Consider the following 57671-nt stretch of genomic DNA (forward strand, 5'->3'; position numbering starts at 1 on the left):
CGTTCCTACAGCGGTGAAGTCAGACCGGAAGGACTGGTGGAGCGGTAGGAAGTGAGAATGCCGGTGTAAGTAGCGAAAAGAAAGGTGAGAATCCTTTCCGCCGAAAGCCTAAGGGTTCCTGAGGAAGGCTCGTCCTCTCAGGGTTAGTCGGGACCTAAGCCGAGGCTGAAAAGCGTAGGCGATGGACAACAGGTTGAAATTCCTGTACTACCTCCACTCCGTTTGAGCAACGGGGGGACGCAGGAGGGTAGGGTGAGCAGACTGCTGGTTATGTCTGTCCAAGCAGTGAGGCGTGTGTATAGGCAAATCCGTACACTGTAACGCCAGGCTGTGATGGCGAGCGAATTAAAGTAGCGAAGTCCCTGATCTCACACTGCCAAGAAAAGCCTCTAGCGAGGAGTGAGGTACCCGTACCGCAAACCGACACAGGTAGGCGAGGAGAGAATCCTAAGGCGCGCGAGAAAACTCTTGCTAAGGAACTCGGCAAAATGACCCCGTAACTTCGGGAGAAGGGGTGCCCCGGTAGCGTGTCAAAGCGCGAGGGGGCCGCAGTGAAAAGGCCCAAGCGACTGTTTAGCAAAAACACAGGTCTCTGCGAAGCCGCAAGGCGAAGTATAGGGGCTGACGCCTGCCCGGTGCTGGAAGGTTAAGGGGAAAGGTTAGCCGCAAGGCGAAGCTTTGAACCGAAGCCCCAGTAAACGGCGGCCGTAACTATAACGGTCCTAAGGTAGCGAAATTCCTTGTCGGGTAAGTTCCGACCCGCACGAAAGGCGTAACGACTTGGGCACTGTCTCGGCAAGAGACTCGGTGAAATCATACTACCTGTGAAGATGCAGGTTACCCGCGACAAGACGGAAAGACCCCATGGAGCTTTACTGCAGCCTGATATTGAATGCTGGTATTGTTTGTACAGGATAGGTGGGAGCCGTTGAATCCGGACCGTCAGGTTCGGGGGAGGCGTCCTTGGGATACCACCCTGACAATGCTGGCCTTCTCACTTGCATCCCTTACCGGGATGAAGGACCGTGTCAGGCGGGCAGTTTGACTGGGGCGGTCGCCTCCTAAAAGGTAACGGAGGCGCCCAAAGGTTCCCTCAGAATGGTTGGAAATCATTCGCAGAGTGTAAAGGCACAAGGGAGCTTGACTGCGAGACCTACAAGTCGAGCAGGGACGAAAGTCGGGCTTAGTGATCCGGTGGTTCCGCATGGAAGGGCCATCGCTCAACGGATAAAAGCTACCCTGGGGATAACAGGCTTATCTCCCCCAAGAGTCCACATCGACGGGGAGGTTTGGCACCTCGATGTCGGCTCATCGCATCCTGGAGCTGAAGTAGGTTCCAAGGGTTGGGCTGTTCGCCCATTAAAGCGGTACGCGAGCTGGGTTCAGAACGTCGTGAGACAGTTCGGTCCCTATCTGTCGTGGGCGCAGGAAATTTGAGAGGAGCTGTCCTTAGTACGAGAGGACCGGGATGGACGCACCGCTGGTGCACCAGTTGTTCCGCCAGGAGCACAGCTGGGTAGCTATGTGCGGACGGGATAAGCGCTGAAAGCATCTAAGCGTGAAGCCCCCCTCAAGATGAGATTTCCCACAGCATAAGCTGGTAAGACCCCTTATAGATGATGAGGTAGATAGGTTCGAGGTGGAAGTGCAGCAATGTACGGAGCTGACGAATACTAATCGGTCGAGGGCTTAACCAATACAACTTACGTTACGTTTCGATTCAGTTTTGAAGGTGTTACACACTTTCATTGATGATGGAGGTTCTGCTAAAGGCAGCGCACGTCCTGTGCACAACGCAGAACGACCAACATCCTATTGGTCCGCAGTAGCTCAGTCGGTAGAGCAATCGGCTGTTAACCGATCGGTCGCTGGTTCGAGTCCGGCCTGCGGAGCCATGGCCCGTTGGAGAAGCGGCTTAACTCACATGCCTTTCACGCATGCATTCAGGGGTTCGAATCCCCTACGGGTCACCATATGGAGGATTAGCTCAGCTGGGAGAGCATCTGCCTTACAAGCAGAGGGTCGGCGGTTCGATCCCGTCATCCTCCATCCTTATTTTAAATGCGGAGCCGTGGTGAAGTTGGAGTTCACGCTGGACTGTCACTCCGGAGGTCGCGGGTTCGAGTCCCGTCGGCTCCGCCATTTATTCAAACATCGTTTTATGGCTCGGTAGCTCAGTTGGTAGAGCAGAGGACTGAAAATCCTCGTGTCGGCGGTTCGATTCCGTCCCGAGCCACCATATGCCGGTGTAGCTCAACTGGTAGAGCACCTGACTTGTAATCAGGGGGTTGAGGGTTCAAGTCCTTTCGCCGGCACCATTTTTACTAAAGGTTTTACTTTCTATATTTTCGGAGGGGTAGCGAAGTGGCTAAACGCGGCGGACTGTAAATCCGCTCCCTGTGGGTTCGGCGGTTCGAATCCGTCCCCCTCCACCAGTTTTATTGGGGTATAGCCAAGCGGTAAGGCAACGGACTTTGACTCCGTCACTCCCTGGTTCGAATCCAGGTACCCCAGCCATTTTATAGCGAGCCATTAGCTCAGTTGGTAGAGCACCTGACTTTTAATCAGGGTGTCACTGGTTCGAGTCCAGTATGGCTCATCACTTTATAGCTACTCCACATGGGAGTAGCTTTTTTATGTTCAAGGACTGGCTCTTATCTAGAGAATGGAAGAGGCAGTATGCTATACTTAACAAATAAGCAAAAGAAAATGGAGGGGCATATGGCCAAGCAGCAATACGCGCCAAAAAAAGAAGGCAAGATTGTTCCCATTCGTATGGATGCAACATTTTATAATAATCGTGCGCTCAAATATCTCGATAAGCTTAACTTCCAGAAAGCGCTCCGTTATTTTCGGAAAGCCATTGAACTGGAACCGAACAATCCAGACTATTACTGCAGTATGGCTGGCGTACTCGCTGAACTGGAAAAGTACGATGAATCAAATCGTATACTCTGGCATGTACTTGAAGAAATTGATTGTAAAATAAATGAATGCTATTTTTATCTCGCCAGCAATTATGCTAACTTGCTGGAGTTTGAGTTGGCCGAACAATATGTAGCAAAATATCTCGAACTAGCTCCTGATTCTTTATATACAGAAGAAGCCGAGGATCTGCTTGACTATATTGATTTTCAGCTTCAATCGATACCGCGAGAGCGTGAAACGGGAGAAAATCAGGAAGTTACCCTTTTGCATGATCGTGCTCGCCGCCTGCTAGAAGAAGGACGTTTCTCCGAGGCATCTAAAATACTTATCAAAATTCATACAGAACACCCCGATTTCATTGCTGCGCGTAATAATCTGGCGTTATGTTTCTATTATATGGGCCGCTTTGAAAAAGCAATGGATACGATTCTTTCTGTCCTGGAAGAAGAACCGCACAACATACATGCTCTCTGTAACCTCGCCGTATTTTACTCCCATCTGCGGGACAAAGAGAAACTTCTTGATCTACTTACCCTACTGAAAAAAATTGTGCCGTATCATTTTGATCAATCCTATAAACTTGCTACAACGCTTGGAATCTTAGGGGAGGATGAAGCAGCATACTTTCTTTTTAGTAAAATGATTGCGCAAACAGGACTGGGAGACGTACATCTGCTTCATTATGGTGCAGTAGCTGCTTATAATACCGGCCGCTTTGACGAGGCAGAAAGCCTCTGGAAAAAAATCGAGCGTCTTGATCCTGATGAGTCCATTGCCGCCTATTACTTGACTCAGGTGGAACAGAAGCGGAATGGTCAGTCGGCATTGCCAGGGGCTTCCTACCATTACCAAACACCGATTTCCGATGATATCCTTCGAATAGAAGCCGCGCGTGAGTTGAGTGAGAAATGTAAGAAAGATCCGCTTATTCGCGCCTCGTTTCTTTGGGCGCTTCGCTTCGGGGATCAAGACACGAAGCTGCAGGTCATACATGCGGCGGAATATTTGCAAGATGACGAGATTGAGGAAGCGCTTCGTCAATTTCTGTTGAATCCAGTAGAGGACGACCATTTGAAAGAAGCTGTGATCTTGGTGCTTCAGAAGATGGGAGCAGCTGAGCCGTATCGTGCTGTTATGGAAGATCGGGAACATCTTGTACAGGTTAATCCCCATGTTCACTCTCTTCCCGTATGGCATGATAAATGGCAGCAGGTTATTGACTGTCTCGAACATCATATGCAAGATCAGTATGATCTGCTCGAACAGCAGGAAGCACGTGCCCTATGGTTTGACTATCTCGCGCAGGCTTACCCGAATATTCCTGTGATCCGCAAACAGGAGACATGGGCAGCTTCACTGGAGTATGCCGTTGCACAATTGCATAATCGTAGTGTGACGAAGGAAGAAGTGGCCAGCCGCTATGGTGTTTCGGCGGTCTCACTGACCAAAAATTATCGACTTTTATGCGAAGTATGCAGATCATTTACGGAATAAGGATAAAATCAACAAAAAATAAGCATATACGTGAACCCCGGTACATACCGGGGTATATGTTTGTAGAGAAGTGTAGTATAGTAGTAGACAAGTTTGGCAAACCGATATATGATAAACACATTAAATCGAAATATATCGATGAATAAGAGTATTGAACCTATGATTGGGTATGATATTGATAAATGGGAGGTTGTAACGATGAGTGAACAAAAAGTATATGATGTAATCATTGCTGGTGCCGGTCCGGCAGGGATGACAGCAGCTGTATACACATCCCGTGCGAATATGAGCACCCTGATGCTTGAGCGAGGAATTCCGGGTGGTCAAATGGCCAATACAGAAGAAATTGAGAACTATCCAGGCTACGAGTCCATTCTCGGCCCGGATTTATCTACTAAAATGTTCGAACATGCGAAAAAATTTGGTGCGGAATACCAGTATGGAGACATTACAGAGGTAATTGACGATGAACCGTACAAAACCGTTAAAGTAGGCGAGAAAGAATTCAAAGCAAAATCGTTAATTATTGCAACTGGTGCGGAGCATCGCGAACTTGGCGTACCCGGTGAAAAAGAATTAGCTGGACGAGGTGTATCATACTGCGCGGTATGTGATGGCGCATTTTTCCGCAACAAGGAACTGGTTGTCGTGGGCGGAGGCGATTCTGCGGTAGAAGAAGGTGTTTTTCTTACGCGCTTTGCCTCTAAAGTAACCATCATTCATCGTCGGGGTGAACTGCGTGCTCAGAAAATTTTACAGAAGCGTGCATTTGAAAATGAAAAAATCGAGTTCATCTGGAATACAGAAGTAAAAGAAATTCGCGGCGAAAATGTCGTACAATCTTTGGTGCTGCACAATCGAGAAACCGGTGAAGAAACAGAGTTCAAAGCAGATGGTGTATTCATTTATGTCGGCATGGACCCGATCTCAAATGCTGTGAGAAATCTTGGCATTACGAATGAAGCTGGGTATATCGAGACGGACGAGCGTATGGGGACACGTGTACCGGGCATCTTCGCGGCGGGAGATGTACGGGAGAAAACTCTGCGTCAGGTTGTAACGGCAACGGGCGATGGAGCAGATGCAGCGCTATCCGCGCAGCATTATGTCGAGTCGTTGGATGAGCGACTAAAGGAAGAAGCAGCGGCTCAATAAAATGATTACACTTTTTTCATAAAGCTGTAATCATTTCGAAACATAGAAGTAGTATAGTAAGAAGTAAGTAATTGACCCCTTTATACTCATTCTCTTGGACGTAGACATGTATTGTCTGCGTTCTTTTTTTGTATTGTTTGCTCGGATGTGTTTTAATGAAGGAAAGGACAGTGCGACTGGACGGGGTTTGACAAACTTTTTGTACGGGAAGTGAATACAATGAAAGAAAAGCAAATAAATGAGATCAATTTATTAATTATTACAGGGATGTCTGGAGCGGGAAAAACGGTTGCCGTACAGAAACTTGAGGACTTAGGATTTTTCTGCGTCGATAACCTTCCACCGGTATTGATTCCGAAGTTTGCGGAGTTGATTGACCAGTCAGGAGGGCGTATTGAGAAAGTCGCGCTTGTGATTGACCTTAGGGGACGTGAGTTTTTTGATTCACTTTCCGAATCATTAGAACGCATTCATGATATGGAGAATATTTCATATCAAATCATCTTTTTAGATGCGAGCGATGAGACATTGGTACAGCGTTATAAAGAAACACGCCGGAATCATCCACTCGCGCAACATGGGTTACCGCTTGAGGGAATTCGGGCGGAACGGAAGCTGCTTGAAGAGTTCAAAGGTCTGGCAAATTTAATTATTGATACAACGCATTTAAAACCTGTATCATTAAAGGAAAAAATTAGTGGGATATTTGGCCAGATGACGCAAAGTCTCACCGTTAACATTCAGTCATTCGGCTTTAAATATGGTGTTCCGATTGATGCTGACCTTGTATTTGATGTTCGATTTTTGCCGAACCCACATTATGTAGATACACTGCGCCCTAAAACGGGTAAAGATGCAGAAGTATCGGAGTATGTGTTTAAATGGGATGTAACACAAGAGTTTTTACAAAAATTGACGGACCTTCTTGACTTTACACTTCCACATTACCAGCAAGAAGGCAAAAGCCAGCTGGTAATTGGAATTGGATGCACCGGTGGTAAGCACCGATCAGTGGCGATTACAGAATATTTGGCAGCACGATATGAGGATGAGTATAATGTTCGTGTAACGCATCGGGAAATGGAGAGGGGTCTCACATAGAGGTGTAGAATGAATACGACGTCGTATAAACCCCGTGTGGTAGTAATTGGGGGAGGAACGGGGCTTTCGGTCCTGCTTCGGGGTTTGAAAAAGCAGCCGATTGATATTACAGCTATTGTGACCGTAGCGGATGATGGGGGAAGCTCAGGTAGGCTTCGGTGTGAGTTGCAAATGCCGCCTCCAGGTGACATCCGCAACGTGCTTGTGGCGCTTGCAGATACAGAACCGTTGCTTGAAAAGTTGTTACAGCATCGCTTTGTGAATGGGACCGGCATTGCCGGACATTCCCTTGGCAATCTGCTTCTTGCTGGCCTGACCGAAATTAGTGATGGAGACTTTGTGCAGGCCATTGAACAATTAAGTCACGTTCTCGCTGTGCGCGGTCGTGTGCTACCTGCTGCTAGGCACTCGATTGTGTTACATGCAGAGATGGAAGATGGCACGATTGTGTCAGGGGAGTCCATCATTCCAAAGTCAGGCAAACGAATTAAGCGTGTATTTATTGACCAGAAAAATGTGAAAGCGCTTGACGATGCGGTTACCGCACTTCGGGAAGCAGATGCCATTTTACTTGGTCCGGGCAGCTTATATACAAGTGTGCTGCCAAATTTACTCGTTCCAGGCATTGTAGAGGCGATTCGCGAGAGCCGGGCTGTAAAGGCGTATATTTGTAATGTAATGACGCAACCTGGAGAAACAGACGGTTACACGATGGAAGATCATGTGCGAGCCATCTCGGATCATGTGGGTGACTCGCTTTTTCAATATGTCATTGTGAATAATGGATATATCCCTGATGAAATTAAAGCCCTGTACGCTGAAAAAGGAGCTCAGCCTGTCGTATATAAAGCTGAGCAGGCGGTAGGGTATCATATTATTGCCGATAACCTGCTTGTGTATGATAATGCTGCTTTGCGTCATGATGCCGCTAGGCTCAGTCAGATTATCCTCGGGTTACTTGGCGCCAAAGTATGAGGTGATTGTATGTCGTTTGCTGCGCAGACAAAAAAAGAACTGACCCAGCTTAAGACATCAGGCTGCTGCGATAAGGCAGAGCTGACCGCACTGATTCGAATGAATGGTTCGCTTCAATTTGGCGGAAAGCGGTTTGTACTTGATGTAATGACGGAGAATGCGGCGATTGCGCGGCGCATTTATTCGCTTGTCAAAACAATTTTCCAGATTAACGCGGAGCTCCTTGTACGCAGAAAAATGCGTTTGAAAAAGAACAATGTGTACATTGTGCGCATTCCGCAGCAGGCGCGGGAGATTTTAGAAGATCTTGGTATCATGATCGAAGGAACCTTTTATTATGGAATATCAGCGAGCATTATTGTTAACGAATGCTGCAAACGTGCGTATTTGCGGGGCGCATTCTTAGCAGGTGGGTCCGTGAATCACCCGGAGGCATCGAGCTATCACCTGGAGGTTTTCTCGTCTCACCAGGAGCACTGCGAGAAGCTGGTGGAGCTGGCAAACTATTTTGATTTGAATGCCCGTTGTATCGAGCGCAAAAAAGGGCACATTATGTATATTAAAGAAGGCGAAAAAATTGCAGAATTCCTGCGGATCATTGAAGCTCACCAGGCGCTGTTTTTTTTCGAAGATGTCCGTATCGTCAAAGAAATGAAAAACTCGGCCAATCGTCTGAACAATTGTGACATGGCGAATCTGAACAAAACAGTGGCGGCTGCTATGCAGCAGATCGAGAATATTATGCTGATTGACCGCCATATGGGGCTTGCTAATTTGCCGGATCGACTGCGGGAAGTAGCAGAGCTTCGCCTTCAGCACCGCGACATGAATCTGGCTGAACTGGGAGAGATGGTGCCGAGCGGCAAGGTTAGCAAGTCGGGAATTAACCATCGTTTGCGAAAAATTAACGAAATCGCCTCGAAATTACGCGCTAATGAGGTAAAATCGCAAGAATAATACGTATAATCATGGTATAATTGAAAAAAACTTTAGCCTAGTTAGGGTAGGAGGCGTATCATGCACGCGCAGGAAAGCGTTACAGTAAAATTAAAAACAGGACTGCAAGCTCGTCCGGCGGCCTTTTTCGTTCAGGAAGCAAACCGCTATGCGGCAGAAGTCTTTATTGAAAAAGACAACAAGAAAGTAAATGCGAAGAGTATTATGGGTGTAATGAGCCTAGCTGTCAGCACGGGAACGGACATTATTATCAGTGCGGATGGTTCAGATGCGGAAGAGGCTGTGAAGAATCTTACGCAGATGGTACAGAAGGAAGAATAGGGTGTACACATCATATAGAAATCAAAAAAACCGGTATGCACATATGTGCTACCGGTTTTTTTGATGAGTATTACTTTTTGTCGAGACTTTCAATGACTTTATCAACAAGACCGTATTCTTTCGCTTCTTGTGCACTCATGAAGTAGTCGCGATCTGTATCTTTCTCTACTCGTTCAAGCGGCTGGCCGGAACGATCCGCAATGATGCGATTTAGGCTGTCGCGCATTTTAAGAATGCGAGTAGCAGCAATCTGAATGTCAGATGCTTGACCTTGTGCCCCACCGAGCGGCTGGTGAATCATGACTTCACTGTTTGGGAGCGCATAGCGTTTGCCTGGCGCACCTGCTGTCAGTAAGAAAGCACCCATGGAAGCTGCCATCCCTACGCAAATCGTAGATACGTCCGGTTTGATGAATTGCATTGTATCATAAATCGCCATCCCTGCCGTAATGGAGCCACCTGGACTATTGATGTATAGGCTAATATCTTTATCCGGATCCTCTGCGGTAAGGAACAGAAGCTGCGCCACCACGCTATTGGCAACCTGGTCATTAATACCTGTACCCAGGAAGATAATCCGGTCTTTTAAAAGGCGGGAGTAGATGTCGTAGGCGCGTTCGCCACGATTGGTTTGTTCGATAACTGTAGGAATCAAATTCACTGATACTTCCTCCTCTCGTATATATGTATATAGTACAACGATGGTCAAAAAAGGTCAAATGAAAACACGTACTATACCATACTAGTTATATGCTTTTTTTTCATTTTTTAATCCTGATAAACGTCTGTCGACTTATTGAAGATTAGGAGAACCTTTGTCGAAAGTACAGAATAATCTAAAAAAATATGTATAATTAACAGCAAGACGAATATAGATATCGTTATGGAACAGCGAAAGGGGCGTATAAACATGAGGCAGTATGATGAATATATCGGAAAAATGATAGAATTAACGTATAACGATTTGGATGGAGAAACAGTGTGCGCCATCGGTCGCATTCTTTATACACTAAAAGAGCGGGCGTTTGTGTTTGAAATGGTAGACATGGGGAGACAAATGATCGTATATAATCGCCACGTGCAGGCGTGTAAAGAGATACCGCTGACACCTCCGAATTTTTCTTCCAATATCGTGCCAGATTACTTCGCATAACTGTGCAAATGAGCGAGGAGGAAGCAAATATTGAAGCAATCATTTCAATTGTGGCGGACAGAAGAGCTGAGCATTCGCGGTGATGTATTTGTTGCGAGTGAAGCTGATCGGGCAGGAATATACCCTGTTGTTGTGATCTGCCATGGATTTAAAGGATTCAAGGATTGGGGGATGTTTCCGCGCATTGGGGAGCATCTCGCAGCGCATGGATTTGTCGCGATAACCTTTAACTTCTCGGGCAATGGTGTTGGAGATGACCCAGAAACATTCGGTGAATTAGAAAAGTTTGGACGCAACACATATCGGCAGGAACTTGATGATCTTGCTTTTTTGATCGCCGCGATCAAGGCGAAGGAATTGCCGCTTGCTTCGTATATGGATACGGAGCGTATTGGGCTTATGGGGCATAGCAAAGGTGGAGGGGATACCATTCTGTATGCGGCCTCGCATCCAGGTCAGATGGCTGCGCTTGTCACCTGGAATGGGATTTCACATGTAGATGTGTTCGGAGCAGATGTACGCCGCCAGATCGAGGAGGGGGGGACGGGTTATATTATGAATGGCCGCACGAAGCAGAACATGCCGATTGAAAAGGTTGTGCTCGATGATATTGACCAGAATGCGGCTGCTTATGATATTCCGGCGCGTGCTGCCGAGCTTGCTACCCCTCTTCTGATTGTGCAGGGACGAGACGATTTTGCCCGCCTTGTAAAGGGAGCGCCAGTCATTGCGGAGCGAGCACAAGATGCTGCGCTGCATTGGGTAGAAGGCGCAGGCCATACTTTTAATACCGTTCATCCATATCAAGGGGATACGAAGGAATTGCAGGAAGCCCTTGAAGTGACTACGGAGTTCTTTACGAAACATTTAGTATAAAAAACGAGTGCGGCTTCTCTCTGTGAGAAGACCTGCACTCGTTTTTTTATTTTTGAATCAGTGGTTTCTGGTTATCTGCCCAAACCCACTCGTCCAAAATTTTATCGGCTCGAACGCCAATTCCTTCAGCTGCTTCTACAGGCATGTAGGTGGTGACGATGAAATATTTGCCATTGTGTTCACCAATCAATGCACTACCGCCATACGGTGCTCCGTTTTTGATGCTGTCGATGTTAAATTCTTTTTTGGTCCAAGTATAGTTTTTTTCAGCTGCTTCGTTAGTTACCTCTTTATTTTTCTTTACCCAGGTCACGGCTGCTTGCTCAGAAGAAAGATTAGGTGGAAATTCAACTTTGATAAACATGTCATCATTACGCTTATTATCAAAATTCGCCGTGAATTGGACTCCGTCTCCCTTTTTCTCCGCAATCATATCTTGCGGATAGTACGTGCGGAACGGAAGAGAAGTATGTGCGTCATATCGTTTTAGTGTTATGGGCTGTGCTGAACCTTCAAGTGTAAGTGTTGATTGTTTAGTCTGTGGAGCATCGGGTGTTGAAGCGGCAGCAGGTGATTTAGATGTTGTGTCTGCCTGCGCTGGCGCTGGTTTTGCTGGTGGTTTGTTCGGTTCTGTTGTAGTAGATGAACAGCCTGCAAGCATATAGCTTGCGAGAAGCAAAGCACTCATACTCCCGATCCATTTTTTGTGCATCATTGTCACAAGATCCCTCCATATAAATTGTTGCGTTATTCATTGTACCATGTTTCTGCAAAATTCTTGTTGAAAATAATAAACGAAATTGATAATCTTTATCAATTATAGTAAGATACAAATAATAGCATATAAGGTCAGGGAGGAAAAACAGATGTCATACGTAGTCATTGGTGCGGATCGATTGGGCAATATCATACATATGTTAGAAGAGAAACTGGACGGTAAACTGATCCATGTGTCGGGCCGTAAGAAGAAGGATCAGGCTTATGAACTGCCACAGATGGTCAAGGGGGTTATTGTATTTACCGATTTCATTAATCACAATCTGGCAAAGCGGGTCAAAGCAGATGCGAAAAAGCGAAACGTTCCCATCGTATTCGCCAAGCGCTCCGTACATCATCTCGAATGTACACTCGAACAAATGATGAACTGTACAAATATGGAGTGTGACCGTGCCTGTGCTCGAAAAAGCTTGTTTTAATGGGCTGCGGGGTTACCCGATCCAATTCAAAAAGCATTTCCCTTCTCTTGGCAAGATTTTTGCTATAGAAACTAATGAGAATTGTTGTATAATATAAAAAATAGAACAAAAGAGCAGGGGACTACAAGATTTTAGTCAAACCTGCTACGTGTGGGATAAAAAAAGAGAGAGATAGAGACAAAAACAGGATAGCTTTGTGGAAAGAAGGTGATGCCCGATGCAAATGGGATTCGGTTTGTATCAGCAGCAGACATTAAAGCTTGTAATGACACCTGAGTTGCGGCAGGCAATAACCATTCTCCAATACTCGGCAGTGGACTTGGTTGACTTTTTACAACAACAGGCAAATGAGAATCCGGTACTTGATATTGATCGTCCGCAGGAGATGCCAACCCCTGCGGCTAAAGACACCACAACAGACATTGATTGGCGCGAATATATGCGGGCAAATGCAACCGGAGATGACACGTACTATACACGAGGCGGAGCTGGTAACTCGGATTATGATCCGTTTAATTTCATCTCGGGAGAAGCCATTACACTTGAACGCCATCTGATGGAGCAGGTGTCTATGCTGCGCAATCTGACCGCACTTGAGCGTCGTATCCTTCATTTCCTTATTGGTAACGTAAATGAAAACGGTTACTTGATTATTTCTGAAATGGAGGCTGCAGAACTTCTTGGAACAGAGCCGGAAAAGGTAGAGGAAATGATCTGGGTTCTTCAAAGCCTGGAGCCGACTGGAGTCGGTGCTCGTTCGCTTGCAGAATGTTTGTTGCTTCAACTCAAAGATGAGCCGGAAGAAAATGTGCTGGCTTCTGCTATTGTGGAACACCACTTAGAAGATCTGGCAGAAAAGCGCTATCAGAAGATTGCACAGGCCCTGCAGGTAACACCGCAGGAAGTGCAGCAGGCTGCTGACTATTTACGCACATTGAATCCGCGTCCGGCTTCAGAGTTCGCACACGGAACGCCGCGTTATATTGTCCCAGATGTTACGATCGAAAAAGTAGCAGGGGAATATGTGGTTATGGTGAATGAAGGTGGATTGCCGAATTTGACCATTAACCGTTTTTATCAGCAGATGCTGCAAAAAAATGAGCCAGATCCGGCACAGCGCTACATTCAGGATAAATTGAACTCGGCACTTTGGCTGATTCGCAGCATTGAACAGCGGCGCATGACGCTATTTAGAGTAACGCAGGCGATTGCAGAAGAACAGCAAGCGTTCTTTGAAAAAGGAATTTCTGGTTTGAAGCCGATGACATTGCGAGATATAGCCGAAAAAGTGGGATTGCATGAATCAACGATTAGCCGGGCAACTAGTAATAAGTATGTGCAGACACCACGAGGATTGTTTGAGTTGAAATACTTTTTTACAACCGGGCTAAAGAGTACAGATGGAGGAGAAGCTTCTTCCGTTATCACGATTAAAGAGAAAATCAAGGCAATGGTGGAAGCGGAAGATAAGAAGAAGCCGCTTTCTGATCAGAAGATTACCGATATGCTGGTAGCAGAAGGAATCGATATCTCCCGACGCACGGTCGCGAAATATCGAGAAGAGTTAAATATCGATTCCTCATCGAAACGGAAGCGCTTCTAGTGCCTTGAAGAATTTTCTTGTTTCTGTTAGAATGAAGGTAAGAAAAACGCCTGTATATATACAGGTATTTTTCTTCATACTAATGGGACATATTTTATCTGTGCGGGACATATTTTGTCCTTTAAAGGGATGAAAAACATGGAAGATATAAATGGGATGCTTCTGTTACAGCGCATGGTGCCGGAAGCATTGACCATAATGGAAGAACGTTACCATATTTTACGCCAGATTCGCTTGCTTCAACCGGTCGGCCGACGCATGCTTGCAGATATGATGAACAGCACAGAGCGTGTCATTCGACGAGAAGTCGAATTTCTCAGGGAACAGCGCCTGCTTGATTCGAACCGGGCTGGAATGTTTGTCACCCCGGACGGAGAGAAGATGATTGAGCAGCTTCATTCCTTCTGGAAGGAAGTTGGAGGCATACGTGAACGCGAGAGAGAAGCAGAACGCTTGCTGCAGATTAGGCGTGTCGTTGTTGTACCGGGAGACGCCGATGTGAATGAATGGGTAAAGGGAGATTTAGCACGGCAGGCGGCAGAGGAATTGAACAAGCTTCTTCCCGGACATGGAGTAGTTGCTGTGGCAGGTGGTACAACCGTTGCGCAAATGGCACGGGTGGTTCGATTATTTTCACAGGCAGATCAGATAACGGTTGTTCCGGCTCGAGGTGCGCTTGGCGAAAACGTGGAGCTTGAAGCGAATACGGTGGCGGCTGAACTTGCCAGTCATGCAGGAGCTAACTATCGGCTGCTATATCTGCCCGACATGATAGAAGAAGATGTGCGCCGCAACATCGAACGGGACCCAGGAATTGCAGAAGTTCTCGAACTTATTGCCAAGACAGACGTACTCGTTCACGGCATTGGAGTCGCTTCTGAAATGTCCCGCAGACGCGGTTTAAATGAGAATGTTACTCATATACTACAAGAATGTCAGGCTGTTTCGGAAGTGTTTGGGTATTATTTCAACCGGGCTGGCGAGCTTGTGTACCGCATGAGTACGGTGGGGATGCAGATGGAAAATGTACATATGATTCCTTCTGTATTAGCTATCGCCGGAGGCAAAAGTAAAGCAGAGGCAATTGTTTCGTATATTCGGCATCGGGAGAATTATGTGCTAGTAACCGACGAGGCAGCGATACGTGAAGTGCTGGCGCTGCTTACTGAATCAACCACTAATTAAGGAGGAGATTTAGATATGACAAAGATTGCGATTAATGGATTTGGACGAATTGGCCGGAATGTATTGCGGGTAGCCTTGCAGCAAGCAGATATTGAAGTTGTCGGCATCAATGATTTGACGGATGCTCATACGTTAGCGCATTTGTTTAAATACGATTCTGTACATGGAATCTATGGGGAAGATGTATCGGTCCGCGAGAATGCGATTGTTGTGGGTGACCGTGAGATCAAAGTATCTGCAGAGCGTGATCCGGCTAACTTGCCGTGGAAAGAGTGGGGTGTTGATGTTGTCATCGAATCGACCGGACGTTTTACAAAGCGTGAGGATGCGGCGAAGCATCTGGAAGCAGGTGCGAAAAAAGTCATCATCTCGGCTCCAGCTAAAAATGAAGACATTACGATTGTGCTCGGCGTAAATGAAGAGAAATATGATCCGGCTACTCACCATATCATCTCCAATGCGTCTTGTACGACGAACTGTCTCGCACCGTTCGCGAAAGTACTACATGAGAACTTTGGTATTCGACGCGGCCTGATGACAACTGTGCATTCGTATACAAATGACCAGCAAATTCTTGACCTGCCGCATAAAGACCTGCGCCGGGCACGCGCAGCGGGCATGTCGATTATTCCGACCTCGACCGGTGCAGCCAAGGCTGTATCGCTCGTATTACCAGAACTTAAGGGTAAGTTAAATGGATTTGCAATGCGTGTACCAACACCGAACGTATCGGTTGTGGATTTGGTAGCTGAACTTGATAAAAATACAACAGCCGAAGAGATCAATGCAGCGCTGAAAAAAGCAGCAGATAATGAGTTGGCAGGAATTCTTGGCTTCTCGGACGAGCCGCTTGTATCTAAAGACTATAATGGTGATCCACGCTCTTCGATTATCGATGGCCTGTCTACGATGGTACTGGAAGATAATATGGTCAAAGTCGTTTCCTGGTACGATAATGAATGGGGATATTCAAATCGTGTGATTGATTTGGTGAATTATATTGCCAAGCACGGTTTATAAAAGATAAAATAGAAAAAGCTACGTAAAAGGAGAGAAAAAAGATGTTCTCTCCTTTTTTCTTGTATGGTAAGGAGGAAATATTCGTATGAATAAGAAATCTGTACGCGATGTAGACGTACAAGGAAAGCGAGTATTCTGTCGCTTTGATTTTAACGTGCCGATGGAAAACGGCCATATTACAGATGACACGCGCATTCGTGCGGCGCTGCCGACAATCGAATATTTAGTGCAGAATGGCGCACGCGTTATTATGGCAAGTCACTCCGGTCGTCCGAAAGGTAAAGTTGTCGAAGAAATGCGTTTGAACGCTGTAGCAGAGCGTCTGTCTCAGCTACTTGGTCAAAACGTGATAAAAGTAGATGAAGTATACAGTGAAGCGGTACGCCAGCAGGCAGAACAGCTGAAGAATGGCGACGTGATGCTGCTTGAGAACGTGCGCTTTCATCCGGGCGAAGAGAAAAACGATGAGGGACTGTCGAAACAATTCGCTTCACTGGCAGACCTGTTCGTAAATGATGCATTTGGAACTGCGCACCGGGCCCATGCTTCTACAGCAGGTGTGGCACGCTATGTGGAAGGTGTGGCGGGCTTCCTGATGGAAAAAGAGATTGAGTTCCTGGGTAAGGCATTGTCTCAACCAGAGCGTCCATTCACAGCGATCATCGGTGGAGCAAAGGTAAAAGATAAAATCGGCGTGATTGAAAATCTGCTGGAAAAAGTGGATACGTTAATCGTAGGCGGTGGCCTGTCTAATACATTTGTCAAAGCACAAGGACACGATGTAGGCAGCTCTCTTTTAGAAGAAGAAAAAGTGGAACTGGCGAAGTCTTTCATGGATAAAGCAGCACAAAAAGGCGTGAAGTTCCTCATTCCAGTCGATGTAGTAGTAGCAGACCGTTTTGCTAATGATGCTGAAACAAAAATCGTCGAGACAAATGCAATTCCTGTGGGCTGGCAGGCACTTGATATTGGTCCGAAAACGATCGAGTTGTACAAGTCTGCGATCCTTGAATCTAAAACTGTCATCTGGAACGGACCGATGGGTGTGTTTGAGATGGATGCCTTTGCAGAAGGAACAAATGCAGTGGCACGCACGCTGAAAGAAGTGAATGGGATCACAATCATTGGCGGCGGCGATTCGGTTGCAGCAGTAGAAAAAGCAGGCGTGGCAGAAGCTATGACACATATTTCGACAGGTGGCGGTGCTTCGCTTGAGTTCATGGAAGGCAAAGAACTTCCGGGGATCGCGGTACTTGCTGATAAATAAGGAGCGAAATGTATGAATCGAACACCGATTATAGCAGGAAACTGGAAGATGCATAAAACGGTAGGCGAAGCTCGGGAGTTTGCTTACGCCATTCGCAATCATAAGGTAGAAAGTGCAGTCGAGATGGTTGTGTGTGCGCCATTTACGTCCTTGTCCGCACTAGCGGAAGAACTGAAAGGTTCTGAAGTGAGAGTAGGCGCACAAAATATGCATTATGAGGCGTCTGGTGCGTACACGGGTGAGATTAGTCCAGGAATGCTGACAGACTTGGGTATACACTATGTGATCATCGGTCATTCGGAGCGCCGTGAGTATTTTGCCGAAACGGATGAAACAGTGAACAAAAAGGCGAAAGCAGCGTTTGCGAATGGACTCGTGCCGATTGTATGTGTGGGGGAAAATCTTGCACAATATGAGAGTGGCGAGACAAAAGCGCATATTCGTAATCAGGTCATTCGTGCGGTGGAAGGACTGTCAAGCGAGCAGACGAAGCAGCTTGTAATCGCCTATGAGCCGATCTGGGCAATTGGAACAGGTAAATCATCTTCAGTTGATGATGCGCAGGATGTGATCGGTTTTATCCGCAGCACGGTAGAAGATGCATTTGATAGTCAGGTAGCAGTACAGGTGCGAATTTTGTACGGAGGCTCTGTAAAGCCGGAGAATATTGCTTCATATATGGAACAGCCCGATATTGACGGTGCGCTGGTCGGGGGCGCAAGTCTGGCAGCAGATTCGTATTTGCAGCTAGTACAAGGGGTAGTAGGAGGTAAGTAAATCATGAATCGACCAAAACCGGTAGCATTAATTATTATGGACGGATTCGGTTGCCGGGACGAATTATACGGCAACGCGATTAAACAGGCAAAGAAGCCAAATTTTGATAAATACTGGGCGCAGTTCCCGCATACAACACTTGGTGCAAGCGGGTTTTCTGTCGGTCTGCCGGACGGACAGATGGGTAACTCTGAGGTAGGGCATCTTAATCTGGGCGCAGGTCGGATTGTATATCAGGATTTGACACGGATTACGAAGGCGATCCAAGAGGGCGACTTTTTTGAAAATGATGTACTGGTGAACGCTGTTCGTCATGCAAAAGAAAAGGGTACAGCACTGCATCTGTATGGCTTGCTCTCAGACGGTGGTGTACATAGTCACAATCAGCACCTGTACGCGCTATTGCGTCTGGCTAAAAAAGAAGGATTGGAGCGTGTTTACGTTCATGGCTTCCTTGATGGCCGCGATGTAGCACCGGATAGTGCAGTGGGCTATATTGAAGAACTGCAGGAAAAAATTAATGAGTACGGCGTGGGTCGTATTGCAACGGTACAGGGCCGCTACTATGCGATGGACCGCGACAAACGCTGGGAACGTACGGAGAAGTCCTATCGTGCGATGGTGTATGCAGATGGTCCGAAATTTACGGACGCAGTCGAAGCGGTGCGTGAATCGTATGAGCGCAGCGTATATGATGAGTTCGTGATGCCAACAGTAATTACGAACGAAGATGGTTCCCCAGTGGCGACTATCAAAGATAACGATGCGATTATCTTCTTTAACTTCCGCCCGGACCGTGCGATTCAGCTATCTCAAGTATTCACGAATGAAGACTTCCGTGGGTTTGACCGTGGTGAGCAACGTCCGAAGAATTTGTTCTATGTTTGCTTGACGAAGTTCAGTGAATCCGTAGACGGGTATGTAGCATATAAACCGGCGAATCTGGACAACACACTTGGTGAAGTGCTGGCACAAAACAACTTGCGCCAGCTGCGTATTGCTGAAACCGAGAAGTACCCACACGTGACCTTCTTCTTCAGTGGGGGACGTGAGGCTGAATTCCCAGGTGAGAAGCGGATTCTGATTAATTCACCAAAAGTTGCGACCTACGATCTGCAGCCTGAGATGAGCATTTATGAAGTAACAGATGCGCTGCTTGCCGAGATTGAGCAGGATGCACAAGATGTTATCATCTTAAATTTTGCAAACTGTGATATGGTGGGTCACTCCGGCATGATGGAGCCAACGATTAAAGCGGTGGAAGCGGTAGACGAATGCATGGGCAAAGTCGTAGAAGCGATTCTTGCAAAAGGTGGCGCAGCACTTGTGACAGCCGACCACGGTAATGCAGATCTGATGCTTGATGAGAATGGCAACCCGATCACATCACACAGCACGTATCCGGTACCATTCATTTTGACCAAAGATGGCATCGAACTGCGTGAGGGTGGCGTACTGGCAGATATTTCACCGACGATCCTCAAGCTGCTCGGCGTACAACAGCCATCTGAAATGACAGGGGTTGCCCTGTTTTAATGACTGATAAGAAAGCGGTGCGTTTCGCGCTGCTTTTCTATACATATTTTTAAAGAAATAAGGAGCTGACACAACAATGACGATTATCTCTGACGTATACGCACGCGAAGTACTGGATTCCCGTGGTAATCCGACAGTAGAAGTAGAAGTACATCTTGAAACAGGCGCAATGGGCCGTGCAATGGTTCCATCTGGTGCTTCCACAGGGGCACACGAAGCCGTTGAGCTTCGTGATGGCGAAACGGGTCGTTACCTCGGTAAAGGCGTTTTGAAAGCTGTTGAAAACGTAAATAACATCATTGCTCCAGAACTGATTGGCATGAACGTACTTGATCAAATCGGTATCGATACTGCATTGATCGAGATTGACGGCACAGAAAACAAAGGAAAACTTGGTGCTAATGCGATCCTTGGTGTATCAATGGCAGCAGCACGTGCAGCAGCAAATGAGCTTGAAATTCCGCTGTATGTATACCTTGGTGGATTCAATGCGAAAACACTTCCGGTTCCGATGATGAACATCTTAAATGGTGGGGCACATGCGGATAACAATGTTGATATTCAGGAATTCATGGTAATGCCAGTTGGTGCAGAAACGTTTGCACATGCTCTGCGCATGGGTGCTGAGATTTTCCATAGCCTTAAATCCGTTCTGAAAGAAAAAGGACTGAATACAGCAGTAGGTGATGAAGGCGGCTTTGCTCCGAACTTGTCTTCTAGTGAAGAAGCACTGCAAACCATTATGGCTGCCATTGAAAAAGCAGGCTACAAGCCGGGCGAAGATGTGAAGCTTGCACTTGATGTAGCTTCTACAGAGTTCTACAAAGATGGCAAATATGAGCTGGTAGGCGAAGGCGTAAGCAAAACGTCTGACGAAATGGTTGACTACCTTGAAATGCTCGTAAATAAATATCCGATTATCTCCATTGAAGACGGTCTGGCTGAAGACGATTGGGACGGTTGGAAAAAGCTCACTGACCGCATTGGCGATCGCGTACAGCTCGTAGGGGATGACCTGTTCGTAACGAATACAGTTCGTCTGGCTCAAGGTATCGAGAAAGGTACAGCGAACTCGATTCTTGTCAAAGTAAACCAGATCGGTACATTGACTGAAACATTCGATGCGATCGAAATGGCGAAGCGTGCTGGCTATACAGCTGTTATCTCTCACCGTTCTGGTGAAACAGAAGATTCCATTATTGCCGACATTGCCGTTGCAACAAACGCAGGCCAGATCAAAACAGGTGCTCCATCCCGTACAGACCGCGTAGCGAAATACAATCAACTTCTCCGCATTGAGGACGAGCTTGATGCGATTAGCAAATATGCAGGTTTTAGCGCGTTCTACAATATTAAGAAGTAAATCAGACGCTAGTTTTTAGGGAAGAGCCCGGCTGTATAGGCTGGGCTCTTTTTTGTTTGGAATGATTTTTAACAGAAAGTATATTATAATTAGGAGAAAGGTAAAGGAGGCTTGCGCGATGAGACAAAACATCATTGACATCGTCATTGCCCGGATTAAGGAGCGGGGCGGTCGAGTGACTGTGCAGCGTCTGGCAATCATTAATGTTCTACTGCGGCTTGACCATCCAACAGCCGAAGAGATTTACCAGTTTATGCAGGATGATTTTCCGACGCTGTCATTTACGACCGTATATAATACACTCAAATCACTGAAAGAGCTGGGCGTTGTTCATGAACATTATCAAGATGAGCGTTCACGTTTCGAGATTACAGAAGAAGTGCATCATCACTTCCATTGTCTTCGTTGCGATAAACTGATCGACATCTTAGATGACAACGTATCGATTCAGATTGCTGCAGATATTAAAGAGCAGTATGACATACGGGAGACCAGAGTTATGTTAGAAGGTGTCTGTCCGACGTGCTTAGCTAAGGAAGAGGACAAGCCTTGAAGAGCAGGATTTTTTGTGATACAGTAAATGATGGCATAGCATAAGCTTGTGTAGCACTCCGTAGTGGGGAGGACAGAAGAATGGCAGTAGCATTAAAAATTGTACTTGTGATTATTTGTATTGCGTTGATCGGCGTTGTACTGCTTCAGTCCAGTAAAAGTGCAGGACTTGGTTCGATTAGCGGGGGTGCGGAACAGATCATGGGCAAAGCAAAGGCACGTGGTATTGATGCCGTTTTAAATAAAATCACAGTCGTACTGGCCGCACTGTTTATTGTATTATCGATTACTGTTGCTTACATCGTTAAATAGGTACGAAAGCGGAAAACAGCAAGTGTGATGACTTGCTGTTTTTGTTTAGCTACAAACGCTCGCGAAAGGAGCCTTCTATATGATTGGATGTTTGTTGATCCATGGATTTACGGGGAGTCCTTATGAAATAGAGCCGCTTGCGAGTCACCTATCTGGCCGCGGCTGGCGCATCGAAACACCGGTATTAGCCGGACATGGTGGAGATTCACGCAGCCTTCGTGATGTGACCTGGAATGATTGGGTACGCTCTGCCGAAGAGGTGCTGCAGGATATGGTAATAACCTGTCGAAAAGTGTATGTCATTGGTTTTTCAATGGGGGGCATGATTGCGGCTCATTTGGCCACCCGTTATAACATTGACCGGCTTGTGCTTTTGAATGCCAGCTTATTTTATATGAATCCACGTCAACTATTCCGCGATGCAGCATCGATCATCAAGAAACATTTCACCTCAGAAATAGATGCGCGAGACGCGTATCGTCGCTACTTGAGAAAAGCAGTAACTACTCCGCCGCGTGCTGTTATCCATTTCCGTCATCTTGTGAAAGTGCTTCGACAAGAATTGCCGCACATTACTGTGCCGACTCTGATTATTCAAGGTGGGCAGGACGATCTGGTGGAGCCTCGCAGTGCTTCCTATATTTACAACCAGATTCGTTCAAAGGAGAAATATATGCATATTCTTCCACAATCCAAACATATGATTTGTCATGATTGTGAGCAGGCGCAGCTTTTTGACTTGATCGATCATTTTCTGGGAAAATGAGGAGAGGGAATATTTGCGCAGCAAGAAGGAGGATGCAGATTGAAAAGCAAACGGCGATCTCCGGAAGCCTTCACGTATGAAGGTGGAGAAAAAGGGATATTGCTCATTCATGGATTTACCGGAAGTACTGCTGAACTACAGCCGATGGGCCGTTATTTCCAGCGTCTAGGCTATACCGTTCATGCGCCGCTTCTCGCCGGACATGGGACGTCTCCAGAAGATATGGCGAAGACACGATGGACGGACTGGTGGCAAAGTGTGCAGGAAGGATATGAGAATCTGAAGCAGGCAGGGTGCAGCTCGATTGCCGCAGTAGGTTTGTCGATGGGGGGACTCTTCGCACTGCGCGTCGCTCATCAGTATCCAGTCGTAGCTGCGATTGCGATGAATGCTCCGATTGAAGTACGGGATAAGAGGATTCGTTGGGCCAGGTATGCTAGGTATGTCAAACCATACATTCCGCGTCGGGGTAGGAAGCCTGATCATATTGAATCAGGAATTATTCCGTATGACCGTGACCCACTTGTTTGTATCGCCAGCTTGTGGGATTTGATTGGCACAGTTAAAAAAGAACTTTCTTACATAACAATACCGACGCTTGTGATGCAGTCCGAGCAGGATGAAACGATTGAACCTGCAAGTGCGGATTATATTTATGAGCAGATTCGTTCAAACTATAAAGAAATACAGCGCTACGCAAAATCCGGTCATATTATCACGCTGGATAAAGAGCGAGAGCATGTGTTTTCGGATGCAGCGGCGTTTTTGGACCGGATTTGGGGAAAAGAAGCATAAAGCTGCAGATTATTACGAAAATGAGGAGGACTCGCATGCCAACAGAAACAGATATTTTAACCTTTATGCGAGAGCAAATATATCGTCCGATGACTGTAAGAGAGCTCGAAGAAGCATTTGGTGTTGATTCGGCCAGCTCATTTAAGGACTTCGTAAAGATATTGAATCATCTTGAGGATACAGGACAGATTATTCGGACAAGGGCGAACCGCTATGGCGTGCCGGAAAAAATGAATTTGATTCGTGGACGCCTGCAAGGTCACGCTAAAGGATTTGGATTCGTCATTCCGGAAGAAAAAGGACAGCAGGATGTGTATGTAAGCTCGGATGATATGCACGGGGCACTAAATGGAGATACCGTATTGGTCCGTTTGAATCCGAATGCACGTGGCCCACGTCTTGAAGGAGAAATTGTCCGCGTGGTGAATCGCGGTAATGCGATGATCGTTGGTACATACCAGGATGAGAAGCATTACGGATTTGTCATAACGGATGATAAGCGTATTGCAAAAGATATTTTCATTCCGAAGGGAGAGTCGCTGGGTGCAGTCGATGGTCATAAAGTTGTCGTCGAAATCGTACGCTACCCGGAGACAGGTCGGGGCAATCCAGAAGGTAAGGTAGTAGAAATTCTCGGCCATAAAAACGATCCAGGCGTTGATATTCTGTCAATTATCCGCAAATATGACTTACCGGAAAGTTTTCCGGATGATGTCATGAAAGAAGCAGAAGAGGTACCGGAGACGATTAGCGAAGACGAAATTCGTGGACGTCGTGACTTGCGCGATCGTGTGATGGTGACGATTGATGGAGCGGATGCCAAAGACCTTGACGATGCGGTATCGATTGAAACACTTCCGAACGGTCATTACCGTCTTGGTGTACATATCGCAGACGTAAGCTATTACGTCAAAGAAGGCTCCGCACTTGATACAGAGGCGTTCAAGCGAGGGACAAGCGTGTATCTGGTAGACCGTGTAATCCCGATGATCCCTCATCGCCTGTCAAACGGGATTTGCAGCTTGAATCCACAGGTGGATCGACTCACCTTATCATGCGACATGGAGATTGATTCAGAGGGCAACGTAGTCAATCACGACATTTATGAAAGTGTCATTCGGACAAATGAGCGGATGACATATTCGGATGTATACAAAATTTTGGAAGAAGATGATCAGGAGCTTATTGCACGCTATGGCGAATTAGTCGATCATTTCCGTGCAATGAAAGAGCTGGCACTTACGCTGCGTCAGTACCGGATGGAGCGCGGAGCGATTGATTTTGACTTTGGTGAAGCGAAAATTCTGGTAGACCGAGAAGGGAATCCGACAGAAGTACGGATGCGCGAGCGAACGATTGCGGAGCGATTGATTGAAGAGTTCATGCTGAAGGCAAATGAAACCGTAGCGGAGCATTTCAACACGATGCGCGTGCCGTTCATTTATCGAATTCACGAAGACCCGGATAGCGACCGTCTGCAAACGTTCCTAGAGTTCGTGACGAACTTCGGTTATTTTGTTCGTGGAAGTTCGACCGATATTCACCCACGCACATTGCAGACGCTGCTTGAGCAGGCAAAAGATACACCGGAAGAGACGGTAATCTCGAAGGTTATGCTGCGCTCCATGAAGCAGGCGAAGTACGATGCAGAAAACCAGGGACACTTCGGGCTGGCAGCGGAATTCTATACGCACTTTACGTCGCCAATTCGTCGTTATCCAGACTTAATCGTACATCGGATGATTCGCGAATCGCTCAAGCCGGGTGGATTCACGTCAGAGCGTATTGAAGAGTGGACATTAAAAATGCCGGACGTGGCCAAGCAGTCATCTGAGCGGGAGCGGAATGCGGTAGATGCTGAGCGCGAAACAGATGATCTGAAAAAATCAGAATTCATGCTGCGTCATATGAATGAAGAGTTCGATGGCATTATTAGCAGTGTGGCTGCTTTCGGGATGTTTATTGAGCTGCCGAACACAATCGAAGGTATGGTTCACATTAGCAACCTGACAGACGATTATTACGACTTCCACGAGAAGCAATATGCGCTCGTTGGCCAGCGTACCGGACGCATTTTCCGTATTGGGGATGAAGTGAAGGTGCGTGTGGTGAATGTGAATGTAGATGAGCATACGATTGATTTTGAAGTCGTTGGTTTGCCAAAAAGCAAGCATGCCTCACGAGATGGTGGAGCACGTAAAGCAAAAGTTATCCAGGCGACAACATCTGAACGGAAACATCGGGGCAAGGGAAAACCGGCACAGGGAAAGGACAACCCGTTCTGGAAAGAAGCGCTTGATAAGAAGAAAAGCAAGAAAAACGGTAAATCGAAGCCGGCTAAGAAAAAGAAGAAAAAATAAGCATGGCTTGGGGAGCGCTTTTACTGCGCTCCCTTTTTGTGAAAAATAAGAGCGATCTAAAGATGAGACTGTCTCAAAAGCCAGAACATGGTGAGCAAGACAGTCTTTTTGCAGAATCGACAACGTTTCGGTTTACAAAAAGACTCTCATCGCCAGAATGAATTTGCTCGGGTAGCCACTGGCTTTTTGGAATCCTGCTCCCTTTATTTTTTACCTGCATAGCAAAGCTCAGCTTCTTGATATTGCTTGATGGTGTTTATCCAAAGTGTGCTAGGAGTCGGGATCGGGTGGGGCAGTGGAACGCCTGTGCGCGACTCCCTAGCGTAAGGTGGTAGGTGAACGGGCCTTTGCCCACAATGCTTCGATGCAAATACATCCCGGACATTTTTTGTGGGCGAGTTCGCTTGGCACCTGGAGCGGACAGTCCTCACTTCTCTGTAAGCGTACCGAAGTGACGTGGCCCCGCCCGATCCCGACTCCTCCACTACACGTTGGGAAAATCCAAAACCCATCATGTTCATTTTTATCAGTAGGTGTCGTCCTACGCCTTTTTTGCAAACGACATTTTGTGGTACTATGTAGAGATAGAGCAAAGGAAGAAGGAGACGGCCTATGGGTAAGGAAGGAATTAAAGTGGTTGCGCAGAATAAAAAGGCGCGTCATGATTATTTTATTGAAGAAACGATGGAAGCAGGTATCGTCCTAACAGGAACGGAGATCAAGTCCATCCGCCGGGGACGGGTGAATCTAAAGGACAGCTACGCCCGGATTCGTGATGGGGAAGCGTTCGTGCTGAACATGCATATTAGTGAATATGAGCAGGGCAATCGCTACAACCATGATCCACTGCGGGAGCGTAAGCTGTTGCTGCATCGCGCAGAGATTCATCGCCTGATTGGGCAGACGAAGATTCACGGGTTAACACTCGTGCCACTGCGTCTGTATCTGAAGGGTGGCTTCTGCAAGATCGAGATCGGCATAGCCAAGGGTAAGAAAAACTATGACAAGCGTGAGTCGCTTAAACAAAAAGATGCAAAGCGAGAAATGGAGCGGGCATTGCGGGAACGCAATCGCTGATCAAGCTGGCAACTGGTCCATTATTAAGCAGAACAGTGTTCATTGCATGGTATAGCAACGTATGATATACTACGAATACAGCCTGATACGTCAGGCATTATGCTCTCACATTTCCCGGGAGCTTCCCATTGCGGGGGCGTTCTGGATTCGACGGGGATGGTTCGAGCATGAGTAGCGAGCCGGTGGGTTGCGATTCCGTTAACAACGCAAGCGTAAATATAAACGCTAAAGAACAAAACAACTTCGCTTTAGCTGCCTAATAAGCAGTAGCGGTCCTATCTCTCCATCGTCCATGTGGCGGGAATAGGACTCACCCTTTAGTGGACTACGCCTAACGCTTCCGTCTGGAGCCGAGGGAAGAGATCAATCAGACTAGCCTATTAGGTAGTGGGTTGCCTGGCAGCCCGATAGGCGAATCAACCACAGGCAACTGCGCTCGGAGAAGCTTATGTCATCGGAGTCTTCGGACGTGGGTTCGATTCCCACCGCCTCCATCATAAGTATAGATGGAGAGAATGAAGCGAATATAAAATAAAGTAGATCAGCTAATGGTATGGCTGATCTTTTTATTCCTCTATTTTCGGAGAATTGAACAAAAGCTAACACGGGAGGGGTAGCAGTGGAAGAGTGGTTCCTGTTATTTTCAGCGGATGATATCAATACACTGCTAGCTTTTGTCTCGGCTTGTATTGTTGCTGTTCTTTTATTCAGATATGGTAGTAACAGCTGCAAAATATCTAAAACTAATACAAAATTCAATAAAACGCCGAAGCTTATTAAAACTAATATTAATCCAAACGTAATCGAGAAATATCCCGTTCAGCCAATGCACAACGTATTGTATACACGCTGGATTTCTATAAGAAGCGGTGATGAGGAACCGCTTATCTCTTTTCCTGTGTAACCTTATAAAATAATTTTCACAGGAGGAGATCGTTATGTTAAAGCTAATTGGGGAAGTGCTTTTGTATTTTGTTGGATTACCTTTGTTTGCTTTTCAAACATTTGGAGGTCTTCAATCGATAGTTCGACTTTTCGCAGATGTTTCTCAATATACGAATCATTATTAGTGAGCCAGAAGTCCTTTAGGAGAAATCCTGAAGGGCTTTTTTGCGTGCGGGGGGCATTTATGCTTATCGAAGTCGATTAGCCATTGTTATCCCATGCTTCAAACACTTCACTAGCAACGAATAAAGCGTTCAATGCGCGAGGAACTCCTGCATAGCTGCCTACCGTTTCACATACAGCGACGATATCTTCTTTCGTTGCCCCGCTGCGCAACGCTGCTTCAATGTGTACGCGCAGTTGTTCCTGAAGACCGCCCTGAGAGGCAAGGGAGGCGACAACACAAAGCTCTCTTGTGCGTATATCTAGTGCATGGTCTGCATACAATTCACCGGCAATGTATTCGTACACATGATCTACGAGCCTTGGGCTGAGCGGGCGAATTCTTTCTAATACATTATTTCCTGTTTCGCCAAAAATAGCTTCAAACTGGGTTATATTTTGAGGTGTTGGCATTTTATCCACTCCTTTTTAATTTTCCATTTTTTTATTATATTACAAAATTTATCTATATTAAAGTCTCCCTGCATTAGAATTCCTGTATAGCGCTCGAAAAGTACATAAATGCAAATCAAGGTTTTAGGTAAAGCTAGGAGCAGGAGGGAGTCTGATGGAATACATAAAAACAGAAGCGAAAAAGCATAAGAAGCTTACGAAGGCTAAAATTATTCGCCGAACGTTGTTTATTTTTCTTGGAGCAGCCCTTGTTTCGATTGGATTGGAAATCTTTCTTGTTCCTAACAACATTATTGATGGGGGAATCGTCGGCATCTCAATTATTCTTTCCCATCTTACCGGGCTTACGCTTGGACTGTTTCTCTTCTTATTGAATCTTCCTTTTCTCATTATTGGATATAAGCAGATTGGCAAGACATTTGCGATTTCTACATTGCTTGGGGTTAGCGTGATGTCAATTGGGACCTCACTTTTGCATCCGGTTTCAAGCGTGACAGAAGATCCGTTATTAGCAGCTGTATTTGGAGGCATTATTCTGGGGATTGGCGTTGGGCTGGTGATTCGCTACGGGGGGTCGCTGGATGGAACGGAGATTGTAGCGATTCTCTTCAACAAGAAGCTTCCTTTCTCAGTTGGGGAAACCGTAATGTTCTTTAATATTTTTATTCTTGGCAGTGCAGGCTTTGTATTTGGCTGGGATCGGGCGATGTATTCATTGATCGCCTATTTTATCGCATTCAAAATGATTGATGTAACCATTCTTGGTCTAGATGAATCACGCTCAGTCTGGATTATTAGTGACAAAGACGAAGAGATTGGGGATGCCCTTCTTAGACGCCTTGGACGTGGTGTGACGTATTTAAGCGGAGAAGGGGCATATACGGGGGAGCGAAAGAAGGTTGTGTTTTGTGTCATTAGCCGCCTGGAGGAAGCGAAGCTGAAGACAATTATTGAAGATATTGACCCTGGGGCGTTTCTCGCGGTTGGGGCGATTAGTAATGTAAAAGGTGGAAACTTTAAGAAGAAAAGTATTCATTAGGAAAGAGTAGAGGATGAAAGGAGCTCGTCATAATCAAGAGCGGAAAGGTAGATAAGTCTAAAAATTTCCTCTATACTAATTCATAGTAGCGGAGGTGGATAAATTGGGACAAACATCTAACAAACAAACAATCGGTTTTATCGGTACAGGCGTCATGGGAAAAAGCATGGCAGGACACCTTATGGCAGGTGGCTATCCGGTACTTGTTTATACACGTACGAAGGAAAAAGCAGCGGATCTGCTGGAGAAGGGTGCTATCTGGAAAGATACCGTAGCAGAATTGGCAGCTGAAGCAGACGTCGTGATTACAATGATTGGATACCCGAAAGACGTCGAAGAAGTATATCTTGGCGAAGGCGGGATTTTCGCGCATGCGAAGCCTGGTACATATGCGATTGATATGACAACATCAAGCCCGATTCTAGCGCGTCGAATTTATGAAGCCGCTCAGGAAAAAGGCATTCATGTATTGGATGCGCCAGTATCCGGTGGTGATGTCGGGGCACAGAATGCTCGTCTGTCGATTATGGTTGGCGGGAATAAAGAGGACTTTGATGCGATGGTTCCGATTTTTGAGAAGATGGGGACGAACATCGTGTATCAAGGCAAGGCAGGATCGGGACAGCATACTAAAATGTGCAACCAGATCGCGATTGCATCCGGCATGATCGGGGTATGTGAAGCGATGATTTATGCGAAGAATGCGGGGCTTGATCAGCGAACTGTGCTCAAAAGCATTGAAACAGGAGCGGCAGGTAGCTTCTCTCTCAGCAATCTTGCGCCACGCATGATCGATGGCAACTTTGATCCAGGCTTTTATGTGAAGCATTTCATCAAGGATATGGGCATTGCGCTTGAATCTGCGAAAGAAATGGGCCTATGGACACCGGGGCTTGAATTGACGAAGAAGCTGTATGAGGAACTTGCGGCTAAAGGCGAAGAAAATAGCGGCACACACGCTCTTTATAAGCTACTTGATACCCAAAAGCATGCAGAATAATGAATAGGTATATGGAAACAGCTTGCCAAATGGTAGGCTGTTTTTTTGTAAGTAAAGGAATTATGTCCATACATCTCCTAATGTTTGAACTAAACTTTTCCGGTAAAGTAAGGGACGTAGATAAATAAGCAGAAAATTCTACAGCTAGGTGGGAACAGGGGAAACTCCCACTCCTTACACATAAAGGGAGGAGACGGTTCAACATGAAGAAAAGATGGGCAGCGATTGCGCTTACAGGAATGATGGCGGTCAGTGTGTTTGCAGGTACGGTATCTACTGCATCCAAGGTATCTGCTGCAAGTGTTTCGGTGACTGCACAAAAAGGGTCAGCTGTAAATATTGCTAATGAGCAAAAGGTTATTAATAACATAATTCAAACAGGAAAAAGTCTAATTGGACAGGCTCGGTATAGCCATACATATAATGCGTCGTATACGATGGATTGTTCAGGATTCACGTATTATATTTTTAAGAAGAATGGTATTGATTTAAAGACACGGGACGATGATAAGCAAGTTTCCTATGGCAAATATGTTCCGAAGAACCAGTTAAAAGCGGGCGATTTGATTTTTTACAATGCCAATAAACCACGCCAGGATGTAACACATGTCGGGATATATATTGGTGATGGTAAGGTGCTGCACATGGCCAATTCATCATCTAATGTAACGATCAGCAAGTTAAGCAGCAGCTGGCATACGAAAAACTACCTGACTGCTCGCCGTATCATCCAGTAAAGAAAGCAAAAAGGACGCCGAAATGCTCGGTGTCCTTTTTGTATATTATGCAGAAGCTGTTTTTGTTAAGTATCCACTTAGCACGCGAATTGCCACTTCAATTGCGTCCTCACTCGGTTCAATTCGGGCGTGATGCAGGCCGTATGGTGTACTCACACCAAGCCAGAACAGGAAGCCTGGAATTTGCTCGAGAAAGTAGCCGAAGTCTTCACCTGTCATCGCAGTCGGACATTCGATCAGCTCGGCTGTACCACTTTCACGTACCCAGTTCATAAAATCACGGGTAATGTCTTCGTTGTTATATACCTGACAGTAATTCGCGCCGTAATCAATCGCTCCCTGGCACTCGAATCCGGCTTCAATGCCATGAACAAGTGCTTCGATACGGGATTTTACTTTGTGCATCGATTCCATCGACAGCGTACGGATAGTGCCTTCTAAGCGTGCATGCTCAGCAATGATGTTCTGCTTCGTGCCGCCTTCGATCTTACCAACTGTAACGACGGCTGAATCAAGTGGATCGATATTGCGTGCGACGATACTTTGCAGTTGCGTTGCCAGATGGGCTGCTGCAACGACCATGTCATTAGCTGTATGCGGGAACGCCGCATGTCCACCTTTGCCGTGCAAGTCGATGAATAGCTCGGACGTATTAGCGAACAGAATGCCGGGCTTAAGTGCAACGGAGCCAACCGGATGTTCCGGTGCGATATGCAGGGCGAAGATGCAATCTGGACGCCAGGCAGCGAATTCTTCGCTTTCCAGCATCGGTTGTGCACCGCCTGGACCTTCTTCCGCCGGTTGAAAAATAAACACAAGATCATCACGGACAGGATGATGGACAAAATGCGTGAGCACACCGAGTCCGATGGCCATGTGCATATCATGACCGCATGCATGCATGTAGCCAGGATGTTCCGATTTAAAATCATACGAGGTATCTTCGGTAATCGGCAGCCCGTCCATATCAGCTCGGTAGCCGATGCGTTTGGTAGGGTTTGTCCCTTTAACTAGCACAAGAATGCCAGTGCGCCATGTTTTATGCTCCATACGCTCCTGTGGTAGGGTTGCTAAATAATCAAGCAGATACTTTTGTGTCTTAAACTCCGCAAATCCTGGCTCGGGAATGCGATGCAGGTCGCGGCGGATGGATACGAATGATTGTGCGTTTACGGTAGTCATCGGATGCGGCCCCTATTACAGTTGGCGCAGTTCCTGTTTGATTTCCGTTTTGGATTTTGTTTTTTCATCGATCTGTTTAATCACACGAGCTGGTGTGCCAGCTACAACTGTGTATGGTGGCACGTCTTCGATTACAACCGCACCAGCTGCAACAACCGCACCTTTTCCTACACGGCAGCCTTCGAGTACAACGGCATTTGCACCGATGACAACATCATCTTCTACAACAACTGGCTGCGCTGATGGCGGTTCGATAACGCCTGCGATAACCGTACCAGCACCGATGTGGCAGTTCTTGCCGATTGTACCGCGACCACCGACAACAACGTTCATGTCAATCATAGTGCCCTCGCCAATTACCGCGCCGATGTTGATGGAAGCACCCATCATGATAACCGCGTTGTTACCGATTTCAACTTGATCACGGATGATTGCACCTGGCTCAATGCGAGCATGGATGTTTTTCATGTCGAGAAGTGGAATCGCAGAGTTACGACGATCGTTTTCTACGACATAATCTTCGATGCGATCTTTGTTTGTTTCGAGTACAGGTTGAACTTCTTTCCAGTCGCCGAAAAGAACGCCTGTATTACCTGTGATGAAGCTTTTTGTACTAGCACCGAAATCGATGCCTGCCAGATCACCTTTTACATATACTTTCACCGGTGTTTTCTTTTCGCTTTTTTGAATAAATTCGATAATTTGTTGTGCATTCATTTCTTGCATGATTTAGTGTCTCCCTTCGTCACTCGTAGCTTATAAAAATACAATGAGGATGTATAATCCTCATTGCGATTATTAGCATTATAACATTCCCGGTCAACCAGAGAAACGGGTAAAGGCAAAAAGCTTAGCATCTGAATGGGAACCTGTTGTAATCAGATCATGGATGATGTCACACGCTATGATGCTATAATATCCTTTTGTAGGAAGAAATGTTGTTAGTATTTCCTTTCGCACATGGTGTATGCTTTTTTATTTTTATTTCATACTAGGTAATATGGAACGTATAAGGGAGGGAAGGAAATGAAATCCTCGCAATTTGATATTACACTAGCACATCGATTAGCTGACCAATTGAGCAACTGTGCACAAAGCTTAAAAGCAGAGGTCCAGACACCGGAACAGATGCAGCAACATCTTGATCGTATCAACTCGCTTATAAACAGCCTTCATACGATGATGCAGGAAGTAGAAGAAGATACCGGAAATCCTATTTAGCAATAATGGAAAGCATGAATAGTTAGGAAAGACCGGATGATAAGGACATTCGGTCTTTTCTTTTCCCTTATTTTGAAGGTGAAATAGACAACTATAGATACAAAGATAAGTAAAGAGATAAGAAAGACTAACGACAATAGGGAGGAATTTTTAATGAAGCCGTTTACATCTATGGGTACAAGCGTCATTGTGCGTCTCGAGGTGGATGTCAAGCAAGTAAGCTTTATTGATATTGCTACTGCTGTTAGTAAGGCGCAGGGTGATATTGTGGCAATGGACGTTGTCCAATCATCAAATGAGGAGACTGTCAAAGACTTTACCATTAATACGAAAACCCGGGCACAGATTGAAGAAGTTGTACAAAACCTAGAGAGCCTGTCAGGCGTGAAAATTGTAACCGTATCGGACCGCACTTTCCTCAGTCATATTGGAGGAAAAATCGAAATGAGGCCGAAGCGCCCGATCCAAAACCGGGAAGACTTATCCCGTGTATATACTCCGGGTGTAGCTACGATATGTGAAGCGATTGCAAAGGACCCGTACAAGGCGTATAAACTGACAATTAAGCGCAATACGGTAGCGATTGTTAGCGATGGAACAGCAGTACTTGGGCTTGGTGATATTGGACCGTACGCAGCTATGCCAGTTATGGAAGGAAAAGCGATGCTGTTTAAACAGTTTGCCGATGTAGATGGATTCCCGATCTGCCTCGATACAAAAGATACAGATGAAATCATTGAAACGATTGTTCGAATGGCTCCAGCATTCGGGGGGATTAATTTAGAAGATATTGCAGCTCCGCGCTGCTTTGAAATTGAGCAAGCTCTTCGTGAACGTCTTGATATCCCGGTTTTCCATGATGACCAGCATGGAACAGCGGTTGTAATTCTGGCAGGACTTCTAAATGCACTTAAGATTGTTGGCAAGAAAATTGAGGATTGTAAAATTGTCGTAACCGGTATGGGAGCGGCAGGAGTGGCTTGTACGAAGATCATTTTGAGCGCTGGTGCGAAAAATGTGATCGGTGTTGACCGTGATGGCATTCTGTCCCGTTCCGTCACTTACGAAAATCCGGTCTGGGAAGAAGTGTCCAACATGACTAATCCGTATGATGTTCAGGGGCAGCTGGCTGACGCACTTGTGGATGCTGATGTGTTCATTGGGGTGTCACGTGGTGGTATCCTGAAGCGCGAAATGGTGAAAACAATGGCGAAAGATCCAATCGTATTCGCGATGGCGAACCCGCAGCCGGAAATTGATCCGGAAGAAGCGGCAGGATTAGTACGCGTTCTGGCCACAGGTCGTTCCGATTATCCGAACCAGATTAACAATGTTCTCTGCTTCCCTGGTGTATTCCGTGGCGCGTTTGACTGTCGGGCAACCGATATTACAGAAGAGATGAAAGTAGCGGCTGCACACGCGATTGCTTCGATCATTACAGACGCGGAGTTGAATGAGCAGTATATCATCCCGAGCGTATTTAATGATAAAGTGGTAAAACGTGTTCGGGATGCAGTAGTCGACGCTGCCATTGCTTCTGGTGCAGCTCGCAAAACTCCGCGTGATAAACGTAAAAAAGAAACTGTGTAATAAAGAAAAGGCGCTTCGTCATTACGACGAGGCGCTTTTTGATTGGTGCTCTATTTTGTATTGGCTCGGATAGAGCGGACAAGTTTCTTTAACGCAAAAACGGCAGCCCGGAACGAATGAGCTGCTTTTAAGCCAACTGCCCATATCATTAAAGAGTTTGGTAAACATGGCGCTTGAAAATTCATCATGGTGTAGTTGAATGCCATATTCGTATATACCAGGAGTATGAGAATTATCTTTTCGCCAGGCAATGCTGCCATCAAGATTGATGACAGTATCCATAATTCGGGTTTGAAACCGTAAAACAAAGTTGTCATTAATCGGAAATCGAAGGGGAGAGATGCAGCGCAGACCGTGGATGGAAATATCTTTAATACAGGTTTCTAGACTTCCGCAGAAAACTTCCTGTTGGTGTATAGAACTGATTGTTACATCCGAACAAAGTGGCAATTGTAAAATCCTTCGCTCTTCTTTTCTTCGCTCATTCATAATATAAAATCACCAATTTCTCCCTTTTTATGAATTATGAACTATTTCCACTACATATCATATACATGATTTACAAAAAAGAAAACAATTAGCGGGAATATTATGACTAAAAATATGATTATGTAGGTATTTCATACCATGATCTAGGATGGAGAAGTACAACGTAGCCGTAGATGTTGGCGGAACTTTTACAGATGTATTTATGTTTGATGAAGAAACGGGAAAGATTGCGGTAACGAAGGTTTCTTCGACACCGGATAATCCGGCGCGAGAAACAGCAGCGATTGACTGCGGTAGCAAAGTATCTGGAAGAGTAGTCATATCACAAATAGTAAAGCACAGAGGCATGTTCCCTGTGCTTTTGTTATGGACTCTATGAATTATGGCAGTGTTAACACGATCTTTCCGGTATTTTTATTTTGTTCCATATGAGCGTGAGCTTCATTGACCTGTGTCCAGTCCCAGGTAGAATCAATAACCGGGACAAGACGTCCGTCTTGAAAACGTGGCAGGGCAAACTCACAAAACTCTTGAGTGAGAGCGATTTTTTTCTCCACGGGCTGGGAACGAAGTGCCGTTCCGATGACTTGTAAGCGGCGGCTGAGAAGCAGACCTAGATTGATTGTCTCCGCTTTTGCTCCACCCATCGTGCCGATGATTACAAGTCTGCCATCTACGGCAAGCGACTTAATGTTTTGCTCCCAATATGACGCACCGATGAAGTCGAGAATGATATTGACGCCTTTGCCATTGGTTGCTTCTTTTACGGCATCAAGGAAAGGACTTTCTTTATAATTGATCAGAGTCGAGGCGCCAAGTTTCTGACAGGTAGCGAGTTTCTCTTCACTGCCGGCTGTTACGATTGCTGTTGCGCCTGCTTCTCGTACAAGTTGAATGGCTGCTGTACCTACGCCGCTTGCTCCGGCGTGAATGAGCACGTTGTATCCAGATTGAAGTCCACCGAGCCAGAATAGATTCAGGTACGCAGTCAGGAATACTTCCGGGATGGCTGCTGCTTCTGCAAAGCTGAATGAATCCGGAATCGGAATTGCCATGCCTGCGGGAATCACTGCTTTTTCAGCGTATCCACCACCTGGCAGTAAGGCGCAGACGCGATCCCCTGGCTTATGTCCAACTACATGACGACCAACTGCCTCGATCACACCGGCCATCTCAAGACCAATAATCTCTGAGGCACCTTTTGGCGGTGGATACAGACCGCGTTTTTGTAAGAGATCGGCTCGATTTAAGGCCGTTGCTTTGACTTGAACTAGAATTTCGTCATCGCCTACTGTTGGATCGGGTGTTTCTCCGATATACAGATGCCGGGTTTCTTTTTCTACAAGTATAGCTTTCATGATAATCCTCCTAACGTGACAGATGAAAAATTAGAAGCCTGTCTGTATATATGGTATCGTACATATAGGTTGAACACTCCCACCACTTAAAATCTTACGATTTTTGAAGTGGGGGATTCCTGGATAGTCCGCTCTACTGAGCAGAATTCGTATCCTGTACGCCCAGGTTACCCCCGTGTGTCCCACGGTTGGTTAGATTCTATCTCTAACAGTCTACGTCCTTCTTGCAAAATATTCAGGGCCGCATTCACGTCACGATCATGATGCGCATGACATTCCGGGCACTCCCATTCACGCAGGTTTAGATTCTTCACGTCCCGGTTCCGGTATCCACAAGCCGAACACAACTGACTCGATGGGAATGTCTTTCCGACAAAGCAAAGAGTACGCCCGTACCATTTCGCCTTGTATTCCATCATCCGGCGAAACTTTGCCCATGAAGCATCGGAAATGCTCTTGGCCAGCTTATGATTCTTCTGCATATTCGACACCTGCAAGTCCTCCAAGCAGATCGTTTGGTTTTCACGAATCAGCGTAGTAGACAGCTTTTGCAGAAAATCAGTGCGACAGTTGGCGATTTTCTCATGCAAACGGGCGACTTTGATTCTGGCTTTGTTCCAGTTGGAACCACCTTTTGTACGCTTGCTCATGATGCGTTGCAGTCGTGCCAGCTTTCCTTCATACTTATGGAGATACTTCGGATTATCGAACGTTTTTCCATTGGAGAGAATTGCAAACTTCTTACTACCAAGATCAACTCCTACTCGCTTATCCAGTTTCGGTAACGGTTGAATCTCTACTTTGCATAGCACGGATACAAAGTAGTGACCCGATGGATTCCGGCGAACGGTGGCAGAGAGGATGCGTCCTTCTACCTCACAACTTTTTGCGAAGCGGACAAAGCCAAGTTTCGGAAGTCGGATACGGGTTCCTTCAATCCGAATCGCATCGTTGTTATTTGTGGTGTTGTACGACTGCCGGGGATTTTTTCTGCTTTTGAATGTTGGGTACCCTTTTTTCTCCTTGAAAAACTTTTGGTAGGCCACATCTAGGTCTTGTAATGCGTTTTGTAAGGCGGTAGAATCCGGCTCTTTTAGCCAGACCAACTCTTTCTTTAGCTGTGTTAAAAGGATCGAACAGGCCTTGTAGCTCAGTGTCTTTTGCTCGGTCTCATACACGTCTTTTCGTCTCGCCAGAAAGTGATTGAACACATACCGAACACACCCAATGAACTTGTTGATGAGCGTAGCCTGTTTTTCAGTCGGGTAGAGACGGAATTTGAAGCCTTTGTGCTGGAGCATTTGAGTTTCATCTCCTCCGTCCATTGTACCTGACTGTTCAAAGAGAAAACAGTCGGACTTGCGCGAAGGCCGTTGCCTTCCCTCGTCCGAAGCCGATTCATCCCCCACTTTAGCTACCGCTTAGAAGTGGGAGTCTCCTCGGCTAATATGATAAAAGGAAAGGACGAGAGTATATGAATCAATCCAAACAATCTTTAAGCAAGCAGACGGCCATCTCACATGAAGAAATGGAAGCGCGGATGCAGGAAGTACAGGCATTAGACTCCAAAGAGCGTGAACGATACAGTATGGTGAAAGATACATGCACGGGTGAACATTATGTGCGTTATACACAGCATCATCTTAACCTGATGGAGGGTGGGGTGGAGGAAGTGTACGATTATCTTCTGCCCGTTGATACGGATGATGTGCTGTCGATTGTGCTTGGAGAACAGGAATATGATTATCCGAAGCAGTGGGGTCGCTCGTATTTGCGCGGCAGTCATGTAGATGCATACATCTGGTTTGATCCGTCTACACTTGAAGGCGTGGAAGATGAGGAACAGGTGGCACGTGAATTAAGCGATATGCTGGACGGGTTCCGCGTACAAGGGAAGTTTGATGATGACGCGATTCGGGAGCTGTTTAAGCGGATTGATGCAAAGTTGGACCATGAGTGAGGGCGTGAGTAGCAAAAGATTGGTTTGATGGATGGATATGCCCACGCTTGGGTAGGTCAACGCTCAAGCGCAAATCTTTTACGGCTTCTCTCTTCTCGCCTTCCACCACTAAACGTTGTCGATTCCCAAAAAACAAAAAGAAGAGCGGCCCCTGTATCGGGACCGCTCTCTTTGCTGTGTGTATATGAGGATGGATTAAAAATTAAACGTTAGCTTTTTCTTCTGTTGCGATTTGACGAAGTACAGTTTGCAGGATACCGCCGTTACGGTAGTATTCTACATCGACTACGCTGTCGAGACGAACGATTGCATCGAACTCGAAAGAAGTACCGTCTGTACGTGTTGCTGTAACTTTGATTGTTTGACCTGGTTTTACATCGTTGCCAAGGCCAAAGATATCAAATGTTTCAGTACCTGTCAGGCCGAGTGATTCTGGAGTTGTACCTTCAGCGAACTGAAGAGGAAGAACACCCATACCTACGAGGTTGCTGCGGTGGATACGCTCGAAGCTTTCTGCGATAACCGCTTTAACGCCAAGGAGGAATGTACCTTTTGCTGCCCAGTCACGTGAGCTACCAGTACCGTACTCTTTACCTGCGATAACAACAAGTGGAGTACCTGCTTCTTGATATTTCATAGAAGCATCGTAGATTGGCATAACATCGCCAGTTGGCAGGTATGTTGTTACGCCGCCTTCTGTACCAGGAGCCATTTTGTTACGGATACGGATGTTTGCAAACGTACCGCGCATCATAACTTCGTGGTTACCACGACGGGAACCGTATGAGTTGAAGTCTTTGCGTTCTACGTTGTTCTCACCAAGGTATACACCTGCTGGGCTAGCCGGTGCGATGTTACCTGCTGGAGAGATGTGGTCAGTTGTAACGGAATCGCCAAGGAATGCGAGAGCTTTCGCACCCACGATTTCTTCAATGCTGCCAGCTTCGTTGCCAAGGCCAGAGAAGAATGGTGGATGTTGGATGTAAGTAGACTTGTCATCCCACTCATACAGCTGTCCTTCTGGGAACTCGATTGCGTTCCAGCGTGGGTTCGCTGTGAATACGTTGCCGTACTCTTCTTCGAACATTTGCGCTTGAACTGCTTGTGCAACAGCTTCTTTGATTTCTGCATTTGTTGGCCAGATGTCTTTGAGGTATACTGGTTGACCATCTTTTCCTGTACCGATTGCGTCTTTGGAAAGATCGATGTCAACTGTACCTGCAAGTGCATATGCCACAACAAGCGGTGGAGAAGCCAGGTAGTTAGCTTTTACTTGTGCGTGTACACGGCCTTCGAAGTTACGGTTACCGGACAGTACAGATGCAACAGTCATATCGTTGTCTGCAATTGCCTGGCTAACTTCTTCTGGAAGCGGACCGCTGTTACCGATACAAGTTGCACAACCGTAACCAGCGATATGGAAGCCAAGAGCTTCAAACGGCTGAATCAGACCTGCTTTTTCCAGGTATTGTTTTACAACACGGGAACCTGGAGTGAGGCTGGATTTTACGTATTCTGGTTTCACAAGGCCTTTTTCTACGGCTTTTTTCGCTACGAGACCTGCGCCCAGCATAACGCTTGGGTTAGAAGTGTTCGTACAGCTAGTGATTGCCGCGATCACAACAGCACCTGTGCCGAGTTCGGATTTCTTACCGTTTTTATGAGAAAGTGCTACTTTCTGTGCGATTTGTTCGTCGCTCAGACCGAAGCCGCCTTTTTCGATTGGAGTACGGATTGCATCGTTGAAGGCACCTTTCATTGCAGTTAGTTCGATACGGTCTTGTGGACGTTTCGGACCTGCAAGTGTAGGAACAACTGTGCTCATGTCGAGTTCAAGTGTTTCAGAGAACACTGGATCAACAGTAGCATCTGTACGGAACAGACCTTGTTCTTGGTAGTATGCTTCAACAAGAGCTACTTGCTCTTCGCTGCGGCCTGTTGCACGCAGGAAGTTAAGAGTTTCTTCGTCAACTGGGAAGAAGCCCATTGTTGCGCCGTATTCAGGAGCCATGTTGGCAACTGTTGCACGGTCTGCCAGAGTGATGTTGCTAAGTCCTGGGCCGTAGAACTCAACGAATTTACCAACAACGCCCTTCTTACGGAGGATGTTAACAATTGTGAGTGCTAGGTCAGTTGCTGTTGCACCTTCTGCCAGTGTGCCAGTCAGTTTGAAACCAACAACTTCTGGAGTTACGAAGTAGAGAGGTTGACCGAGCATACCTGCTTCTGCTTCGATACCGCCAACGCCCCAGCCTACTACGCCAAGACCGTTGATCATTGTTGTATGAGAGTCAGTACCTACGAGAGAATCCGGGAATACTTGTACTTCACCGTCTACTTCTTTTGTAGCTGCTACTGATGCAAGGTATTCAAGGTTAACTTGGTGAACGATACCTGTTGCTGGTGGAACAGCACGGAAGTTGTTGAATGCTGTTTGTGCCCAGCGCAGGAAGCGATAACGCTCAGCGTTGCGTTCAAATTCAAGTTTCATGTTGTTTTCGAGTGCATCCGGGTTACCGAAGTCATCAACCATTACAGAGTGGTCGATTACAAGGTCAACCGGTACGAGCGGATTGATACGCTCTGGGTTGCCGCCCATTTCTTTCATTGCAAGACGCATAGCAGCGAGGTCAACAACCGCTGGTACACCTGTGAAGTCTTGCAGTACGATACGAGCAGGTGTGAAAGGAACTTCCTGATTCGCATCGCGCTCTTCAGTCCATGTAGCAAGCTTTTTCACATGATCTTCTGTAACAGCTACGCCATCGAATTGGCGAACTGCTGCTTCGAGCAATACTTTAATGGAGAAAGGCAGTTTAGAAATTGGACCAAGGCCTTTTTCTTCGAGAGCCTTAAGAGAATAGTACGCGTACGATTTGTCGCCAACTTGAAGCGTAGAATGTACACCGTAAGTGTCTTGTTTAGCCAAGTAAATTCCCTCCCGTACAAATGTATTGGTTTCATTCAGTGAAACTCTGTTTCTGTTTCCACAAAACATTATACTGCTTTTTTACCCGTACGTACACTAGTAAAATCAATTTTTTTTGGTAAGGGTATCATTTACGGATGAATCACACATAAGGTATAATGAACAATACTGCAACAGGGTTTCGTTCTATGAAACCCTATTCAACCAGGAAGGTGAGCGGGATGGAAACAACAGATGCGAAGATGACGGTGCGTGCTGTAGATCGTGCGCTTGATATTCTTCTTTGTTTTATTGATGAACAGGAACTGACGCTGACAGAGATTGCACAGCGGGTCAGTTTGAATAAAAGTACTGTATACCGCCTGCTCGGATCACTTGAGGGTCGGGGGTTTCTGACGCGAGACACAGTGACGGAGAAGTATCATCTCGGGTTTCGTGTTTGGCAGATATCCGCGAATTATCCGCAGCAAGGGGACATTGGGACGGTATTGCTGCCGGAGATGACACGGTTACGCGATGAGATCGGGGAGACGATCAGTTTATATGTCCGTAATGAAAATGAACGGGTACGCATTCAGGCCGTGGAGAGTCAGGAGACGATCCGTCGTGTTGCACCAATCGGGGCACATATGCCACTTGCGGTTGGCGCATCGAGCAAAGTGCTGGTCGCGTATGCGCCGCCGGACGCCCAGCTGCGCGTATTGAATGATCCTGCTTGGCCAAAGGCAGTCGATAAGGGTGTCTATATGGATCAGCTTCAGGAAATTCGCCGCAATGGTTATGCAACCAGTTCGGAGGAGCGGGAAGAGGGGGCAGCAGCTGTATCGGTCCCGCTGTTTAATGTGCGCGGTGAAATGGTGGCAGCCCTATCGGTATCCGGGCCGTCCAATCGGCTTACATCAGAGAAGATGGCACAAAATGCTCCGCTTGTCATGGAAGCGGCCCGTCGAATGGGAAACATGTTACAATAGAAAAAAAGCAGAAAGAGAGATGGAGATGGCATCATGTGGCTTGCAGCAGCGATGATCACCGCACTGTGCTTTGGAGCGAATAACACGATTTTTAAGTGGAGTACATCGCGGCGGTTATCGAAAGTAAACATCCAGTTTTTCTTCTATTTTGTCGCATTTTTACTGACATTGGCGTACGGTTTGCAAGAAGGGGAGTTTCATACGAACTGGCTTTCCATTATATTTGGAACGCTGGTGGGCATTCTGAATGCCAACGGAAATATTCAAATGGCACGTGCTTTTGAGAAGGGACCGGCCAGCCTGACATCGCCAATTATTGCAGCCAATGCGATTTTGCCGGTTCTGGCAGCAGGACTGATCTTTAATGAACAGATCCCTTTTCTGCACTGGCTCGGGGTTTTTTGTATGATGGGTTCTGTGATCGTCATTCAGTACACGCCGGGAAGCAAAGGCGGTACACAGTACGGTCCATGGATTGCCCGTGTGTTGCTGGCATTCGTATCGTTTGGTGTACTCGGAATCATAATGAAAGGTTCCTCCTCACTGCATATTCATTCGCTGGACATGCTTGTGTCGATGTACGGAGGTGGAAGTGTATTTTTGCTTTTCTGGCTTGGGCGTGAACGAATTCAGCGCAAAGAGGTGCAAATCGGAGCAGTTGTTGGGATTCTAAGTGTAATCGGTTATAGCTGTTATTTTTATGCCTTGCAAACCGGAACAGCAAGCATTGTGTTCCCTGTAGTAAGTTTAAACTGCCTGATCGTCATTTTAACAGGCTGTTATTTGTTTAAAGAACGACTTAAGTTGTATCAAGTATGTGGCATATGTACTGCTTTGTTAGGTCTTGTTTTAACGAAAATATAGGAAAAAAGGGTTGCTCTTTATAAAAAAAGGGCGACTCTTTTTTTACAAGGGATATCAATTTTGTGTTACAATTTGGGAGAAGAAGGGTAGAGGAAGAAATGAAAAGGTGGTTTGGGACGTGAAAAAACTGCACATCAGCTCGGTTAAGCCGGGGGATAAGCTTGCAAAAACGATTTATTCTGAAACCGGACATGTACTGCTTGGTGCTGGTCTGGAATTAACTGACCGTTATATTAACCGCCTTGAGCAAATGGGAATTGATACGGTATACATAGAAGATAAACATACAACCGATATCATTCCAGAAGATATTATTAGTGATACGACACGTCGTCAGGCTATTCAGACCGTTCATAAAACGATGACTAATCTGCTTGATCAACCGCAGGTGAAAGGTCGGATGAGTGTGCCGGATATGGGGCAAACCTTTCGGGACGTATTCGGGAGCATTATGGGGGATTTAAGTGGCCGCAAGGATGTTCTCGTCAATTTGGCGAACCTTCATGCGTTGGACGGTTATTTATTCCATCATTCTGTTAACGTAGCGGTTCTTGCTGGGATTATTGGTCTGGCCAAGGGATATAACCAGAATCAGATGCTGGATCTTGGGGTAGGGGCCCTCCTGTTCGATATTGGAATGACACAGCTTCCAAAAGAGTTGTGGAACAAGCGAGGGGCACTAACGGATGAAGAGCGTTCTAGAATTGAAAATCACACAGAAGATGGATTTAATATTTTACGCTATCAGTACGATGTATCCCTGCTGTCCGCCCACTGTGCACTGCAGCACCATGAACGCTATAACGGATCAGGGTATCCGCGCCAGCTTCGAGAACAACAAATTCATGAATACGCACAAATTGTTGGGCTTGCCGATGTGTATGACGCACTCACATCACACCGTTCCTATCGCCAGCACTACACACCGAATGAGGCGACTGAATATTTGTTTGCCGCAGGAAATTCGTTGTTTGATATCGAGCTGGTGAAGTTATTTGTTAAGCATATTGCCGTTTATCCAATTGCATCGGTTGTTGTATTGAATACAGGGCAGGTTGGGGTTGTCGCTAGAGTAGACCCACGTTCTGTTCATCGCCCTATTATTCGGATTACGAAGGAGCGGGATGGCAGCGAAGTGGCATCGCCATACGAGATTGATCTGCGCAATGAGACAAATCTTGTCATCACCCGTACATTATAATTTGGTGGTTGACTGTTTTTTGATAATGATTAATAATGAGAAAAATAAAAAGAAAAGCTTCTTATCAAGAGAAGGCTGAGGGACTGGCCCAATGACGCCCGGCAACCGGTATGGATATACACGGTGCCAAATCCAGCAGGAATGTAATTCCTGGGAGATAAGGAATGCGATTGCCTTGTATGTATAGAGACAAAAAGCCTTCCTTTGCCGAGGAGGCTTTTTTTATTTGCCAAAAAAGGGGATGAGACAGATGAAAGAAACAACCACGCCAGGTAAGCTGGCATTAGAAGCAAGACTCGCTGAGAAAATTCTAGTTATTGATGGAGCGATGGGAACGATGCTCCAGCAGGCAAATCTCGGCCCGGATGATTTCGGAGGCGAGGCGTATGATGGATGTAATGAACTGCTGAACGTAACGCGACCGGATGTAATCCGTTCCATCCATGAGAAGTATCTCGAAGCGGGTGCTGATATTATTGAGACGAATACGTTCGGTGGTGCATCTGTTGTACTAGCTGAATATGATGTACAGGACCGCGCTCGCGAGATTAACCTGGCAGCTGCTCGCCTGGCAAAAGAAGCAGTCGATGCATATTCAACACCAGATTGGCCGCGTTATGTAGCCGGGGCGATCGGACCTACGACGAAAACATTGTCTGTAACAGGTGGTATTACATTTGAAGAGCTGATTGATTCATATTATGAACAAGTGCTGGCCCTTATAGAAGGAGGGGTCGATGTCCTGCTGCTGGAGACTGCACAGGATACGTTAAATGTGAAAGCAGGCGGGATTGCCATCCAGAAAGCGTTTGATACGCTTGGTTGTCGTCTTCCGGTGATGATTTCTGGAACGATTGAACCGATGGGGACAACACTTGCAGGTCAGAATATTGAAGCATTTTATATTTCACTTACACATTTGAAGCCGATCTCGGTCGGCTTGAACTGTGCCACAGGTCCGGAATTCATGCGCGATCATATTCGTACGTTGTCTGGCATGGCCGACTGTGCAGTGAGTTGCTATCCGAATGCAGGGTTACCAGATGAGGATGGAAACTATCATGAATCACCACAGACATTAGCTGCGAAGTTAGCTGGATTCGCGGAGCAAGGCTGGATTAATGTGACGGGCGGTTGCTGTGGTACGACACCAGATCACATTCGGGCGATTGCCGATGTGATGAAGCAATATGAACCGCGCAAGCCAGGTGGGCTTACGACGCATGTTGTTTCTGGCATTGAGCCGGTCTATCTGGAACCGGATAGTCGACCGTTGTTTGTTGGAGAGCGGACAAATGTGATCGGGTCCAAAAAGTTTCGGGATCTCATCAAAGAAGGAAAGTATGAGGAAGCATCGGAAATCGCCCGTGCGCAAGTAAAGCGGGGCGCTCATGTGATTGACATTTGCCTGGCAGACCCGGATCGTGATGAAGCAAGCGATATGGAAGCGTTTCTCCAGTTTGTTGTTCGCAAAGTTAAAGTGCCGCTGATGATCGATTCCACAGACCCGAATGTGATTGCGCTCGCACTGAAGTATTCACAGGGCAAGGCGATTATCAATTCTATTAATCTTGAAGACGGAGAAGAGCGGTTCGATGAGGTGGCGCCATTACTGACGAAGTTCGGTGGTGCGGTTGTAGTCGGAACGATTGATGAACAAGGAATGGCGGTCACACGGGAGCGCAAGTTGGAAGTAGCTGCACGGTCATATGATCTGCTTGTAAATAAATACGGATTGAATCCACGAGATTTAATTTTTGATCCGCTCGTATTCCCGGTTGGTACGGGGGATGAGGCGTATATCGGGTCAGCGAAAGAGACGGTAGAAGGCATCCGGCTCATTAAAGAGAAGTTCCCGGAATGTCAGACGATTCTTGGTGTGAGTAACGTGTCTTTTGGTTTGCCACCGGCGGGTCGGGAAGTACTGAATGCGGTGTACTTGTATCATTGCACAAAAGCAGGGCTTGATTATGCCATTGTTAATACCGAGAAGTTACAGCGCTTCGCCTCGATTTCAGACGAAGAGCGCACAATGGCCGAAGAATTGCTGTTTGACACAACTGATGAGACGCTCGCTTCATTTACAGCTTTCTATCGTGAGAAGAAGGTAGAGGCGAATGTTGAAGTATCCAACTTAACGTTAGAAGAACGTCTGGCTCGTTATGTGGTGGAAGGAACAAAAGAAGGGTTAGTTCCAGATTTAGAAGAAGCACGCAGCAAGTATAAACCGCTTGATATTATTAACGGACCATTGATGACGGGTATGGATGAAGTAGGGCGTCTATTCAACGATAATCAGTTGATCGTAGCAGAAGTACTTCAGAGTGCAGAAGTTATGAAGGCGGCGGTGGCCCATCTCGAACCATATATGGAGAAAAGTGAATCCGCTGCAAAAGGTACGGTTATGCTAGCAACCGTAAAAGGCGATGTGCATGATATCGGTAAAAACCTTGTTGAGATCATCCTGGGCAACAATGGCTATGACATCATTAACTTAGGTATTAAAGTTACGCCGGAACAGATTATCCAGGCGTGCCGTGAAACGAAGCCGGATATGATCGGGCTGTCCGGTCTGCTTGTCAAATCAGCGCAGCAGATGGTGACAACCGCTCAGGATTTAAAAGCAGCAGGGATTGATGCTCCAATTCTTGTCGGAGGTGCGGCGTTAACCCGTAAGTTCACAGATACTCGGATTGCACCGCAATATGATGGGCTTGTGCTGTATGCGAAAGACGCGATGTATGGTTTGGATCTTGCTAACAAGTTAGCAAATCCACAGGAACGCGCTGCTCTCGAAGCGAAGCGTGAGGAAGCACTGGCTGCTGCGGATGCGTCGGAAAATACAGCAGTAGAAGTGAAGGCAACCGAGGTTGCGCCGACTCGGTCGAATGTAAGCACATCGACACCAGTCTATGCAGCACCCGATACAGAACGTCATGTTCTGCGCGACTATCCACTTACACACCTGCAGCCGTATATTAACTGGCGGATGCTGCTTGGTAAGCATCTTGGGGTGCGAGGCAATGTGGATAAGCTGCTTGCAGAAGGCGATCCGAAAGCAACAGAATTAAAAGAAGTGATTGATGAATTGTTAGAAGAAGCCAAGCGCACGGGACTGCTGAAAGCACAGGCGATGTATCGTTTCTTCCCGGCTCAGGGGGATGGCAATAAAGTGTATGTCTATGATCCAGCTAACCACAGCCGCATCATTCAAACATTTGAATTCCCACGCCAGACGAAAGATCCATACCTCTGCCTGGCTGATTTCTTGAAGCCAGTTGAGAGCGGTGAGATGGATTACGTGGCATTCCTTGTCGTAACAGCGGGCGAAGGTGTACGTGAGAAAGCAGAAGAGTGGAAAGAAAAAGGCGATTATTTGCGTTCCCATGCCTTACAGGCGCTGGCATTAGAGCTGGCGGAGGCATTTGCTGAGCGTGTGCATCATATTATTCGAGATACATGGGGCTTCCCGGACCCGGCTGAGATGACCATGTTGGAGCGTTTTGGGGCACGTTATCAGGGCATTCGCGTCTCATTCGGTTACCCGGCCTGCCCGGATTTAGAAGATCAGAAGCAGTTGTTTACGCTCATGCAGCCGGAAGACATTGGGGTTATTTTGACAGAAGGATGCATGATGGAGCCTGAAGCATCTGTATCAGCGATGGTGTTCTCTCATCCAGAAGCATGCTACTTCAATGCGGAGTAGTAGGGGAAGGGGATAACGTGATGAAAAAAGAGAACTTGAAAAGTTATTTGCAGAACCATCTGCTGATTGGTGACGGTGCGATGGCAACCTGGCTGTATCGCCTGGGCGTACCGATCGGTGTGTGTTATGAAGAGCTAACGTTGTCTAATCCTGAATTGATCGGAAGTGTGCACCGTTCGTATTATGATGCGGGTGCGCGTTTTATTCAGACAAACACGTACGGGGCGCATCGGGATTCACTCGCTCGCCATGGCTTAGAGCACAAGGTAACTCGCATTAACCGCAAAGCAGCCCAGCTAGCGCGTGAGTCTGTGGGGGAAGATGCCTACATCGCAGGCGGCATCGGTTCCATCAATGCAGGTCGCGTGCGTGATACGAACATTCAGCCATATGCGGAGCAATTTGAGGAGCAGGCGGAAGCTCTTTTACTTGGCGGGGTTGATGCGATTTTGTTAGAGACGTTCCTTGATTTGGATGAGTTGCTGCTGGCATTGAATGTAATTCGTCCGATGACGGACCTACCGATTATTGCGCAGCTTGCTACCATTGAAGTAGGTCGCACGCGTGACGGATTTACACTTAGTCAGGCGTTTGCCGAAATGAAAAAGGCGGAAGCTGACGTTGTCGGTCTGAACTGCCGTCTTGGTCCGGCAGAAGCGCTGCGCTCGATTGAACAAACGATTATCCCGGACGATACGCCATTTTCTGTATTTCCAAATGCGGGTCGTCTGGCGATCTCGGATGGGGAATATTCGTATGCGTCTGTGCCGCAGTATTTCGGAGATAGTGCCCTGCGTTTCCGCACACAGGGCGCACGCTTGATTGGTGGCTGTTGTGGAACGACACCGGAGCACATCCGTATGATGGCGCAGGTGTTAGCGGAGCGTGAGCCGTTACCGCGTGTGAACCCGGAGTGTGAGGCAGCAGAGGTGTTGATGCCGATTGAGGTTGGATCACCGCCTGTACGTCCACCGAGCATTGTCGATACGGTGAAGGAACGGCATACAGTCATTGTTGAATTAGATCCACCGCGTGATCTGGATACGGAGCGCTTCCTGGCGGGAACGGCTGCCCTGCAAGATGCAGGCGCAGATGCGGTCACACTGGCAGACAATTCGCTGGCGACGACCCGCATGAGCAATCTGGCGCTTGGAGCCATGATGAAATCGAAGCTTGGCGCGGAACCACTGCTGCATATCGCTTGCCGTGACCGTAATCTGATCGGTCAGCAGTCGCACTTAATGGGGATGCATGCGCTTGGCATTCATCAGGCGCTCGTTATTACGGGCGACCCGGCACGATTCGGTGATTTGCCCGGGGCAAGTTCCGTGTTTGATGTTTCCTCGTTTGATTTGATTCGGATGATTAAGCAGTTGAATGAAGGGTTTACGTTCTCCGGTAAGCCCTTGAAGCAGCGGGCAAACTTCGTTGTGGGGGCGGCATTCAATCCGCATGTGCGCCAGTTCGATGCTGCACTGCGTCGCCTGGAGAAGAAAATCGAAGCAGGCGCGGATTATATTATGACGCAGCCGGTGTATGACGTGGAGATGATTGAGCGGATTCATGAGGGGACGAAGCATCTTGATGTGCCGATTTTTATCGGCATCATGCCGCTCACAGGATCACGTAACGCCGAGTTCCTTCATAACGAGGTACCGGGTATTCGGTTGTCTGACGAGGCACGGGAGCGGATGAGGAAGTTTGAATCTGGCCCGGAGGCACGCGCAGAAGGTGTGGCGATTGCGCGGGAGCTGACGGATGTAGCGATGGAATATTTTAATGGCATTTATTTGATTACACCGTTCTTCTATTATGAGATGACAGCGGAGTTGACACGGTATATTCGTCAGAAGTCATCCGTTGTATTATAAAAAGCTAGGTGGTTAAGACTGTCTCAAAAGCTATTACATGGCTATTGAGGCAGTTTTTTCTTTACTAATATTTCTTATCGTGTAAAATATCATCAGACGACCTTATTATGGAAATGCAATATTTAGAAAATAGAAAAAGAGGGTATTGCATAAAGGAATAGTAGAAAGAGGAGAGACAGGGGAAAATGAAAAAAATAGGCACGAAGATTATGCTGGCAATTTTATTATGTTCTGTGCTTACCTCCTTATCAGTCGGCATCATTAGTTTGATTCGTGGAAGCCAGGCTGTGAAGGGTGAAGCGGAGGACAAGCTGTTGTATATGTCCCAAAGCATTGCTAATGAATTCAATGTGAGCATTCAAAGTATCCAAGGTGCAGTTAGCGGGATCGCGACAACGTCTGTTGCAACTTTCGACATGCAAAAGGCGAAAGCAGACCCTGCTTACTTTACAACATATGGTGATGTTCTAGACCCGATCGTAAAAAGGTTTGCCGAAAGTGCAGATGGAATTATGGGCGCCTATGTGTTTATAAACCCAGAGTTGACGAAAAGTCTACAGTATTCGTGGTATCTAAAAGATGAAAAGAAGAACACCTTTGTTAAGAAACAGGGGTTTGCACCAGGTAGTTTTACGGCCGAAAACCCAAAACTTTCTTGGTATTTTAATGCCGTGAAGGCGAAAAAAGGAGTATGGAGCGAGCCATACGAAGATTTAGGTGTAACGATGATTTCATACACGCAGCCGATTTATCAAGACGGTGTATTAATTGGTGTAGCGGGTATGGATGTTAATTTCGATGTAATTAAGCAAGCGATTCAGAAAGTTAAGGTATACAAGACAGGATATGCGATGTTGTTTAATGAAAAGTTTAACTATCTTGTCCACCCTACGTTCAAAATGGGAGAAAACCTTGCCAATATTCAAAATGGTAGTTTTACATTTATGATTGACGAGATGAAGAAAAAGCCGTCCGGGTTAATTTATTACAAGTTTAATAATGAGGACAAAATAAGTAGTTTTGCTCATATTTCAAACGGATGGATTGTCTCGATTGCTCCTCCGGAAAGTGAGCTGTATGAAGATATCACGCAGTTGCAGTCTATTTTAATTTGGGTCATTGTCGGAGGGATTGCCATTGCGGTAGTATTTAGTCTTTTTGTCTCTCGTTCGATTTCGAAGCCGATTATTAATTTGACACGTACAGTAGAAGTAGCAGCTACCGGGGATTTGAGTGTACAAACGGATGTTCAGACAAAAGACGAGATAGGACGTTTGGGACAATCGTTTAACACGATGATTGAAAGTCTGCGAACAGTCATTACCCGGGTACGGAGCGTTTCGGATAGTGTGAACGTATCAGCGGGCACAATCTCTGCTGCAGCAGAAGAAATTAGTGCGGCAAGCGAAGAGATCTCGGGAAGTATGCAGAGCCTGTCTGAAGATACGAGTCGACAATCTGAGCTAGTAGGTAGTGTGCTGCATGAAACGAGCACGTTGGGTGAAAAGATTAAAGGCATCGAAACCGAGTCCGAGTCTATGGTTACGCATGCGTATACGATGAAAGATAAAAACGAGAGTGGTCTTGTAGCGATGGAGCAGCTGCGCCGTGTATTTGAGAGAAATACGGAAGCAAGTACTCAAGTTGGCCATGGTATTAAAGACCTTGCTGCGATGTCTGTTTCCATTAGTACGATTATCGAAACGATCAACTCGATTTCTCAGCAAACAAATTTGTTAGCCTTGAATGCTGCCATTGAAGCGGCACGTGCGGGAGAGGCGGGCAAAGGATTTGCGGTGGTTGCTGATGAAGTGCGCAAACTAGCAGAACAATCATCTACAGCTACACAAGAAGTGCAGCAGATTATTGACCGGATTACAAGTGTAATTGAAACGCTTGATTCTACGATGAATCATGCAACAGAGTTAGTGGATGATGTGAATGTGTCATTAGATCATACGAACAGTACATTTGCCGAAATTAATACGTCTATTGATACGGTAACACAAGAAATTGTGCGCCTAGAGCAGGAAGTTCGTGAAATGGAAACGCTGAAAAATAGTATGGTTCAATCAGTCGAAGGTATTCATCATGTAACAGAACAAGCAGCTGCGATGACGGAGGCTGTAAGTGCTTCGTCACAAGAACAGACTGCTTCCATCGAAGAGGCGGTAGCGTCTATTGATGAATTGCATACGATGACGAATAAGTTGATGGACACAGTGAACCGTTTCAAAGTGTAGGATATTTTTATATCAAAAAAGTAACAAGGGGCTGACCGAAAAGCTGAAATAGCTGAATGGGTCAGCCCCTTGTAGTTTTGTATTTGCTAGTTCCAGTCTGTATGCACTAGCTCTTTCAGATAGGCGCAAATGGTCAGCAGTCCCTTATCAAAATTCTCAAGATGGAAATGCTCGTTCGGCGCATGGAAGTTCTCACCTGGTAAACCGAAACCCATCAGAACGATTGGAATAGCAAGCAAACGGCCGAATCCTTCCACAATGGGAATCGAACCGCCCATTCGGGTCAGGGCAGGCTTGACTTCGTATGCTTTCTCATATGCGGTCATCGCCGCCTGAATAACTGGATGATCGTACGGCATCTGGAATGGACGACCTTTGTCCGTTCGATTTACCGTGACACGGACGCCTGGTGGTGTATGGGCATGAATATGCGCTTCTACTGCATTAAGAATGTCATCTGGTTCCTGGTTTGCGACCAGTCGGCAGGAAAGCTTGGCATGGGCTTCAGCGGGCAGGACGGTTTTAGTGCCTTCGCCCTGGAAGCCTCCGTATAATCCATTCACTTCAAGTGTCGGGCGTGCCCATGTGCGTTCCAGGAAACTGTAGCCTGCTTCCCCATACAGTTCGGATACGTTTAGCTCCTGCTTAACAGCCCCTTCATCATAATTGAGTTCCCGATACGCTTGCCGCTCCTCGGCAGTTAGCGGTACGACCTGATCATAAAACCCCTTGACCGCTACCCGTCCGTCCGCATCATGCAGAGAAGCGAGAATAGAGGAGAGAGCATGGAGCGGATTGGCGACCCCTCCACCGTAAATGCCAGAATGCAGATCGCCGTTCGCACCGTACACATCAACTTGCATTGCACATAACCCACGCAGACCGTAGCAAATCGCAGGCTTACCTCGTTCTAGCATCGGGGTGTCCGAGATGACCAGCACATCGGCGGCAAGCAGGTCTTTATTTTCCGCTACAAATGGCTCGAGTGTTGGACTGCCGACTTCTTCTTCGCCTTCGATGCAGAACTTGATGTTGACCGGAAGTTTTCCTTCTGTCTGAAGGAGTGCTTCTACCGCTTTAATATGCATAAACACCTGCCCTTTATCATCGGATGCGCCTCGCGCGTAAATTTTTTCATCCCGAATATCCGGTTCAAAAGGTGGTGTTTGCCATAGATGCAGGGGATCGACTGGCTGTACGTCGTAGTGCCCGTATACAAGTACGGTTTTATCGCTGTCTGCGTGCAGCCAGTCGGCATATACAATCGGATTGCCCGCTGTGGGCATTAGTTTCACATTTTCCAATCCTGCTTTTTTCATAGAGTCAACAAGCCACTTTGCTGCTCGATTCATGTCTTCCTTATGCTCGGAGAGTGCACTCACACTTGGGATGCGTAGAAAAGCCTTCATTTCTTCGAGGTGTTCAGATCGGCGTTCATTTAGAAATGCTTCATATTTCTCTTTCATGTTATCTAGTCTCCTTTATTCATGAAATAAGGTTTAGCATCACAATATAAATTTTTTATGGGATTTTTTGATGATTTCTCATCAATCTCTAATGTCTATCTTATTTCAAGTGATTATTATAAGAAATAAAACTTATTGTTAGCTTAAAAGGCATGATTTTTCAATAAATCTTAAAGAGAGAAAAACTCCATAATTTTCAAGGAGTGAGGGGGAAATATGAAAAAAATAGGACTAGTATTGTCTGTTCTACTTATCGTATATATGCTTTCTGCTTGTAGTACATTCGATAAGGGGGAAGTTGAAACCCAGGAAAAACATAAGCATGAGTCTACTTCCCATAACAATCCGTTTATTCCAGCCCATACGTATGAGAAGGGGGATATAGATACATCTGTTCCTGGGGTACCTGTTCTTATGTATCATCACATACTAAAGGTAAGTGAGAATAAAAAATTTCGTAAGAATCCAGCTGTAATTACACCGGAAGCTTTTGCTGTCCAAATGAAAATTCTACATGATAATGGGTACAAGACGGTTGGGCTTGATACACTTGAACAATATGTAGATAAAAAAATTAAGCTGCCCCCAAAAACAGTGGTAATTACCTTTGATGACGGTTATTTATCAAATTTTATGTACGCTTATCCGGTCCTGAAACGTTATCAGTTTAAAGCAACTATGTTCGTAATTACAGGGCCCATGCAGCAAAACCCGGAAAAGTTTAATCCAGATATGTTAAACCGCGTAAGCTGGTCTGAATTACCTAAGTACAGTGACGTGTTTATGTATGAGCCCCATGCGCATCATTTCCATCGTGTACTCGGTAGGGAAAGTTTTATGTTGGCACAGCCAGTTGCAGCAGTTAAAAATGATATCCATACTGTTCAAGAATTATTACAGGCGCATCACTTTGATACTCGTTACTTTGCGTATCCATATGGTCAGTATAACCAAAATACGATTAAAATTTTAAAAGAAGAAGGCTTCCATATGGCCTTTACAACTAGAAAAGGAAGGGTATATCCAGGCAGTCCAAAATTTGAGCTGAATCGTATCGGTGTCTTTCCGTATACAAACATTAAAGAATTTAAAAAGATCATTGGTTTAGATGGTTTGCAAAATAGCCATTCTAAGGATGAAAATCATGTTACTCTATAGTCATAAAGCGATCTATATTTTCTTTACATTCAGTGAAATCATGGAATTTACGGGCAACAAAAATCGCCATATAATAGAAAAAAGGACAAATCTGTTGGTATATTCACTGTGAGGTGAGCATCATGATTGTGAACAAAGTCATTATCGTGGAAGGCAAGACCGACAAGAAACGTCTGGAAAAAATTATTGCAGAACCAGTCGAGATTATCTGCACCAACGGCACATTAAGCAGTGATAAGCTTGAGAAGCTATACAGCGAGGCTGGGGATGGGGACGTGTATATTTTCGTAGATGAGGATGCATCCGGTCGCAAGCTGCGAGCTCAGCTCCGGCAGGAATTTCCTTCCGCACAACATTTGTATACGCGCAAAAGCTATGCGGAAATTGCACGTACGCCATATGATTACCTGGCCAAAATCTTACGCGACGCCTATATTGAGGTAGATGAGGCGGTGATTATGTAGGCGCGTATACGTAAAGGAGAAGAGTAGTAGTCGATGCTAGAACAAATTCAACAGCGTATGAGTGAGCGGGCTTTTAACCTGTTTGGATTCGCTCCATTAATGCGGGCGGCCATTATGATCCCCTTGGTTGAAAAAGATGGAAAATGGCACATCCTATTTGAAGTGCGGGCTAGTACGCTTACGCGTCAGCCCGGAGAGATTTGTTTTCCGGGAGGCAAGATTGATCCGTCTGATAAAAATGAACAAGAAGCGGCGATCCGGGAGACATGCGAAGAGCTTGGCATTCAGCCAGATGATGTGGAAGTGATCGCCGATCTTGGGGTGCTGATTCCCCCTTATTCTTCTTCTATCTATTCTTTTGTTGGGCGTATCCGGGATGAGAAACGTTTGTCACCGAACAAAGCGGAAGTTGATGAAGTGTTTTATGTACCGCTTTCGTTTTTCCTGGAGAATGAGCCGCAGGTCCATTACATTCAGTTGGCTGTGAAACCGGATGAGGATTTTCCATTTGATCTCATTCCACTTGGGAAAGAGTATAAGTGGCGGACCACTCGTTTGCCTGAATTTTTTTATCAATATGATGGAAAAATTATCTGGGGATTGACGGCGCGGATTGTGCAGGAATTTATCTCGGTTATTAAGTGAAATTGTGAAAGTACTGTGTCCAATGTGCTGGATCCCCTCCTGAAGTAAAGGCTGAAAAAGCCTTTGCTTTTTTGGTTTTATCGCACTTTTTTATCGAATTAGAGGGGTGGATAGAGCGCTTTCATCGTGGGGCCCGAAAACTATACAAAGCAAATGAAAATTGATAACATCTATATAGTGCAAACTAGATAGATGGCAGTTCACCTCAGCATTTTTAACAAATCCATCCTGGGTTAATTTGGAAGTGTGATGGTGGGAGAGAAATGATATTGGCACGAAATTGCCTTTCTTTCCGACGCATTATACTGGTATGATGAGGATGCTACGTCATGTATGTAACTATGACGTGGAGGTACAGCTATTATTTTTAAGCATAACGGGGGACTTTTGTATGGGTTATCGTTTACCTTTTGTAACAAGTGTCGCGATCTTCCTGCTGCTTATTGCTGGAGCGCTCGTCGTTGGACTTGATGCTGGATTGGCTTGTTCGGACTGGCCGCTCTGCAACGGGCATATCATTCCACCAATGGAAGGCAAGATTATTATTGAGTACACGCATCGGATGCTGTCGACAACGATCGGATTTATGGTTTTGGCCAATGTGTACATGGGATGGCGCCATCGGAAAGAGAGTCCGCGGGCCGCTAAACTGACGTTTGTTTCGCTTATTCTGTTGGGCGTGGTCGCCGTATTAGGCGGTATAAACGTGCTGCACAAACTTCCACGTGGTTTTACGGCGATGGATACGAGTGCCGCGATGTTATTGTTTGCTACGTACGTTACGATTACGGGGATTAACCTGACGCAGTATCGGAAAAAGCAAGGACAATTTGAGGAGAATCGTAATGTAATTGCCCTTCGCAAACGTGCCATGTGGGCAGCCGGTGCGATTTATTTGCAAATTGTGCTGGGCGCGTTTATCAAGCATAGTCATGCTGGGAAAGTATGGGTGACGGGCGACCCTCAGTGGTTGAGTGAGCTTATCACCACTCCAAGGGTTGCTGAAGTTTTGATGTACCTACACTTTATTGTGAGTGTAGTGGTTGCTGGTGCGATTATTAGCTTATTCTTCCATTGTATACAGAAGAAAGTGTTGAAGTTCGAGGCAGCGATGATGGCAGGCATACTTGTATTAGAGATCGTTGCTGGTTTTGCCGATGTTAGTACAAATCTGGCGCTCTGGGCTAGTATTATGCATACATCATTGTCTTCATTACTGTTTGCGTTTAGTGTATTTATTACTGTAGAGACACGCTCTGGCGGCGAACTGCTACGTTCAGAGTCTCT

Annotated in this window: 51 protein-coding genes, 9 tRNA genes, 1 rRNA gene, 1 other RNA gene and 1 riboswitch (2 of these 63 only partly in view); of the genes, 52 read left to right on the forward strand and 10 right to left on the reverse strand. The window is 46.3% G+C overall.

Going from position 1 to position 57671, the window contains the following annotated elements; all coding sequences use genetic code 11:
• From PO771_RS01900 to PO771_RS01975, 16 genes are all read left to right on the forward strand, one after another.
• A 23S ribosomal RNA gene (locus PO771_RS01900) occupies positions 1–1697 on the forward strand (it extends 1240 nt beyond the left edge of the window).
• Between the two features lie 122 nt (positions 1698–1819).
• Positions 1820–1895, forward strand: a tRNA-Asn gene (locus tag PO771_RS01905).
• Between the two features lies 1 nt (position 1896).
• Positions 1897–1973 (forward strand) — tRNA-Glu (locus tag PO771_RS01910).
• 3 nt (positions 1974–1976) lie between these two features.
• Positions 1977–2049, forward strand: a tRNA-Val gene (locus PO771_RS01915).
• A gap of 16 nt (positions 2050–2065) precedes the next feature.
• A tRNA-Asp gene (locus tag PO771_RS01920) sits at positions 2066–2142 on the forward strand.
• A gap of 21 nt (positions 2143–2163) precedes the next feature.
• Positions 2164–2239, forward strand: a tRNA-Phe gene (locus tag PO771_RS01925).
• 3 nt (positions 2240–2242) lie between these two features.
• Positions 2243–2318, forward strand: a tRNA-Thr gene (locus PO771_RS01930).
• 32 nt (positions 2319–2350) lie between these two features.
• Positions 2351–2435 (forward strand) — tRNA-Tyr (locus tag PO771_RS01935).
• 7 nt (positions 2436–2442) lie between these two features.
• Positions 2443–2517 (forward strand) — tRNA-Gln (locus PO771_RS01940).
• Positions 2518–2526: 9 nt separating this feature from the next.
• Positions 2527–2599, forward strand: a tRNA-Lys gene (locus tag PO771_RS01945).
• 122 nt (positions 2600–2721) lie between these two features.
• Positions 2722–4422, forward strand: a complete 1701-nt coding sequence (locus tag PO771_RS01950) for a tetratricopeptide repeat protein (protein WP_272561624.1) — start codon at positions 2722–2724, stop codon at positions 4420–4422.
• Between the two features lie 198 nt (positions 4423–4620).
• A complete protein-coding gene (gene trxB / locus PO771_RS01955) occupies positions 4621–5577 on the forward strand; it encodes a thioredoxin-disulfide reductase (RefSeq protein ID WP_272561625.1) in 957 nt (318 codons plus the stop codon).
• 219 nt (positions 5578–5796) lie between these two features.
• Positions 5797–6678 carry an RNase adapter RapZ gene (rapZ, locus tag PO771_RS01960; protein ID WP_272561626.1) on the forward strand — a complete coding sequence of 294 codons (882 nt, stop codon included), beginning with the start codon at positions 5797–5799 and terminating at the stop codon, positions 6676–6678.
• 9 nt (positions 6679–6687) lie between these two features.
• On the forward strand, positions 6688–7653 hold the full coding sequence (locus PO771_RS01965) for a gluconeogenesis factor YvcK family protein (protein ID WP_272561627.1): 966 nt from the start codon (positions 6688–6690) through the stop codon (positions 7651–7653).
• 9 nt (positions 7654–7662) lie between these two features.
• Positions 7663–8610 (forward strand): DNA-binding protein WhiA, encoded by a 948-nt coding sequence (gene whiA / locus PO771_RS01970; protein WP_272561628.1) that lies wholly within the window; start codon positions 7663–7665, stop codon positions 8608–8610.
• A 60-nt stretch (positions 8611–8670) separates the two neighbouring features.
• Positions 8671–8931, forward strand: coding sequence for an HPr family phosphocarrier protein (locus PO771_RS01975; RefSeq protein ID WP_272561629.1), 261 nt, complete (start codon positions 8671–8673; stop codon positions 8929–8931).
• 70 nt (positions 8932–9001) lie between these two features.
• Here PO771_RS01975 and clpP read toward each other — a convergent pair whose 3' ends face one another.
• Positions 9002–9592: an ATP-dependent Clp endopeptidase proteolytic subunit ClpP gene (clpP, locus tag PO771_RS01980; protein ID WP_272561630.1), complete on the reverse strand. Its 591-nt coding sequence runs from the start codon at positions 9590–9592 to the stop codon at positions 9002–9004.
• Between the two features lie 249 nt (positions 9593–9841).
• On the opposite strand from clpP, the gene PO771_RS01985 reads away from it, so the two are divergent.
• Together PO771_RS01985 and PO771_RS01990 are read left to right on the forward strand one after the other, a co-directional pair.
• Entirely contained in the window at positions 9842–10084 is a 243-nt protein-coding gene (locus tag PO771_RS01985) for a hypothetical protein (protein ID WP_272561631.1), read from the forward strand.
• Positions 10085–10114: 30 nt separating this feature from the next.
• The gene (locus tag PO771_RS01990) at positions 10115–10960 is read left to right on the forward strand and encodes an alpha/beta hydrolase family protein (RefSeq protein WP_272561632.1); all 846 of its coding nucleotides are present in this window, start codon (positions 10115–10117) and stop codon (positions 10958–10960) included.
• Positions 10961–11006: 46 nt separating this feature from the next.
• On the opposite strand, the gene PO771_RS01995 is transcribed toward PO771_RS01990, so the two are convergent.
• Complete coding sequence (locus PO771_RS01995; RefSeq protein WP_272561633.1) at positions 11007–11681, reverse strand: hypothetical protein; 675 nt, start codon at positions 11679–11681, stop codon at positions 11007–11009.
• 145 nt (positions 11682–11826) lie between these two features.
• Here PO771_RS01995 and PO771_RS02000 point away from each other — a divergent pair, with 145 nt between their 5' ends.
• From PO771_RS02000 to PO771_RS02080, 17 genes are all read left to right on the forward strand, one after another.
• Positions 11827–12156, forward strand: coding sequence for a DUF2325 domain-containing protein (locus PO771_RS02000; protein ID WP_272561634.1), 330 nt, complete (start codon positions 11827–11829; stop codon positions 12154–12156).
• A gap of 217 nt (positions 12157–12373) precedes the next feature.
• A complete protein-coding gene (gene rpoN / locus PO771_RS02005) occupies positions 12374–13759 on the forward strand; it encodes an RNA polymerase factor sigma-54 (RefSeq protein ID WP_272561635.1) in 1386 nt (461 codons plus the stop codon).
• 138 nt (positions 13760–13897) lie between these two features.
• A complete protein-coding gene (locus PO771_RS02010; protein ID WP_272561636.1) occupies positions 13898–14944 on the forward strand; it encodes a sugar-binding transcriptional regulator in 1047 nt (348 codons plus the stop codon).
• A gap of 15 nt (positions 14945–14959) precedes the next feature.
• On the forward strand, positions 14960–15964 hold the full coding sequence (locus tag PO771_RS02015; RefSeq protein ID WP_272561637.1) for an ArsJ-associated glyceraldehyde-3-phosphate dehydrogenase: 1005 nt from the start codon (positions 14960–14962) through the stop codon (positions 15962–15964).
• Positions 15965–16049: 85 nt separating this feature from the next.
• On the forward strand, positions 16050–17231 hold the full coding sequence (locus tag PO771_RS02020; RefSeq protein ID WP_272561638.1) for a phosphoglycerate kinase: 1182 nt from the start codon (positions 16050–16052) through the stop codon (positions 17229–17231).
• A 12-nt stretch (positions 17232–17243) separates the two neighbouring features.
• Complete coding sequence (tpiA, locus tag PO771_RS02025) at positions 17244–18008, forward strand: triose-phosphate isomerase (RefSeq protein WP_272561639.1); 765 nt, start codon at positions 17244–17246, stop codon at positions 18006–18008.
• Entirely contained in the window at positions 18009–19544 is a 1536-nt protein-coding gene (gene gpmI / locus PO771_RS02030) for a 2,3-bisphosphoglycerate-independent phosphoglycerate mutase (protein ID WP_422664998.1), read from the forward strand. It begins immediately after the preceding gene.
• A 76-nt stretch (positions 19545–19620) separates the two neighbouring features.
• Entirely contained in the window at positions 19621–20907 is a 1287-nt protein-coding gene (eno, locus tag PO771_RS02035) for a phosphopyruvate hydratase (RefSeq protein WP_272561641.1), read from the forward strand.
• Between the two features lie 118 nt (positions 20908–21025).
• Positions 21026–21460, forward strand: coding sequence for a Fur family transcriptional regulator (locus PO771_RS02040; RefSeq protein ID WP_272561642.1), 435 nt, complete (start codon positions 21026–21028; stop codon positions 21458–21460).
• Between the two features lie 80 nt (positions 21461–21540).
• Positions 21541–21771 (forward strand): preprotein translocase subunit SecG, encoded by a 231-nt coding sequence (gene secG, locus PO771_RS02045; protein ID WP_272561643.1) that lies wholly within the window; start codon positions 21541–21543, stop codon positions 21769–21771.
• A gap of 79 nt (positions 21772–21850) precedes the next feature.
• Complete coding sequence (locus PO771_RS02050; RefSeq protein WP_272561644.1) at positions 21851–22537, forward strand: alpha/beta hydrolase; 687 nt, start codon at positions 21851–21853, stop codon at positions 22535–22537.
• Positions 22538–22576: 39 nt separating this feature from the next.
• Positions 22577–23332 (forward strand): alpha/beta hydrolase, encoded by a 756-nt coding sequence (locus PO771_RS02055; protein WP_272561645.1) that lies wholly within the window; start codon positions 22577–22579, stop codon positions 23330–23332.
• Positions 23333–23367: 35 nt separating this feature from the next.
• A complete protein-coding gene (gene rnr / locus PO771_RS02060; RefSeq protein ID WP_272561646.1) occupies positions 23368–25692 on the forward strand; it encodes a ribonuclease R in 2325 nt (774 codons plus the stop codon).
• Positions 25693–26304: 612 nt separating this feature from the next.
• Positions 26305–26769: an SsrA-binding protein SmpB gene (gene smpB / locus PO771_RS02065; protein WP_272561647.1), complete on the forward strand. Its 465-nt coding sequence runs from the start codon at positions 26305–26307 to the stop codon at positions 26767–26769.
• 132 nt (positions 26770–26901) lie between these two features.
• Positions 26902–27266, forward strand: a transfer-messenger RNA (tmRNA) gene (gene ssrA / locus PO771_RS02070).
• Positions 27267–27388: 122 nt separating this feature from the next.
• Entirely contained in the window at positions 27389–27673 is a 285-nt protein-coding gene (locus PO771_RS02075; RefSeq protein ID WP_272561648.1) for a hypothetical protein, read from the forward strand.
• Positions 27674–27707: 34 nt separating this feature from the next.
• Complete coding sequence (locus PO771_RS02080) at positions 27708–27839, forward strand: hypothetical protein (protein ID WP_272561649.1); 132 nt, start codon at positions 27708–27710, stop codon at positions 27837–27839.
• A 76-nt stretch (positions 27840–27915) separates the two neighbouring features.
• On the opposite strand, the gene PO771_RS02085 is transcribed toward PO771_RS02080, so the two are convergent.
• Complete coding sequence (locus tag PO771_RS02085; protein WP_272561650.1) at positions 27916–28290, reverse strand: carboxymuconolactone decarboxylase family protein; 375 nt, start codon at positions 28288–28290, stop codon at positions 27916–27918.
• A gap of 154 nt (positions 28291–28444) precedes the next feature.
• Here PO771_RS02085 and PO771_RS02090 point away from each other — a divergent pair, with 154 nt between their 5' ends.
• From PO771_RS02090 to PO771_RS02100, 3 genes are all read left to right on the forward strand, one after another.
• Positions 28445–29329 (forward strand): YitT family protein, encoded by an 885-nt coding sequence (locus PO771_RS02090; protein WP_272561651.1) that lies wholly within the window; start codon positions 28445–28447, stop codon positions 29327–29329.
• A 103-nt stretch (positions 29330–29432) separates the two neighbouring features.
• Complete coding sequence (locus tag PO771_RS02095) at positions 29433–30329, forward strand: NAD(P)-dependent oxidoreductase (protein ID WP_272561652.1); 897 nt, start codon at positions 29433–29435, stop codon at positions 30327–30329.
• A 203-nt stretch (positions 30330–30532) separates the two neighbouring features.
• Positions 30533–31066 (forward strand): C40 family peptidase, encoded by a 534-nt coding sequence (locus tag PO771_RS02100; RefSeq protein WP_272561653.1) that lies wholly within the window; start codon positions 30533–30535, stop codon positions 31064–31066.
• A gap of 45 nt (positions 31067–31111) precedes the next feature.
• On the opposite strand, the gene PO771_RS02105 is transcribed toward PO771_RS02100, so the two are convergent.
• Both PO771_RS02105 and dapD read right to left on the reverse strand, forming a co-directional pair.
• The gene (locus PO771_RS02105; RefSeq protein WP_272561654.1) at positions 31112–32248 is read right to left on the reverse strand and encodes an N-acetyldiaminopimelate deacetylase; all 1137 of its coding nucleotides are present in this window, start codon (positions 32246–32248) and stop codon (positions 31112–31114) included.
• 15 nt (positions 32249–32263) lie between these two features.
• The gene (gene dapD / locus PO771_RS02110) at positions 32264–32974 is read right to left on the reverse strand and encodes a 2,3,4,5-tetrahydropyridine-2,6-dicarboxylate N-acetyltransferase (protein WP_272561655.1); all 711 of its coding nucleotides are present in this window, start codon (positions 32972–32974) and stop codon (positions 32264–32266) included.
• Positions 32975–33274: 300 nt separating this feature from the next.
• Here dapD and PO771_RS02115 point away from each other — a divergent pair, with 300 nt between their 5' ends.
• Together PO771_RS02115 and PO771_RS02120 are read left to right on the forward strand one after the other, a co-directional pair.
• Positions 33275–33469: a hypothetical protein gene (locus PO771_RS02115; RefSeq protein ID WP_272561656.1), complete on the forward strand. Its 195-nt coding sequence runs from the start codon at positions 33275–33277 to the stop codon at positions 33467–33469.
• A gap of 153 nt (positions 33470–33622) precedes the next feature.
• Complete coding sequence (locus PO771_RS02120; protein ID WP_422664973.1) at positions 33623–35059, forward strand: NAD-dependent malic enzyme; 1437 nt, start codon at positions 33623–33625, stop codon at positions 35057–35059.
• A gap of 21 nt (positions 35060–35080) precedes the next feature.
• On the opposite strand, the gene PO771_RS02125 is transcribed toward PO771_RS02120, so the two are convergent.
• Complete coding sequence (locus PO771_RS02125) at positions 35081–35548, reverse strand: PilZ domain-containing protein (RefSeq protein WP_272561657.1); 468 nt, start codon at positions 35546–35548, stop codon at positions 35081–35083.
• A gap of 148 nt (positions 35549–35696) precedes the next feature.
• On the opposite strand from PO771_RS02125, the gene PO771_RS19390 reads away from it, so the two are divergent.
• Positions 35697–35927 (forward strand): hydantoinase/oxoprolinase N-terminal domain-containing protein, encoded by a 231-nt coding sequence (locus tag PO771_RS19390; protein ID WP_336297947.1) that lies wholly within the window; start codon positions 35697–35699, stop codon positions 35925–35927.
• Between the two features lies 1 nt (position 35928).
• Here PO771_RS19390 and PO771_RS02135 read toward each other — a convergent pair whose 3' ends face one another.
• Together PO771_RS02135 and tnpB are read right to left on the reverse strand one after the other, a co-directional pair.
• A complete protein-coding gene (locus PO771_RS02135) occupies positions 35929–36906 on the reverse strand; it encodes an NAD(P)H-quinone oxidoreductase (RefSeq protein WP_272561658.1) in 978 nt (325 codons plus the stop codon).
• Positions 36907–37073: 167 nt separating this feature from the next.
• On the reverse strand, positions 37074–38207 hold the full coding sequence (tnpB, locus tag PO771_RS02140) for an IS200/IS605 family element RNA-guided endonuclease TnpB (RefSeq protein ID WP_272561659.1): 1134 nt from the start codon (positions 38205–38207) through the stop codon (positions 37074–37076).
• Between the two features lie 173 nt (positions 38208–38380).
• Between tnpB and PO771_RS02145 the strand changes: the two genes are divergently transcribed.
• Entirely contained in the window at positions 38381–38866 is a 486-nt protein-coding gene (locus tag PO771_RS02145) for a hypothetical protein (RefSeq protein ID WP_272561660.1), read from the forward strand.
• Positions 38867–39068: 202 nt separating this feature from the next.
• Here PO771_RS02145 and acnA read toward each other — a convergent pair whose 3' ends face one another.
• Positions 39069–41795 carry an aconitate hydratase AcnA gene (gene acnA / locus PO771_RS02150; protein WP_272561661.1) on the reverse strand — a complete coding sequence of 909 codons (2727 nt, stop codon included), beginning with the start codon at positions 41793–41795 and terminating at the stop codon, positions 39069–39071.
• Between the two features lie 221 nt (positions 41796–42016).
• Here acnA and PO771_RS02155 point away from each other — a divergent pair, with 221 nt between their 5' ends.
• The 6 genes from PO771_RS02155 to PO771_RS02180 all read left to right on the forward strand — a co-directional run bounded on the left by PO771_RS02155 (position 42017) and on the right by PO771_RS02180 (position 52651).
• Positions 42017–42766, forward strand: a complete 750-nt coding sequence (locus PO771_RS02155) for an IclR family transcriptional regulator (protein WP_272561662.1) — start codon at positions 42017–42019, stop codon at positions 42764–42766.
• A 33-nt stretch (positions 42767–42799) separates the two neighbouring features.
• The gene (locus PO771_RS02160; protein ID WP_272561663.1) at positions 42800–43630 is read left to right on the forward strand and encodes a DMT family transporter; all 831 of its coding nucleotides are present in this window, start codon (positions 42800–42802) and stop codon (positions 43628–43630) included.
• Between the two features lie 118 nt (positions 43631–43748).
• Complete coding sequence (locus tag PO771_RS02165) at positions 43749–44831, forward strand: HD-GYP domain-containing protein (protein ID WP_272561664.1); 1083 nt, start codon at positions 43749–43751, stop codon at positions 44829–44831.
• Between the two features lie 58 nt (positions 44832–44889).
• A riboswitch (SAM riboswitch) is annotated at positions 44890–44995 on the forward strand.
• 86 nt (positions 44996–45081) lie between these two features.
• Positions 45082–48537: a methionine synthase gene (gene metH, locus PO771_RS02170; RefSeq protein ID WP_272561665.1), complete on the forward strand. Its 3456-nt coding sequence runs from the start codon at positions 45082–45084 to the stop codon at positions 48535–48537.
• Positions 48538–48557: 20 nt separating this feature from the next.
• A complete protein-coding gene (locus PO771_RS02175; protein WP_272561666.1) occupies positions 48558–50408 on the forward strand; it encodes a bifunctional homocysteine S-methyltransferase/methylenetetrahydrofolate reductase in 1851 nt (616 codons plus the stop codon).
• Between the two features lie 185 nt (positions 50409–50593).
• Complete coding sequence (locus tag PO771_RS02180) at positions 50594–52651, forward strand: methyl-accepting chemotaxis protein (RefSeq protein WP_272561667.1); 2058 nt, start codon at positions 50594–50596, stop codon at positions 52649–52651.
• A gap of 86 nt (positions 52652–52737) precedes the next feature.
• Here the strand turns inward: PO771_RS02180 and PO771_RS02185 are convergent, their stop codons facing one another.
• The gene (locus tag PO771_RS02185; protein WP_272561668.1) at positions 52738–54117 is read right to left on the reverse strand and encodes a dipeptidase; all 1380 of its coding nucleotides are present in this window, start codon (positions 54115–54117) and stop codon (positions 52738–52740) included.
• Positions 54118–54333: 216 nt separating this feature from the next.
• Between PO771_RS02185 and PO771_RS02190 the strand changes: the two genes are divergently transcribed.
• The 4 genes from PO771_RS02190 to PO771_RS02205 form a co-directional block, all read left to right on the forward strand.
• On the forward strand, positions 54334–55275 hold the full coding sequence (locus tag PO771_RS02190; protein ID WP_272561669.1) for a polysaccharide deacetylase family protein: 942 nt from the start codon (positions 54334–54336) through the stop codon (positions 55273–55275).
• A gap of 122 nt (positions 55276–55397) precedes the next feature.
• Positions 55398–55739 carry a toprim domain-containing protein gene (locus PO771_RS02195; protein ID WP_272561670.1) on the forward strand — a complete coding sequence of 114 codons (342 nt, stop codon included), beginning with the start codon at positions 55398–55400 and terminating at the stop codon, positions 55737–55739.
• Positions 55740–55772: 33 nt separating this feature from the next.
• Positions 55773–56384 (forward strand): NUDIX hydrolase, encoded by a 612-nt coding sequence (locus tag PO771_RS02200; RefSeq protein ID WP_272561671.1) that lies wholly within the window; start codon positions 55773–55775, stop codon positions 56382–56384.
• Between the two features lie 391 nt (positions 56385–56775).
• On the forward strand, positions 56776–57671 hold the 5' portion of the coding sequence (locus tag PO771_RS02205) for a COX15/CtaA family protein (RefSeq protein ID WP_272561672.1). 40 nt of this gene lie beyond the right edge of the window; only the first 896 of its 936 coding nucleotides appear in the window; its start codon is at positions 56776–56778; its stop codon lies off the right edge, out of view.

Source organism: Aneurinibacillus uraniidurans, assembly GCF_028471905.1.
In the GTDB taxonomy this organism is placed as follows: Bacteria; Bacillota; Bacilli; order Aneurinibacillales; family Aneurinibacillaceae; genus Aneurinibacillus; species Aneurinibacillus uraniidurans.

Coding starts and splice junctions, on each gene's coding strand:
- rnr (WP_272561646.1), top strand. CDS start 23,368: ATGCCAACAGAAACAGATATTTTAACCTTTATGCGAGAGCAAATATAT.
- PO771_RS02135 (WP_272561658.1), bottom strand. CDS start 36,906: ATGAAAGCTATACTTGTAGAAAAAGAAACCCGGCATCTGTATATCGGA.
- trxB (WP_272561625.1), top strand. CDS start 4,621: ATGAGTGAACAAAAAGTATATGATGTAATCATTGCTGGTGCCGGTCCG.
- PO771_RS02115 (WP_272561656.1), top strand. CDS start 33,275: ATGAAATCCTCGCAATTTGATATTACACTAGCACATCGATTAGCTGAC.
- PO771_RS02180 (WP_272561667.1), top strand. CDS start 50,594: ATGAAAAAAATAGGCACGAAGATTATGCTGGCAATTTTATTATGTTCT.
- PO771_RS02085 (WP_272561650.1), bottom strand. CDS start 28,290: ATGCCAACACCTCAAAATATAACCCAGTTTGAAGCTATTTTTGGCGAA.
- PO771_RS02120 (WP_422664973.1), top strand. CDS start 33,623: ATGAAGCCGTTTACATCTATGGGTACAAGCGTCATTGTGCGTCTCGAG.
- metH (WP_272561665.1), top strand. CDS start 45,082: ATGAAAGAAACAACCACGCCAGGTAAGCTGGCATTAGAAGCAAGACTC.
- smpB (WP_272561647.1), top strand. CDS start 26,305: ATGGGTAAGGAAGGAATTAAAGTGGTTGCGCAGAATAAAAAGGCGCGT.
- PO771_RS02015 (WP_272561637.1), top strand. CDS start 14,960: ATGACAAAGATTGCGATTAATGGATTTGGACGAATTGGCCGGAATGTA.
- PO771_RS02195 (WP_272561670.1), top strand. CDS start 55,398: ATGATTGTGAACAAAGTCATTATCGTGGAAGGCAAGACCGACAAGAAA.
- PO771_RS02200 (WP_272561671.1), top strand. CDS start 55,773: ATGCTAGAACAAATTCAACAGCGTATGAGTGAGCGGGCTTTTAACCTG.
- PO771_RS19390 (WP_336297947.1), top strand. CDS start 35,697: ATGGAGAAGTACAACGTAGCCGTAGATGTTGGCGGAACTTTTACAGAT.
- PO771_RS01975 (WP_272561629.1), top strand. CDS start 8,671: ATGCACGCGCAGGAAAGCGTTACAGTAAAATTAAAAACAGGACTGCAA.
- PO771_RS02050 (WP_272561644.1), top strand. CDS start 21,851: ATGATTGGATGTTTGTTGATCCATGGATTTACGGGGAGTCCTTATGAA.
- PO771_RS02020 (WP_272561638.1), top strand. CDS start 16,050: ATGAATAAGAAATCTGTACGCGATGTAGACGTACAAGGAAAGCGAGTA.
- PO771_RS02160 (WP_272561663.1), top strand. CDS start 42,800: ATGTGGCTTGCAGCAGCGATGATCACCGCACTGTGCTTTGGAGCGAAT.
- PO771_RS01965 (WP_272561627.1), top strand. CDS start 6,688: ATGAATACGACGTCGTATAAACCCCGTGTGGTAGTAATTGGGGGAGGA.
- PO771_RS02145 (WP_272561660.1), top strand. CDS start 38,381: ATGAATCAATCCAAACAATCTTTAAGCAAGCAGACGGCCATCTCACAT.
- rpoN (WP_272561635.1), top strand. CDS start 12,374: ATGCAAATGGGATTCGGTTTGTATCAGCAGCAGACATTAAAGCTTGTA.
- eno (WP_272561641.1), top strand. CDS start 19,621: ATGACGATTATCTCTGACGTATACGCACGCGAAGTACTGGATTCCCGT.
- PO771_RS01985 (WP_272561631.1), top strand. CDS start 9,842: ATGAGGCAGTATGATGAATATATCGGAAAAATGATAGAATTAACGTAT.
- PO771_RS02190 (WP_272561669.1), top strand. CDS start 54,334: ATGAAAAAAATAGGACTAGTATTGTCTGTTCTACTTATCGTATATATG.
- PO771_RS02080 (WP_272561649.1), top strand. CDS start 27,708: ATGTTAAAGCTAATTGGGGAAGTGCTTTTGTATTTTGTTGGATTACCT.
- rapZ (WP_272561626.1), top strand. CDS start 5,797: ATGAAAGAAAAGCAAATAAATGAGATCAATTTATTAATTATTACAGGG.
- tnpB (WP_272561659.1), bottom strand. CDS start 38,207: ATGCTCCAGCACAAAGGCTTCAAATTCCGTCTCTACCCGACTGAAAAA.
- PO771_RS02155 (WP_272561662.1), top strand. CDS start 42,017: ATGGAAACAACAGATGCGAAGATGACGGTGCGTGCTGTAGATCGTGCG.
- dapD (WP_272561655.1), bottom strand. CDS start 32,974: ATGCAAGAAATGAATGCACAACAAATTATCGAATTTATTCAAAAAAGC.
- tpiA (WP_272561639.1), top strand. CDS start 17,244: ATGAATCGAACACCGATTATAGCAGGAAACTGGAAGATGCATAAAACG.
- PO771_RS02185 (WP_272561668.1), bottom strand. CDS start 54,117: ATGAAAGAGAAATATGAAGCATTTCTAAATGAACGCCGATCTGAACAC.
- PO771_RS02010 (WP_272561636.1), top strand. CDS start 13,898: ATGGAAGATATAAATGGGATGCTTCTGTTACAGCGCATGGTGCCGGAA.
- PO771_RS02175 (WP_272561666.1), top strand. CDS start 48,558: ATGAAAAAAGAGAACTTGAAAAGTTATTTGCAGAACCATCTGCTGATT.
- PO771_RS02105 (WP_272561654.1), bottom strand. CDS start 32,248: ATGACTACCGTAAACGCACAATCATTCGTATCCATCCGCCGCGACCTG.
- PO771_RS02090 (WP_272561651.1), top strand. CDS start 28,445: ATGGAATACATAAAAACAGAAGCGAAAAAGCATAAGAAGCTTACGAAG.
- PO771_RS02000 (WP_272561634.1), top strand. CDS start 11,827: ATGTCATACGTAGTCATTGGTGCGGATCGATTGGGCAATATCATACAT.
- whiA (WP_272561628.1), top strand. CDS start 7,663: ATGTCGTTTGCTGCGCAGACAAAAAAAGAACTGACCCAGCTTAAGACA.
- secG (WP_272561643.1), top strand. CDS start 21,541: ATGGCAGTAGCATTAAAAATTGTACTTGTGATTATTTGTATTGCGTTG.
- PO771_RS01950 (WP_272561624.1), top strand. CDS start 2,722: ATGGCCAAGCAGCAATACGCGCCAAAAAAAGAAGGCAAGATTGTTCCC.
- PO771_RS02100 (WP_272561653.1), top strand. CDS start 30,533: ATGAAGAAAAGATGGGCAGCGATTGCGCTTACAGGAATGATGGCGGTC.
- PO771_RS02040 (WP_272561642.1), top strand. CDS start 21,026: ATGAGACAAAACATCATTGACATCGTCATTGCCCGGATTAAGGAGCGG.
- PO771_RS02125 (WP_272561657.1), bottom strand. CDS start 35,548: ATGAATGAGCGAAGAAAAGAAGAGCGAAGGATTTTACAATTGCCACTT.